Here is a 50,446-nt window from a genome sequence, read left to right as displayed (position 1 = left end):
GCGCTGCCAAGACCGACACAGCCTATACCGGTCTGAACGCCGCCATCGACGTGGTTTCCGAAATCAAGGCCAAGCTGGTTGCTGCGCGCGAACCGGGCGTCGACAAGACCAAGATCGACAAGGAACTTACCGAACTGAAGAACCAGCTGGTGTCGACGGCCCAGTCTGCTTCGTTCTCTGGCGAGAACTGGCTCTACAACGATTCGACGACGGCGCTCGGCACCAAGGAAATGGTTGGCTCGTTCACCCGTTCCGCTTCCGGCTCGGTTGCTGTCGGCATCCTCGAATTCGATGCTGCCACCTCGGTTCTCATCGACACTGTCGATGCCGACAACGGCCAGCTGACCAAGGCTATCGAAGTCGAGCAGGGCGCCAATGTCGGCACCGGCACGGCCAACGGTACCTACTACCTGGTGCTGGCTTCGGGCGGTACCGCGCCGACCGGCGCAGAGTCTGTCTCGCTCACCTCCTCGACCAGCTCAGAAGACATCGATGGCATGATCAGCGCGGTTGACGCCATGCTGACGTCTTTGACGGACTCCGCTGCAACGCTCGGCGCCACCAACAAGCGCATCTCGATGCAGGATGACTTCATGGCCGACCTGATGGACGTTATCGACAAGGGTGTCGGTCGTCTCGTCGACGCTGACATGAACGAGGAATCGACCCGCCTCAAGGCTCTGCAGACACAGCAGCAGCTCGGCATCCAGTCGCTCTCGATCGCCAACTCCAACTCCGAAAACATCCTCTCGCTCTTCCGTTAAGCGAAAACGGCGCGGTTCGGTTATCCCCCAAGCCGAACCGCGCAAGACAGAAAAGCCGCATCTCGAAAGAGGTGCGGCTTTTTCTTTTTCGCGAACTTGAAAATCATCACGACATTCAGATTTCCTTAACCATGTTGGTGTTTTCTAGGACCATCGAAACGGCAGGTTAACCAAGAAGATTAACGTGTTAGCAGGCATGACGCTGACTGCCGTTTCCCGGTGAGTACCGGAATGTCCCTTCCATCAAATCTGTCAAAGGGGCAGTCATAACATGACAAGCATTCTCACAAACTCCGCTGCAATGGCAGCACTCTCCACCCTGCGTTCGATTGCATCGGGCATGGAAACCACGCAGGGTCGCGTCTCGTCCGGCCTGCGCGTCGAGACCGCCTCGGACAACGCCGCCTACTGGTCGATCGCAACCACCATGCGTTCGGACAACAAGGCGCTGTCGACGGTTCAGGATGCCCTCGGCCTCGGCGCTGCCAAGACCGACACGGCCTATACCGGTCTCGACAACGCCATTGACGTCATCTCCGAAATCAAGGCCAAGCTGGTTGCTGCGCGCGAACCGGGCGTCGACAAGACCAAGATCAACAAGGAAATCTCCGAGCTTAAGAACCAGCTGGTTTCCACGGCCCAGTCGGCTTCGTTCTCTGGCGAGAACTGGCTCTATCGTGACGCCGGATCCACCGCTCCGCTCGGCACCAAGGAAATGGTTGGCTCGTTCACCCGTTCCGCCTCCGGCGCGGTTTCCGTCGGCATCCTTGAATTCGATGCTGCGAGCTCGGTCCTCATCGACACCGTCGATTCCGCCAATGGTCAGCTGACCAAGGCTATCGAGATCGAGCAGGGCGCCAATGTCGGCACCGGCACGGCCAACGGCACCTACTACCTGGTGCTGGCTTCGGGCGGTACGGCGCCGACCGGCGCAGTTGCTGTCGAACTGACATCCTCGACCTCCGACGAAAACGTCGAAGGCATGATCAGCGCGGTTGATGCCATGCTGACGGCGCTGACGGACTCCGCTGCAACGCTCGGCGCCACCAACAAGCGCATCTCGATGCAGGATGACTTCATGGCCGACCTGATGGACGTTATCGACAAGGGTGTCGGTCGTCTCGTCGATGCCGACATGAACGAGGAATCGACCCGCCTCAAGGCTCTGCAGACACAGCAGCAGCTCGGCATCCAGTCGCTCTCGATCGCCAACTCCAACTCCGAAAACATCCTCTCGCTCTTCCGTTAAGCGGAATGAACGGGTCGCGCCCGCGGGCGTGACTGTTGGACACTGTCAACCACCCGGAAGCCGCATCCTGCGAAGGATGCGGCTTTTTCGTGTTTCGCTTCAGGTCTGCGAAAGCCAGCGCCGTTAAGGTTTTTGTCAGAAAGGTTGATTTTCGTTCACATTGATTACCAACCTGCTAATCCCATTAACCTTTTGTTAACTACAACCTCGTTAAATGTTCGTTAAGAGCGATGGGCTGCCCCTCAGGGTAAACAGGGGGCAGTTCGCATGATGCTGGTCCCGTCGCTACCGGTCTTCCGAACTCCGGCATGTTCCAACAATTTCGAACCGGGGCACTGACCAATGACCAGCATTATGACCAATGGCGCCGCTATGGCCGCCTTGCAGACCTTGCGATCCATCAACTACAACATGGAAGAGGTGCAGAGCCGCATCTCCTCCGGCTACCGCGTCGAGACCGCGGCCGACAACGCCGCCTACTGGTCGATCGCGACGACCATGCGGTCCGACAACGCCGCCCTTTCCACCGTTCAGGACGCGCTGGGGCTCGGCGCGGCAAAGGTGGACACATCCTATGCCGGCATGAGCAATGCCATTGACGTGATTTCCGAAATCAAGGCCAAGCTCGTCGCCGCACGTGAACCCGGCGTTGACAAGACGAAAATCAACAAGGAAATCGCCGAACTGAAGAACCAGCTGGTTTCCTCGGCTGAATCCGCATCCTTCTCCGGCGAGAACTGGCTTTACAATTCCAGCACGACGCCAGCTGCGACGAAATCGATCGTGGCTTCGTTCAACCGCTCGACCGACGGCAGTGTCTCGGTTTCAACGCTCGATTACGACACAGCCGTATCGATCCTGATTGACACCGAGGACGCATCGCTGGGCCAGCTGACCAAGGGTGTCGAAGTCGCACAGCCGAACGGCGCCACCGCCCCCACGACGGCAAACGCCACCTACTACCTGATCAACGCCGGCTCGACGACGACTGCTGCCGGCACCGAAATCGTGCTCTACTCGACGACTACGGACGACATCCTCGACGGCATGATCAGTGCTGCTGACGCGATGCTGACGGCTCTGACGGACTCGGCTGCAACACTTGGCGCCATCCAGAGCCGCATCGACATGCAGGAGAATTTCGTCGCCAACCTGATGGACGTGATCGACAAGGGCGTCGGCCGCCTTGTTGATGCCGACATGAACGAGGAATCGACACGCCTCAAGGCGCTGCAGACACAGCAGCAGCTCGGCATCCAGGCGCTCTCGATCGCCAACACCAATTCCGAAAACATTCTCCGCCTGTTCCAGCAGTAATCGCCTGGAAACGGTATCGAAGGATCCGGTTCATCGCCGTGACCTTCGATGCAAGACGGAATTCCCGACGGTGGGGCCTGTGCCGGTATTTTGGCTTGCCCACGCCTCCCGTCAGCATCTGCCCCTCTGTTTCGCCCCTGTTTCAGGCGCAATCGCTGGAAATCGCGGCAAACGGAGGCAGAAAAGGGAAAACGGCTTTCCGCCACGCCGCCGGTCATCGGTCTGGTGGAAACGGTTGGACCGCGCTTATTGCCCTGGCGCGGTCCAACACCTTCATTTTCGCACAAGTTTGACCGGCTAGTCTTCCCTTGCAGCTTTCAATCATGGCTGCCGATGCAACATGATCATTGCATCGTCGCTTGTATCGACGGCAGCCGCTGTCGCCGGTCTGTTTGGCCAGCGTCGTCGATACAGATCAAAAATGGCGGGACCCGGGCTGCTGTATTTCAAGCCTCCCGGTCCTGAAGGGGACTTTACAGTGCAACGCTCTCATGAATTCAGGGCCAGAAGCCAAATGTCTTTCGCCATGGGCGCGGCAGCCGCATTGCGCATGCCCGTCTCGCGCTTCTGCGCGGAGGTCATACGATGAGTGCCTCCCTGTCGCGATACCTGAAGGACTTCAGCGCGCCCAAGGCGCCTTTGCCGCTGATGCCGCCAAAATATTTCCCCGATATCGACAGTGATTTTCCCGAGCGGGGCGGCTTCTCGATGGCACCGACGCCAAGCGTCGATGTCGAGGCCGAGCGACGCGAAGCTTTCGAGCAGGGACGAGAAGAGGCGGAAGCCGAATTGCAGTTCGAGCACAAGAACGAGATCGCCGAATTGAAGGCGCTGCATGCGGCCGAAATCGAAGCCATGCGCGTGCGGTGCGACAATGAAATCGCTGCGATGATCTTCGACCGGTTCTCCGACATGTCGCAGCAACTGGCCATGGTTCTCGGCGACCAGACGGCCCGCGTGCTTGCGCCTGTCATGGAAGAAGTGTTGCAGCGCAAATCGATCGAAGACATGGCCCGGATGATCGCGCTGACGCTGACGGCGGGCGATGCCTGCACGATCACGGTGCGCGGGCCGCTGCCGTTGTTTGAGGCACTGAAGCGCCATCTTAATGACGATGCCCTGGTATTCCGTCACCATGAAGCCGTTGATATCGACCTCTCGGTCGAGTTCGGCGATGCCATTCTGGTGACGCGGATGGCCGCCTGGGCCGATACGGTTCGGAAGGTGCTGGCATGAGCGAAGCCGAAAGCCAACACCACGGCAAACCCGAAATCATCATCATCAAGCGCCACGCGGCCCATCATGACGCCCATCACGGCGGGGCCTGGAAGATCGCCTATGCCGACTTTATGACGGCCATGATGGCGTTCTTCCTCGTCATGTGGCTGATCAGCGTCGCCAATGAAGAGACCAAGGCCGCTGTCGCCTCCTATTTCAATCCGGTCCAGCTGGCGGACGAGAAGCCCTCCGAAAAGGGGCTGAAGGAGCCGGCCAAGGACGCGCAGGGCGAACAGACGCAGCAGAAGTCGAAGACCGATGGCGATCGCGCCAAAACCGGCGGTTCGGCCAAAACCGGCGACGCCCTGACAGCCACATCCGGCGAGGAAACGCAGTATTCAGATGCGGACTTCTTCGAGAATCCCTATTCTGTGCTGTCTGAAATCGCCAAGGATGTCGGTCAACAGGCCAATATCAGCGTCAAGGGTGAGGGCGGTGCCGCCCAGTCCGGTCCGGCCACCGGGGCGGATGGTGGCGAGGCCTATCGCGATCCTTTTGATCCGGATTTCTGGACAAAACAGGTCGAGGTCACCGGCGCAGAGCCGCCGGAGGTTGCCGCGGCCGAAACGGATGCCGCAAAGGATATCGCGTCTGCCGAAGCCAAGGACGGAATGACCGACGCCGAAAAGCAGGCTGCCGAAGCGGCCGCTGCAAAGGTCGAGGCGGAGAAAACCGATGCCGAAAAGCAGGCGGACGCCCTGAAGGCGCAGATCGAAAAAGAGATCGGTGGAACCGCCGGCAAGCTCGCCGAAGGTCTACTGGTGACGCCGACCGAAGGCGGTCTGCTGGTTACGATCAGCGAGCAGGCCGATACGCCGATGTTCGGGGTCGGTTCTGCTGTGCCCCAACGCGACCTCGTCGTTGCCATGGAGAAAATCGGAAAGCTGCTCGCAGCACGCCAGGGGGCCGTTGCCATTCGCGGACATACGGACGGTCGTCCGTTCAAGGACGGCAGTTCCGACAACTGGCGTCTGTCTGCGGAACGCGCCCAGAGCGCCTATTTCATGCTCGTGCGCGGTGGTCTCAAGGAAGATCGTGTCAGTCAGATCAGCGGCTTTGCCGACAAACGTCTGCAGGTCCCGACAGACCCTTACGCCGCAGCCAACCGCCGCATCGAAATTCTCCTGCAGAACGATCAGGGCTGAGCCGGATGATCAAGGCGCTCCGTTTCCTTTTACTTTGCGCATCTGCGCTCGGAGCGCCGATGGCGCAGGCGGAGGATTTCGACGATCTTCCGCCCTACAAGATCCTGCGATCGCTGCAGTTCATCCAGGATTCCGTTGTGCTTGGTGACCATTCGGCTATCGAGATGCAGCGCTACATGCTCGGGGCGATCGACAAGCGCCTGCGCACGGCGGGCATTGCCCAGTTCGAAGATCCCCGCAATATCGATGCTGCACTGATCTATGCGATGAGCGGCGGCAATCCTGAGACCCTCGATTTTCTGACCAGCCGCGATATCGAAGGCAATTTCGACAGCCGCATCACCGACGCCCTGCGGCAATATCTGAATGGCAAGGGCGCGCTGATCGTCGCCAATCTGGTCAAGACCATACCCGAATACCGCAACACGCGGATCGGCCCCTATCTCTATCTGATCCTCGGCAATGCCGCGTCGCTGCAGGACCCGAAAGCGGCGATGGGATATTATGACTGGGCGCGCTTGATGGCACCCGGCACGATTATCGAAGAGGCGGCATTGCGGCGTTCGATCTCGCTTTCGATGCGCGGCGGCATGCCCGAAAAGGGCTTTTCCTATTCGCTTTCCTACGCACGCCGTTTCATGACGTCGCCCTATGTCGGCCAGTTTGCCGATATTTTCGTTGAACTGGCGGTGGCCAATTTCAACGCGGAGACCGAAGGCAAGATAACCGAAATCCTCGAATTCATGGATCGGCCGCGCCAGCGGGAGGTCTATCTGCGGATTGCCCGCAGGGCGGCAATTGCCGGCCTTCAGCCGCTCGCACGACTGGCTGCTCAGCGGGCCGAAGCGCTCTCTGATGTTGCTGACAGCAACAAGGCGCTGGCAAGCCTTTATGCCGGCCTGGTCGACGTACCCTCCGCCGATATCCTGGCCGCTGTCTCGCAGATGTCGTCCATTCCCGAGCAGGATCTTTCACCGCGAGACCGGGCGCTGCTGCAGGCTGCAAGAGCAGTGGCGCAGGAGGTGCTGAAGGCACCTGATCCCGACAGCCTGACGCAAGCGACTGTTTCTAATGTCACGACCGAAGCGAGCGATGGACCATCGGGAAGCGGCGAAAGCCCGTTTGCCGATCCGGCTGTTCAAGGGGGTGAACAACCGGTCGAGGGAGGCGAGCAGCAGGTGACAGCGCCGGAAAGCAAGAGCGATCCGGAGCATGATAACTTCCTGGCCAGCAGCCGCTCGAAGATCGACGAGATCGATATGCTCCTGAAGGGAGAAGTGAAATGAGTTTGGTGGATGACAGCCTCATGGGTCCTATCCCCACGCGGTCAACGAAAACGGCAGCACATTCATCTTTCGGTGCAGGCGGTAAGAGCGCGGCTTTCGAGAACGCGATCACCGATGCGGGGAAGAAGAAGGCGGCTGCGGCGGCGCTGAGCGTCAAGGATGTCCAGATCGAGATCACGAAGACCGACACTGGCAAGACCGACATTGGCAAGACGGATATTGGCAAGTCTGATGCTGTGAAGATCGGCATGGAAAAGGGCGCAAGCGATGGCGATATGGCGCTTGCGGGTTCTTCAAGGGATGAAAACGCGCTTTCAAACGCCGGGCGGACCATTTCCGGCAAGGCCAGGGATGCCGCAAACACCCTTGCACACCAGAGCTCTGACCTGAAAGACAAAGCTGCCCGGACATTGCAGCAAGAAAAAGCCTCCACCTTTGCGCTTCTGAACCGCCTTGCGTCCGCCAAGGAAACGGCGGCCATTGCTGCGCATCCTCAAGCCGAAGGGGCTGCCGGGAATGCCGATGCTGCCCGGGCCACCGCGGCAGATGATGATGCCAAGTTGGCAAGCAAGCTCCAAGATCTTCCATCTCTGGGGAAAATTGCCGAGCTGGTGAAGGACGGCAAGCTCGTGAAGGCCACCGATGATGGCCAAAAGGCTGAGCGATCGGATGCCGGATGGGCGAGCGACACCGGCGAGGGAGATGCGACTGGCCTGGACGTGGACGCCACGGAAAACGGCGGTCTCAGCCAGTTGTTGGCCATGCTCGGATCGCCGAAGCAGATGTCTGCGGCTGCGTCGGCGGAAACGCCGACCACACCGACGGAACTGATTTCAGAATTCCAGGCTCTGGCAGACCGGGCCGGCAAGGCGCGGAATGACAACCGCCAGACCGACACAGCCGGCACGGCGCGTAAGGCGGCCACCGATGCCGACAGCAATGCTGTGGCCAACGCCACTGCAGCCGGCACGGACCAGACCTTCCGCTTTGCGCGCGCCGACGGCAAAGGCCAGTCTGTCTCGATGAGCATCAATACGGATGGCGACAAGCCATCGGCCAAGATCGACGCAGCCGGCTCAAAAGCGGAAGCGGCATCCAGTGCCAAGGCTGAGACGGTGACGGTCCTCGAGGCCCGTCGCTACCTCGGCATTGCCGCCAATACCAATTCGCAGGCCGTCGCCGCTGCCGTGACCGGCAGCACGGAATGGGCACGCGCCATGCAGCCCAGTTCCGGACTGTCCAGCGCGGAAGCCTCATCGGCCGCCGGCAAGGTCGTGAATACGCTGAAGATCCAGATGAACCCAATCGATCTTGGCATGGTGACGGCGACCCTGCGCCTGAAGGACGACGAACTGCATGTCGATCTGAAGGTCGAAAGCGGTGAGGCCTTCCGGCAGCTCAGCGACGACCAGAATGCCATGGTCAAGGCATTGAGGGCTCAGGGCTTTGCCGTGGACCAGATCAACATCACGTTCAACGCGCCTACCGATGCGTCCTCCGGCAACGCCGGTTCACAGCAGCCCCAGGCGGGCCAGCAGGGCAGGGATGCCTCCGGTGAGGGCACAGCCCAAGGCCGAGGCCGAAATGACAACAGCGGTCAGCAGCAGTCTGGCGAAAGGTATACGGGCAATGACGGTACGGATGAAGCCTCTGCTGTTTCTGAGCGTGGCCGCGCTGATCATACCTATATGTGAGGTCCAGGCGAGTACCGGTGTCTGCGAGAGCGAGATCATTGCCGCAGCAGCGAAATACCAGGTTCCGGCCGGCATTCTCTACTCCGTGGGCTTGACGGAAACGGGCCGTAAAGGCTCCTTGCAACCCTTTGCCATGAACATCGAAGGCAAATCCTATTTCGCCAACAGCGCCGCCGAGGTTCTCGACCGGTTCGCCACAGCGCGATCAGAGGGCGCCAAGCTCATCGATCTCGGCTGCATGCAGATCAATTATCACTTCCACGGCGAGAATTTTGCCTCACCGGCGGAGATGCTGAACCCGCGAAAGAACGTCGAATATGCGGCGAAATTTCTGCAAAATCTCCATGCCAGGCATGAAACCTGGACCATGGCCGTGGCACGTTATCACGCCGGACCCAACAATGATCCGGCCCAGAAGCGATATGTGTGCCGGGTGATCGCCAATCTGGTCGCAACGGGCTATGGCAAGTGGACGCCGAACGCCTCCACATTCTGCCAATAATACAATCTTAAATTGAAGCGCGCGCGTGGTTTAATGCCCTGCAGCATTGTGTCGACTCTGCGGCGAAAAATGGTATCAAAAGCACTTACTTGTGAACCGTTAACTTTTCCACATTATTTTTAGTGGGATAAGCGCCGGTAGCCACTAGATATAGATCAAATCGCGCTCAATTTGTTAAGCAACTATTAATTCCTGCCACTGACTTTCAATAGTTGTTCAAGATTCCCCCGATTCGTACCTCTAATCCATCGAGGCACCATACTGATTCGGAGGCGGACGAATGATCGTAGTGGTTGATGAGCGTGAGCTTGTAAAAGACGGATATACATCCCTGTTTGGACGGGAGGGCGTGCCCTCTACTGGATTTGACCCACGCGAATTTGGCGAGTGGGTTTCGACGGCTGCCGATAGTGATATCGATGCAGTCGAGGTCTTCCTGATCGGTCAGGGCAATACGGCGATGAGCCTGCCCCGCGCCATTCGGGATCGCACCATGGCACCGGTCATCGCGATCAGCGATTCACCATCGCTGGAAACGACATTGGCCTTCTTCGACTGCGGCGTCGATGATGTGGTTCGCAAACCTGTGCATCCGCGCGAGATTCTCGCCCGTGCAGCGGCCATTCGCCGCCGTTTGAAGACCCTCACCAACTTCATCGATATCGGCCCGATCCGGGTCTTTTCCGATGGTCGTGACCCGGAAGTGCATGGCGAAGCCTTTGCCCTGCCGCGCCGCGAGCGCCGCATTCTCGAGTATTTGGTCTCCAACCGCGGTCGCCGCGTTTCCAAGACCCAGATCTTCAACGCGATCTACGGGATCTTCGACGAGGACGTCGAGGAGAATGTCGTGGAAAGCCACATCAGCAAGCTGCGCAAGAAGCTGCGCAAGCGGCTCGGCTTCGACCCGATCGATTCCAAGCGCTTCCTCGGCTACTGCATCGACTGGAGCTGATCGACAAACGGTTCTCGGTCGGAGTGCGGCGGCGGCCCGATCGACAGCCGAAAGAAGGCAAGTACAGGTTCACGCAAGGCCCGACTTCTAGGCTTGCGATAACGAAGAAAACGAGGATCGATCATGAGTCTTTACGGAATGATGAGAACCGGTGGTTCTGGCATGAATGCCCAGGCAAACCGTTTGGGCGCAGTGGCTGAAAACATCGCCAATGCCAACACCACCGGCTACAAGCGCGCATCGTCAGAATTCTCCTCGATGATCCTGCCTGCTTCCAACGGCTCTTACAATTCCGGCGGCGTCGAAACCAAGATCCGCTACAATATATCGGGTGAAGGCGCCAAGATCTACACGACCTCGGCCTCCGATCTTGCGCTTGATGGCGGCGGTTTCTTCATCGTTGAAGGCGCCAACGGCCAGGAATTCCTGACCCGCGCCGGCGCATTCACCCAGGACGGTGATGGCAATCTCGTCAACTCGGCCGGCTACAGCCTGCTCGGCTACGAATATGGCGATGGCGCCGACCCGACGGTCGTCGTCAACGGCTTTGACGGCCTGACCAAGGTCAACCTTGCATCCGCCGGTCTGGTCGCAAAGGGCTCGACAGAGGGCACGATGGGCGCCAATCTGGATTCAGGCGCTGCGATCGGCGACATCTCGACGACCTCGTTGATTGTCTATGACAGCCAGGGCAATACCCGCATTCTTGACTTCAACTACGAAAAGACCTTGGCCAATGAATGGACCGTCGAAATCGTCGACCGGACGTCGTCGGCGTCAGTTGGCACAATGACTTTGGAGTTTGACACGGATGGTGTCCTGACGACATCCCCGGCCACGCTCACCACCGCGACACAGGGTCCATTTCCTGTGACGGGTGCTACGCTTGGCGCGATCGACATCGATCTCTCGAAAACCACGCAGCTCGGTTACAAGTTCAATCCGGATGGTGGCACCATCGACGGCAATGCGCCGAGCAAGGTTGCCGGATTCCAGATCGACGACGATGGCATCGTCTACGTCAAGTACGAGAACAACAAGCTCGAGCCGCGCTACCGCATCGCTCTTGCCAACGTCCAGAGCCCGGATAATCTTATTCCGCAGTCTGGCAATGTCTATTCGCAGGGTACCGAATCCGGCGTCATCGTCACCGGTTTTGCCGGCTCCGGCGATTTCGGCAACATTATCTCTGGTGCTCTTGAAAGCTCGAACGTCGATATCGCCGAGGAACTCACGGCGATGATCGAATCCCAGCGTAGCTATACGGCCAACTCGAAAGTCTTCCAGACAGGCGCCGACCTGCTGGACGTCCTCGTGAACCTGAAGCGTTAATCATTAAAGGGACGGGACTGCGTCATGTCGCTCTCCGCCGCAATTAATACAGCCCAGCAGATTTTCAGCAATACGGGGCAGCAGACCGCCATCGTATCGAAGAATATCGCGAATTCGAGCAATCCGGACTACGTGCGCCGCCTTGCCATGATGGGCGTCGATGCGGAGGGCGGCTACTACATCAAGATCCAGCGGGCTCAGAACGAAGCTCTTTTCAAGCAGAACATCACCAGCATTTCCGGCGCGACTGCCCAGACCCGTCTTCTGGACGGGTTGACGCAGATGCAGGCGGTCTTCGGGGGGAATGACTACGGCACTTCGCCGTCGACTTACCTGGCGACATTTCGTTCGAGCCTGCAGACCTACGCGGCCTCGCCTGGAAACATCACCATCGCTTCGTCGACGATCGCCGACGCCAAGGATCTTGCCTACTCGATCAGCACCAGCGCAACCGCCGTTCAGAATATCCGTGCGGATGCGGACAAGGAAATTCTCGAACAGGTTGGAATGCTCAATGGCTATCTGACGCAGTTCGAGACGATCAACAATGAAATCGTCGGCAATCTGGCAACCGGCAAGGATGCCAGCGACGCGCTTGACCAGCGCGACCGGCTGCTGAAGCAGATCGCGGAGATCGTCGGGATTTCGACGGTCACACGCTCCAACATGGACACGGTCATCTATTCTGCAGATGGCACGGTGCTGTTCGAGACGCTCGCCCGGAAAGTGACATTCACGCCAAGCGCGACCTTCGATGCGACCGTGACGGGCAACCCGATCTATGTCGATGGCGTCGCCCTCAAGGCTGGCACCGGTGGCAACACCACCAGCGAAGGCTCCCTTGCAAGCCTGGTTCAGTTGCGCGACGACGTCGCACCGAAAATGCAGTCGCAACTGGACGAAGTGGCGCGCATGCTCGTCACGATGTTCAAGGAAAATGGCTTGCCCGGCCTGTTTACCTGGTCCGGTGGCACAATTCCGACGGCAGGAACGATCGAGCCCGGTATTGCTGCAAGCCTCCAGGTCAACCCGCTGGCGGAAGCCGATCCGAGGATCCTTCGTGATGGCGGTTTCAACGGGCTCGTGTCGAATACGGACGGAAGTGCGGGCTACACCGCCCTACTCGACAGCTATATCGTCGCCATGGACACGACCCAAAGCTTCGACACTGACGCGGATCTCGGCGGCAGCGCCTCGATCATGACCTATGCCTCGTCGTCAATCGGTTGGCTGGAACAGTTGCGCAAATCCGCATCGACGTCGAACGACAACAAGACGGCGATGCTGGCGCAGACGCAGCAGGCATTGAGCAATCAAACGGGCGTCAGTCTTGACGAGGAACTGGCGCTGATGCTGGACCTCGAACAATCCTACAAGGCTTCGGCGAAGCTGCTCAGCACCGTTGACGAGATGCTGACGACACTCCTGAATACGGTGAGATAATCATGAAGACGTCTTTCGTTTCAAATCTGGCAGTCCAGAACGCCATGCGGGTTACCGTCCAGCAGGGGCAGCTTGAGGTCATCAAGCTGCAGCAGGAGGTCACGACAGGCAGGTATGCGGATTCAGGCCTCGCCCTCGGCGCAAGCTCCTCGCGGGCGGTGAACCTGAAGAACGAACTCGATCGGCTCGAAAGCCTGAAGGACACCAACGCGATCGTCACGCAGCGGCTTTCCGCATCGCAGATGTCGCTGGAGACCATGCGCAAGGCGGCCGAGCAGATCAACACGACGCTGATCGCCACGCTCGGCAATGACGATGCGACGCGGCTTTCGATCGCCAATACCGACATAAACGGTGCGATGAGTTCCTTCGTTGCCTCGGCAAACGTCCAGTTCAACGGCGAATTCCTGATGTCGGGCGTCAACACCGACGTCAAGCCGCTGGCCGATTACGAGGCGGGTTCGCCGGCCAAGATATCGTTCGATAACGCGCTTTCGACGTTCATGCTGGGCAACGGCATCGCCACGATGAACGACTTCACGCCGGCCCAGATGACCGATTTCATTGAAAATACCCTGGAGCCGATGTACACTGGCGCCCAGTGGGATACCGACTGGTCGAACGCTTCTGATCAGAATGTCATGAGTCGCATCAGCGCCAACGAGGTCGTGGCAAGCACCACGAACACAAACACCAACGGCGTGCGGAAGTTTGCGCTCGCCGCCGTGATCGCAACCGAGCTGCTCGGTGCCGGTGTATCGACTTCCGTTCGCGACAAAATCAATTCGGCTGCGCAGAATTACGTGCAGCAGAGCATCACCGGCCTGATCGAGACGAGCAGTTCGCTCGGCATCTCGGAATCGCGCGTCACCAAGGCGAACACATCGCTCGAAGCGCAGATGAAGCTCGTGAAGACACACATCAACGATATCGAGGGTATCGACGTCTACGAAGCCTCGACCCGGATGAATACGCTGCTGACCCAGATCGAAACCTCGTACACGCTGACCTCACGGCTTCAGCAGTTGAGTTTGATCAATTTCCTCTGATGCAATGAGGATCAGGACAAACATGAAGGATGTCTGAATGTATCAGTTTTCATATGCCGAGATCATGGAGGACGGTGTTGCCGACTCCAAGGATCGCGAGCGGCAAGTCCTCGATCGGTCCATCGCGCTCCTTGCGGCTGCGAAGCAGCAGAAGGGTTATTCGCGCGAAGCTATCGAGGCGATCTATTATACCCGGCGCGTCTGGATCCGGTTCATCGAGGATTTGCGCGCGCCGGACAATCAGCTCAATGACGAATTGCGCGCCAATCTAATCTCCATCGCCATCTGGATACTGAACGAGACGGAGAAGATCCGTAAACGGGACTCGTCCAATTTCCAGGGCATCATTGACATCACAACCATCATCAGGGATGGACTCAAATGAAGAGCACACTGCGTATTTCGCTGAAATCTGGCGAGCGGATCTTTGTCAATGGCGCGGTGCTTCGCGTTGACCGAAAGGTCGCCGTCGAGTTCCTGAATGATGTGACATTCCTCTTGGAAAACCACGTCCTTCAGCCGGAGGATGCCAACACTCCGCTGAAGCAACTTTACTTCATCGCTCAGATGATCCTCATCAATCCGGAAGGTGCCGAGCAATCGACCATCATGTTCCGCAAGTCGGTGGTGATGCTGCTGACCTGCTTCAAGAATGACGAGGTTGTGTCGGAGCTGAAGCGGATCGACGGCATGGTCACCCAGGGACGGGCCTTCGACGCCCTCAAAGCTATCCGCGGCCTTTACGTGATCGAGGATCGTATCCTCAACGATCAGGAAATTGCCCCGGCCACCATCGAACAGATTCGCAAGGAGATTGCACCATGGCGGTAAGCGGCGTTTCATCGACGAATAATTATATGCCGACCGCGACCGGGGCCGAATCGTCGGCGGACCAGACCAAGGCGAGCCTGAACTATGACAGCTTTCTGAAGCTCCTCGTCGCTCAGATGAAGAACCAGGATCCGACGGAGCCGATGGATTCGACGCAGCAGATCGCCCAGCTTGCAACGTTCTCGCAGGTCGAGCAGACCATCAAGACGAACACCAATCTGGAAAGCCTGTTGCAGCGCAATTCGCTCGGCGAGGCAAATGCTGCGATCGGCAAGACCGTGACCAGCGCCGATGGCAAGACGACTGGCGTCGTCAAGGAAGTGACGCTATATTCCGATGGAATCGTCGCAACGCTCGATACCGGAAAGACACTTGTCATCGGACCCGGCGTCAAGATCAAGTGAGAATGACATGAACGAGGCGGACGCACTCGATATGGTGCAGACGGCGATCTGGACGGTCATCGTCGCATCCGGTCCTGCCGTCCTCGCCGCCATGGTCGTCGGTGTGGTCGTCGCCTTTATCCAGGCGCTGACCCAGATTCAGGAAATGACCCTGACATTCGTGCCGAAAATCCTTGCCGTTCTCGTGACGGTGGCGATTTCGGCACCTTTCGTCGGCTCGCAGATTTCGATTTTCACGAATATCGTTTTCTCGCGCATTCAAAGCGGCTTCTGAGCCGCAGGTCCGCAAATCCTTCCTTCTTTTTCAGTCCTGCCATTTTCGCGCAAGTTTGGTGCGTTAGTCCTGTCGGTAGTTTGGGCAGCAGGTATGAATGCTGCCCGCCTCTCATGAAGAGACGGAATTACCGATGGCACAACCACCTGCTCTGATCATCCCGAAAGTCGCGCCCAAGGGTAAGGACATCGGCTTCGCACTCGGCATCGTGGCGATCCTGTCCATCCTGTTCCTGCCGATCCCGCCTTTCCTGATCGATATGGGGCTGGCCTTTTCCATTGCCTTCTCCATCCTCATCCTGATGGTCTCGCTGTGGATCCAGAAACCGCTCGATTTCTCGTCCTTCCCGGTCATTCTGCTGATTTCGACGATGATCCGGCTTTCCCTGAACATCGCGACGACGCGCGTCATTCTTTCGCATGGGCATGAGGGCGAAGGGGCGGCCGGCGGCGTCATCGCCGGTTTTGCCGAACTCGTCATGGGTGGCGATTTCGTTATCGGCCTCATCGTCTTTTTGATCCTGATCACGGTCAATTTCATCGTCATCACCAAGGGTGCGACGCGTATCGCCGAAGTCGGTGCGCGCTTCACCCTCGACGCCATTCCCGGCAAGCAGATGTCCATCGATGCCGATCTTTCGGCCGGCATGATCGACGAAAAGGAAGCGCAGCGCCGCCGCCGTGAACTGGAGGAGGAAAGCTCGTTCTTCGGCTCCATGGATGGTGCATCGAAATTCGTTCGCGGCGACGCGATCGCCGGCCTGCTGATCACCGCCATCAACGTCTTCGGTGGCATTGTTATCGGCTATGTGCGCCACGATATGTCGATCGGAGAAGCAGCCGACGTCTTCGTCAAGCTTTCGGTCGGCGATGGTCTGGTCTCGCAGATCCCGGCCCTGATTGTTTCGCTCGCCGCCGGCCTGCTCGTGTCGCGCGGTGGCACATCGGGCTCGACGGACCAGGCCGTCATGAACCAGCTGAGCGGCTATCCCCGCGCGCTGATGCTGGCCTCCGGCCTGCTCTTTCTGCTGGCAGTGATGCCCGGATTGCCCTTCGTGCCCTTTGCCGTTCTCGGCGGCGGCATGGGCTTTCTGGCCTGGGTCATCCCGCGCCAGCTGGAAGCAGCCAGCAAGCTCATTCGCGACGAGGAAAGCAGCAAGCAGCAGCAGACCAAGGATACCGAGAAGGATTCGGTCAAGTCGGTCCTCAAGACCTCGGAAATCGAACTGATGCTGGGCAAGCAGGTCTCCACACGCCTTCTCGGCGCGCATCAGGAACTGGCTTTCCGCGTCGGCAAGATGCGGCGCAAGTTCGCCGGTCAATACGGTCTGATCGTTCCGGAAATCAAGGTGTCCGACGACATCAGCATCCCGGACAAGGCCTATCACATCCGCATTCACGGCACGACGATCGCGTCGAACACCGTGCGCGTCGGCGAGGTCCTGGTGGTCACCGGCGGCGGCCGCCGGCCGAGCGTTCCGGGTGACGAGATCCGCGAACCCGCCTTCGGCATGCCGGCCGTCTCGATCCTCGAAGCCTTTACCGAGGACCTGAAGCGCGAGGGCTTCCACCCGATCGACAACGTCTCGGTGGTGCTGACCCATCTGTCGGAAGTCATCCGCAACAATCTGCCGCAACTGTTGTCCTACAAGGACGTGAAGATCCTGATCGAACGGCTCGACCCGGAATATCGCAAGCTGGCCGATGAAATCTGCACGTCGCACATGTCCTATTCCGGCCTGCAGGCCGTGCTGAAGCTGCTGCTGGCCGAGCGCGTCTCGATCCGCAACCTGCATCTGATCCTGGAAGCGGTCGCAGAACTCGCGCCGCATGTCCGCAAGACCGAGCAGATCGTCGAGCATGTGCGTGTCCGCATGTCGCAGCAGCTCTGCGGCGATCTGGCCGACAACGGCACGCTGCGGGTGCTTCGCCTCGGCAGCAAGTGGGACATGGTGTTCCACCAGGCGCTGAAGCGCGACGCCAAGGGCGAAATTGTCGAGTTCGACATCGATCCGCGCCATCTGGAGGAGTTCAGCGAGCAGGCGACCAAGATCATCCGCGAACATCTCGACCGCGGCATGCCTTTCGTACTGGTAAGTTCGCCCGAATCCCGCTCTTATGTACGCATGATCATTGAGCGACTTTTTGCAACATTGCCGGTTCTCAGCCATGTCGAGCTCGCCAAGGGCCTCGAGATAAAGATCATCGGCTCGATTTCATGATCACCGATCCGGAAGGGACGGTGCTGGCCCTTTTTGCGGCTTTCTGCAGGATCGGTGGCTGCATCATGGTCATGCCCGGATTTTCCACCGCCCGCGTTCCGGCCCAGATTCGCCTCTTCCTGGCACTCGCCATATCGATGGCGATCCTGCCGATCATGTGGAACGAGATCTATCCGCAGATCAACGGCAAGGGACATACCTATCTCTACATCATCGCGACCGAAACCGTCATCGGCACCGTCATCGGCCTGATTGCCCGCTATTATGCGCTGGGCCTGCAGTTTGCCGGCACTGTCATTACGATGATGATCGGCTTCAATGCGCCGCCGGCGGCCGACGTTCTCGAAGACACCCCGGAAAACCAGATGACCAACATGATCAGCTTTGCGGGGCTGATGGTACTGTTTATGCTGGATTTCCATCATGTGCTGCTGGAGAGCATCGTCGAATCCTACCGGCTCATGCCGCTTGGCATCGGCTTCGACCCGCAGGGCGTGCTGATTACCCTGACCAATTCGATCGAGCAGACGTTCCACATCATGCTGCGCCTTGCCAGCCCCTTCATCATTTACGGGCTGCTGTTCAATGTGGCGATCGGCATGATCAACAAGCTCGCACCGCAAATCCCGATCTACTTCATTTCAGCGCCCTATCTCATCCTGGGCGGCATGTTCCTGGTCTATCTCGCCATATCGGCCATGCTGAAGCTTTTCGCCGCCGGTTTTGGCGTCGTCATGCAGGGGAGTTGAGCAATGACGAAGTCCCGCTCGGAGAAACTCAAGCGACTGGTCGCCGTGCAGCGTCATCTCGAGCAGATGGCGGAGAGCGAACTTGCCGAAACTTCGCGGCAGCGTCGCGAACTGGCCGATACGATCGACGTCGTTGCCGACGCCATGGGGTCCGCGCATCCGCTGCATGCCATGTTCTCCGGTCACTATGCCTCGCAACTCGGCCGGCTCGCGCAGAAGGACCAGATGCTGCACAGCATCCAGCAGGTCCACGAAAACCGTGTGCTCAAGGAGCGCGCCAAGGGCGACAGGCTGGCGGACAACATGCGGGATGCCCGTGACATCGAGGACCGTGCCGCCGCCGACGAGGCAGTCTACGATCTCGTCGACCAGCACGTGCTTGGGACATCGCCAGCTTCCGGTAAGGTTGGCAGGTCATAGTCCACCCCTAAAGCAGGTTCTGCCAAAAGTTGGGCCTATCGGGTTAATATGCTGAAATCGTGAACTTTTAGCTGCGGCGTTTCAGACGCTGGAAAAGTTCGTGGCAAAGGGGACAAAACATGGCCATTTCGCCTCCCAGTGATCTCGTTCTTGATGTCGTCCGCGCTGCGGATCCCACACAGGTCCAGGAAGCGCAGTCGCGGCTGAAGGCCAACCGTGCTGCGTTCCAGGCGTCGAGCCTTGCGGAAACCGGCGGCGGCTTTGCAAGCGCCGTTTCTGTTCTCAATCAGGCCGACACCACGAGCAGCCTCGGCAACATCGCCAATCGCGTCGAGCAGAAGAAGATTCCGGAGACCTATCGCAAGTTCGAGGCCATGGTGCTGCAGAATTTCGTCAAGTCGATGCTGCCCACCGAGAGCGAGGAAGTCTACGGCAAGGGTACGGCAGGCGACATCTGGAAAAGCATGATGGCCGAGCAGATCGGCAACGTCATGGCCCAGGGAGACGGGATCGGCATTGCCGCAAGCATGGTCAACGACCGGCTGGTCGAAGGCACGGATGCCGACAGGGTCAAGGCCTCGCTCGATGGCAACGATCTGAACGTCGCTTCCAGCATGGTGCAGGAATACCAGCGCAAGGCCGTTGCCGATTTCATGGCGACGGATGAAACAAAAGACAAAGACAAGGCCTGACGTGCGCCTGGCACGCTCGACAGTTTGAATCTGCGCATGGGCGTTCCGGCCGGGGGTAATCTCCGCTCGCGACAGGCGCTAACCGGAGCGAAATAATGGAAGTTGCAGCAGCAGGTGACGTGCGTATCCAGAACGTGCTTGGACGTCTGGAAATGATCATCGACAACGAAAACAGCCGGATCGGCATCGATACGAGCTTCGATCTGAAGGCCTCGAACGCGCGCAAGAGCCGGTGCCTCTACGAATTGACGATGCTGCGCCGCAATGCGCCGATCACCGACCTCTCGCCTGCCTTCGTCTCCCAGACCAAGCATATCCAGACGAAGCTGGTCGCCAATTCCCAGAAGGTGGAAGCGCATATGGAGGCGATCCGCTCCGTTGTCGATATCCTCAAGACGGCCGTCCAGGATGCGGATGCTGACGGCATCTATTCCGAACAACAGTTCCGCTACAGCGATTTCTGATGCTGAAGCTCGTCTTTACCGGTGTCTGGGTCTGCGCGGTCTCGCTGGGCTCGGTCTATGCGTCGATGAAGTACGCCTCGGCGCCCGTCGTCACGGATGAAGAGGCAGCGCGTCGCGCATCCGAGGAATACGTAACCGGCGAGATGCTCACGGTTCCCGTCATCACGAACGGCGCCGTGCAAGGCTATTTCCTGACAAAATTGTCGTTTTCGGTGAAGAAGGACAAGATCAAGACGCTTCCGATTCCGCTGAAGCAAATGGTCACCGATCTGCTCTTCGATATTCTCGTCGGTGATCAGCTGATCAATGTCGCCGATACCAGCAAATTCGACATGGTCCATTTCAAGACCGCCGTGAAAGATGGCCTCAACGCGAAAATTCGTGATGAGGTGATCACCGAAGTGCTCGTCGAAAATCTGGAATATCTCTCCAAGGCGGATGTCGCGCGCATTGCCGATAGCCAGAACCAGCCGCGCCAAGTGCCGGTGGCGATCAAGGACAAGGATGGCAACGTCGCCCGTGATGTCGTTCCGGGCAAGCCATCGAGCGAAGCCGCCGAGTAAAGATCGTCGACCTGCCCCCGATGTGAAATTCCCGAAGGGCGGCCCAGAGGACGGGTCGCTCTAGTTTTTTTCGGGATTCCTGTATTGTTCGTTGACGATGCCGAATTCCATCATCAGGCGACCGATCGCGACATGAAAATGGTAGAGCCCGGCACTCGGCAGCCCGGTTCGCCGCCACAAGTCCACACCGCGCCACGGTGAAATGGCCAGCAGCGCCAGCGATTTGGCAAATGTCTTCAGCCGCCCCCCCAGTCCCGGATTAGCGCGATGCTCAAGGATCGTCGATATGGCCCCGTTGCGCAGGCTCCTGTCACGGATCCAGGACGGTTCCGTGCGCCGCGACGGTATGCTTTCCGCCACCCAGGCCTCCGCTGCCCATGCGAAGGTAAAATGCTGTTTCCGGCAACGGCGATAGAAATCGCTGTCGCCGCCGCCGATGAAATTGAACGACGGATCCAGAAACGGTTGCGGCATTGCCTGCAGCACGGACCGTGTGATCAGCACATTGCCGGAAGAATACAGGATCGGCACAGGGCCACTCGTCTCGTAATGAGGCATGAAGACCGGATGTTTCTTGACGATCACGCGCGCACTGTCTTCAAAAACAGGGAGTTGCGGTCCGCCGACAATGCTGGCGCGCGTCTCCATCTGTACCGAAATGAGACCGTTCAGCCATTCCGGCCCGGCGATCTCGTCATCATCGATGACAGCAATGCCGTGCAGGTTGGGGTAGGTCGCAAGCGCCATGGCCCAACCGGCATTGTAGGCATGGCAATTGCCGCGCTGGTGCGCAATCACCACCAGGGCATTCACCCGATGCGCCGACAGGAATTGTTTGGCTGCTTCGGCGCCGGCCATGCCATCGGCATCGTTCTCCATGACGACGACGGCGAAGGGCGCTGCAGGTCTCTGGGAAACAACAGTTTTCAGCGTTTCCAACAGGTGCTCGGGGCGTCGGAACGTCGGCAGGGTCACGACATACTCGATGCTGTCGGTTGCGTCCGTTCCGGTCTGGTAGAAAACACTGACTTCCTGGCCGGGCACTGTCATGGAAAAACCTGTCGGAGACGATTTGCTGACAAGCACTAAAGCAAATCTTCCTAAACAGAAGCTGAATATCCAAAATCGCTTTTGAATGAATGGCTTAAACGTCATTTCACGTCATGTTGCTATGGTGCGGAACAGTCGTTTCAAGGTCCCGTTCGCAACATGAATCTCGTTCTCGTCTCATCGCTGGTGCCGGTCGAAAATCCGTCCTCGGGTTTCGATATCGCAAACCGTGTCGTCCTGGACGGGCTGCGGGCGCTTGGCCATCGGGTCAGCGTGATCGGCTACCTTCAGCCCGGGCAGACGCCGGCCTATGGCGAGGACACGCATCTTCTGGGGGAACTCGAGGTCACCAATGCCAAGGTCGGTCGGGTAACAAAGCTACGCTGGCTGGCGTCGGCTCTTGCCAACCGTACCAGCCTTTCGTCGGCCAAGATGCTGAAGGCGGGCGAGGCGCGCATCGAGGCGCTGCTTCAAAAGCTGCTGCCGTTTGACGGCATCATCCTCAATTCCGTGCAACTGCCGGCCGCCTATGCTGACATCTTCCTGCGCTATCCGACGATCTATGTGGCGCACAATGTCGAGGCGCAGTCCGCGCTGGAAAACGCGGCCGCGGCGCATGGTCGGGTCGAACGCGCCCTGTTCGAGCGCGAGGCCCGCAATCTCGCAAAATTCGAGCAGCGGCTGACACAGGGTGCCAGCAGCGTTTGGACGTTCAGCGAGGCGGATCGCTTCGGTTTCGGCAGGCCTGTTTGCGACCGCGCCTCGGTTCTGCCGCTCGTCACGCAATGGGCATCCCCTGCGGCCGCACCGTCGGCTCCGATACAGCATGACCTCGGATTGCTCGGCACCTGGAGCTGGAAGCCGAACCGCATCGGGCTCGACTGGTTCCTGAATGCGGTGACACCACTCCTGCCGCCGGACATGAGCATCGTCATTGCCGGGCAGATGACCGATGTTCCTGCAGTGGCGCATCCCGGTGTTCGGTTCATTGGACGGGTCGCGGATGCACGGGCATTCATCTGTTCGAGCGCAGCCGTGCCGCTGGTCGCCCGCGGAGGCACTGGCGTCCAGCTGAAGACGATAGAGACATTCGAGCTGGGCATGCCATGCGTGGCGACCGGCGCCGCGTTGCGCGGCATTGATGCATTGCCTGAGAATTGTGCCGTGGCCGATGATCCCGCGATCTTCGCCCAGCGCCTGATCGAACGCGTGGCATCGGTCCGCGCCGGCAATGCCGGACGTGTCTCGGGTACCGATTTCCACACGGCCCAGAAAACTGCGCTGCTTTCGACCATGGAACGCGGGCTCAACCGCTTCGCAAAGGCCGAACCGTCGCCTGTGGCCGAAACGATCAGACGTCCTGTCGAGAGGGGCAGGGCCGCTGTTGTTCGACCTGTCAAATATTCCGTGCATGAGGGAGGGAGACCCCGATGAACCTGTTTTCTGATACGTCCATCGTCGCGTCCCAGCGGCCGATCCTTGACCTTCCGGTGTGTGATTTCGGCTGGGCGGATGCGCTTGCCTTTACTGATGAACTTGCCTCGATGGCGATCGGCCAGACGGTCATATCCTTCCTGAATGCCAACAATGCCAATCTGATGATGAAGGATGCGGAATACCGCGCTGTTCTCAGTCGCCAGGTCATTCTTCCGGACGGTCATGGCGTCGACATTGCATCCTGGCTGTTTCACGGCCGCATGTTTCCGGCGAACCTCAACGGGACGGATTTTGTGCCGGCGCTGCTGACCTACATGGCAAAGCCGAAACGCATCGCCCTGATCGGCGCATCGCCATCGGTGCTGAAAGGGGCGGTCGAGAATTTTCAGAAGCATACGCCCTGGCATGAATTCATCCCGATCTCCGATGGCTATTTCGATGTAGCCGAATCCGATGCGATAATGGCCCGGGTCCGCGCTGCAAAGCCGGATATCCTGCTGGTGGCGATGGGCAGTCCGAAGCAGGAGAAATGGATTGACCGCCATGTCGGCCCCGGCCATGCACGGCTTGTGATCAGCGTCGGTGCCTTGTTCGATTTCATGGCGGGTGAAGTTCCGCGCGCCTCCGAGACTGTCCGCGGCATGCGCCTCGAATGGCTGCATCGGCTGGTTCACGAGCCGGGTCGGCTGTGGCGTCGTTATATCTTTGGCAATCCTGTTTTCCTATATCATATCCTGCGTCACAAGCTCGGCGGCGGCGCGAAACAATCGCGCCCGACGCCGCGGCCTGCCGGCTCGCGGTTCTTCTGACAGGTGGATGGATGCGTACTGCTGTCGTAACGGCTTCCTATGTCAACGATTTCGATCGTTGCCGCCTGATGTGCGAAAGCGTCGACGCGCGCATGAAGGGCGACTGGGTGCACTATATCCTGGTGGCGTCCTGCGACGTTGCGCTGTTCCGGCAGTTGGAAGGAACGCGGCGCCGGATTGTCGACGAGCGTGACCTCTTGCCGTCCTGGCTGGTGTCCATGCCGGATCCGCTGTCGGCTGGCCGCCGCAAGATGTGGGTCAGCCCCTACAGCCTGCCGCTGCGGGGCTGGCATGTGCAGCAATTGCGGCGTCTGGCGCTCGCACGCTACATCGAGGAGCCGGTGATGCTGGCGATCGATTCGGATGTGGTTCTTTTGCGCAACTTCGATCCTGCCACTCTCTGGCAGGGCGATCGCCTGACATTGTATCGGCGCGATGCAGGCATCGGCGCCGTCATGGGGTCGAACCATATCGAGTGGCTGGCCCATTCGGACCGTCTGCTGGGCATCGGTCCCTACACGCTCCCGGCCAATGATTACATCAGCACGCTGATTGCCTGGCGCAGCGACACGTGCCGGGCCCTGCTCGATCACATCGAGGGATTGCATGGGCGCAACTGGGTTCGCGCGATCCTGCGGTCAAGGCAGTTTTCGGAGTGCATGATCTATGGCCGGTTCGTCGATGATGTGCTGATGGGCACAGGGCACCAGGCGTCCGCCGCCGGGCTTGCCCATGTTCTCTGGTCGGAAGACAGCTACCCGCGGGGCATTATGGGGCTGCGCCAGTTCATGCAGGATATGGAGCCGCACCAGATCGGCATCGGCGTCCAGTCGTTCATCGGGCACGATCTCGCCGATATCCGCAATGTGCTTCTGGAAAAAGCGGCGGCCTGACCCCTCAGATGACGCGTCCCCTCTGCATGCGCAGCGCGCTGTAGGTCAGGGAGAACGAAGCCATATACAGGCCGAGATAGACGCCGTTCAGCAATGGCGCCCAGTGCGAGACATTCGTGCTGGTCTCCATGATGGCCGCCAGCAACGCGACCTTGAGCACACCGGCGACGACGAGATTGAAGATCCGCCGGATGGTATGGCCGGTCGCATACAGAAGTTCGGAATGATACTCGACCAGATTGCGGAACGCCGGCACCAGCAGCACCGCCATCAGCCACGGCGCGACCTGCGCGACATTGTTGCCGAGGCCGTTCGGGATCATGTGCAGATAAACGGCCATGGAGGTGATGGCGAGGCAGGAGACGGCGACGATCACAGCCTCGATGATCAGCCGCAGTCGCCAGGATCCGATGGTTTCAGGCGTCCGCATGATCTTCTGCACGAGCAGCGTATTGAACGAGCGTACGGGCAGGGCGGTCAGATCGGCAAGCCGCATGATGATGGCATAGATCCCGGAAATCTCCGGTCCGCCGATGGCCAGCACGGCAATCTTGTCGAATTCGGACTGCACATAGAACAGTACCTCGGCGCCGGCAACAGTGACGGAATCTGCCCAGCGGCGGAGGTAGAGAGCGGGCCGCCAGCGAAGCCGCATGCGCGGCAGGAAGAAGATCAGCGCGATCGCCAGACACACGGCATTGGCGATCAGATAGAGCAGCGACCACGTCGCCAGCGATGCTGCCCCGTGGGGCAGGGAAAAGGCGAGCGCCGCGATCGTGCGAACACCGGTCCCGATCACGACAAGCAGTGCCGCCTTGCCAAAACGGCCAAGACCGTTGAGGACGATGACGATGACTTCGAGCCCCCGCCAGAACAGGATTTCCGCCGCCATGAAGGCGGCAAAGACCCACAGCGCCATGTCCTGCGCAAACACGGCATAATAACCCGCCAGCGCAAGCACGATGATGAGCGGCAGCGACAGGAAGGCCCCGGCAAGGAAACCCAGGCTGTAGGTGCCGACCAGCAAGGGCTTGACGGTGGCAACGCGGTAGAGCGGCGACATGAAGCCGAAGGCAAGCAGGCGGGAAATCATGATGCCGGTCGCCGAGGCGGTGGCAAACAGCCCGAACTCCGCAATCGACAGGCCATTGGCCACACAGATGAAGTAGACGAGGGAAAGCACGAGCCGCCCGGCCGACCCTCCGGTCATGGACAGATAGGCATGAACGATGCCGCGATGCCGCGTGTAGAGTGTGCTGGCGAAGGTGATCAAACGGTGGCTTCCCTATGGCTGTCACGTTCTAGCCGGAAAAGTTTAATGACCGGTTCGAAACCGCACAACGGCGTGTTCTGCCGGCGCCGCTGCGCCTGCAACATTAACGATTTGTTTCCCACAAAAGCTTAGCTTGTCTTCACATTTGAAAACTTTCGCGCTGTTTGAGCGCATGCAGGGCCTTTGATGTTTGATCCGGTAGATAAAAAACGGCCTGTTCCCCGCCGTTCCCTGCTCGACCTTGCGCCGGGCGAGGGCAGGGCTGTCCGCACGGGCTCCATGCTTGACCGCCTGTCGAGCGAAGCTGAAAAGCCAGCCACGCACCGCCCTGCGCGTGCCCGGGCATCGGATTTCCGCCCTCTAGCAAACGCCGCCGCCGCCGTTGCGGAACGTCGCCTGCAATCCACCGAAGACGCTGGCCCGCCTCCAGGAAAAACCGCTTCCGGCAATCGGTTGACCCGCTGGCTGAACGGCGAGCCGGCACCGGGCGCCGCCCGTCAGCCGGTCTTCGTCGAGAACACCGCCCCGCCCCATCAGGCAAAGTCGCACGCTTCTGCCGGGGCCGATGCATTTGCCTACGAGCCTGACCATGGCGCAGGCTCTGACAGAGAGCGGCCGCTGATCGACATCGGCATCATCGCCGGTTCCGTCTGGCAGTTGCGCAATGTCATCCTGGCGACGACCGTGCTCGGCGCTGTTGGTGGTGTCCTTCTCGCCATGGCGACCCCGAGCCTCTATACTGCGGAAAGCAAACTCTATGTCGATCCGCGCGAAATTCGCCTGACGGATTCCGATCTCTCCAAGGCAAGCCTCGCAACGGAGGCCATCCTGGCGCTCGTCGATAGCCAGTTGGAAGTGCTTCGGTCGCGAACCGTGCTTGAAAAGGTTGCGTCCGATCTCGGCCTTGAGCGCGATGCCGAATTCGGCACTCCTGCAGGCAGCGGCGGAAACATGTCGACCGGCATCGGCGTCATCAAAGATCTCGTCTCCGGGGGCAATGCGCAGCCTGCACCGGCCGTGGCTGCGGGCGTCAGCGCGCGGACGCTGGAGAAGCTCAGCGAAGCCGTCACCGTCTCGCGCGATCCGAAAACCTTCATCGTCGCCATCGAGGTCCAAACCCGGGATCCGGCAAAATCGGCGCTGATCGCCAATCGCATCGTTGCAACCTTTCTCAACGAGGAAACGGCAGCCCAGTCCGGATTTTTCCAGCGCACCACAGCAGCGCTCGCCAGCCGGCTTGCGGACCTGCGCACGGAGCTGGACAAGGCCGAAAACGCGGTCGAGAAATACAAGGCCGACAACGATATCATCGGCGCATCGGGCGAGCTAATCTCGGACAAGCAGCTGCTGGCCCTGAACGACCAGGTCGGCATCGTCCGCAGCCGCATCGCAGACGCGCAGGCAAAGGCCGATGTCGCGACCAAGATCCAGCTGAATGACGTGCTGAGCGGTGCCTATCCGGAGGAACTGGGCTCAGCAACGCTTGCCGAATTGCGCAAGCAATATTCCTCCGCGCGGGCACAGCTTGGCGCGCTTGAAGCCACCCTTGGGCCACGCCATCCGCAAAGGCTTGCAGCGGCCCAGTCGCTCGAAGTGTCCCGTACCGAGATCGGCAACGAACTGCGCCGTGTCGCGGCCACTACCAAGACGGAACTGGAGCGCGCAAAACGCACCGAGCAGGACCTGGTCCGCCAGTTGGCTGTGCAGAAGTCGCGTCAGGTGAATTCGTCGCAGGGCTTCGTCGAATTGCGCGAGCTTGAGCGCAAGGCCGCCGCAACCCGGTCGATCTACGAATCATTCCTGAAGCGGGCCAGTGAAACCGGGCAGGAAGAAAAGCTGACCTCGAAGAACATCCGCGTGATTTCCTCGGCAGAGCCACCCTTGCAGCCGGGAGGCCCATCGCGCAAGCTGATTGCCATCGGCGGGCTGATGGTCGGGCTGATGGCCGGTCTCGGTCTCGGCGTTCTTCTCGGCCTTTACAAGAGCATGCGCCATGCGATCGAGCTTTCCCGCCGTTCGTCCGATGTCCCGGAACAGGATCCGCCGCGTGGTGACCGCGAACCCGATCGCCCGCGTTACATCGTCGACGAAACGCCCGAAGCTCCGATCCGCCGCCAGCCTGTCATCCGCGCCGCCATGCCGTCACCACACCATGAACAGGCGGCACTGGCGGCCCGCGGCGCCGCGCAACACGGTTTCGATCATGCCGAGCCGCAGGACAACGGGGTTTCGCAGGTCCGTGACGATCTTCGCGCCTTGCGCTCAAGGGTCGAGCATTATGCCAGCCAGCGGACCGGCACTGGACGCCGCTGAAACACAAGCTTGCAGCCTTGGCCTTGCATGCCGGATTGTCCGGGGTCGTCGCGCATTCCCGACAGACTTGCCTTGCGCACGGAAAATGACGTTCTCTGCCATGCGTGACCGTGGTCAGGCCGGACAGGCTTGAATTAATTCAATCTGGACAGCATAGGACGCATTGAGGCCATCGTGCTATCCAGTGAAAACTACAGTGGCTGAACAAAAGACAAACATCGGGAGAAGTGCCTTGGCGACCGTGATTGATGGCAAGGAAGTGGCAGGATCCGTGATCGCGGCCGTCAAGGCGGCATCGGAGGTCCTTCTGAAGGAAAATGGCGTCAAGACCGGCCTTGCGGTCGTGATCGTCGGCAATGATCCGGCCAGCCATGCCTATGTCTCGTCGAAGAGCCGGATGGCCAAGGAATGCGGATTCACCTCCGTTCAGCATACGCTCTCGCAGGACACGTCGCAGGAAGAGCTGGCGGCCTTGGTCTCGACGCTCAATGCCGATCCCGCCCTGCACGGTATTCTTGTCCAGCTGCCTCTGCCCAGGCATCTGAATTCCGAACCGATCATCCAGTCGATCCTGCCGGAAAAGGACGTCGATGGCCTGCACGTCGTCAATGCCGGAAAACTGGCGACGGGCGATCTCGAAGGCGGCCTTGTCTCCTGCACGCCGGCGGGTTCGATGGTCTTCGTGCGCCGCGTGCATGGCGATGACCTGTCGGGTCTCAACGCCGTAGTCATCGGCCGCTCGAACCTGTTCGGCAAGCCGATGGCGCAATTGTTGCTGGCTGCCAATGCGACCGTGACGATTGCCCATTCCCGCACCAGGGATCTCGCTGCCGTCTGCCGCAATGCCGATATTCTGGTCGCGGCCGTCGGTCGCGCCGAAATGGTCAAGGCAGATTGGGTCAAGCCGGGAGCCACCGTGATCGACGTCGGCATCAACCGGATTGCCGCGCCGGAAAAGGGCGAGGGCAAGACCCGCATGGTCGGCGATGTCGCCTTTGCCGAATGTGCTGCGGTGGCTGGCGTCATCACCCCGGTGCCGGGCGGCGTCGGTCCGATGACGATCGCCATGCTGATGGCCAACACGGTGATTGCCGCCTATCGCAAGGCCGGACGCAAGGCGCCGAAATTCTAGGATTTGCCCTTCGAAGCCAGGTGCCGCACGCTTCAGACGCGCGGTGCCGGACCTGTTGAGGCGCGCACGATCAGCTCGGTGCGCCAGAGTTCCTGGTCGGGGTAATCAGCCGTTTTCAGGATGCGGGAAATCAGCCGGGCGGCGATGCGCGTGCCGGCCGCCCGCAGCGACGAGCGCGTCGTGGTCAAAGGCACGGTAAAATTTTCCGGCTTCAGCATCGGCAAAACGTCGTCATGGGCGATCAGCGATATATCCTTGCCGATCTGCAGGCCGGCGCGGTTGATCGCGCGAACGGCGCCAAGCGCAAGAACCGTCGAGGAACAGAGCACCGCCGTCGGCGGATTGTCCTGGACCAGAAAGCGCTGCATGCTGCGATAGCCGTGTTCATCGGTCATGAAGGAATGGTTCACCAGCCGATCGTCGAGCGAAAGCCCGCGTTCTGAAAGAGCCCGCAGCATTCCCTTTTTTCGTCGTTGAGAGAACGCCAGATAGTCCGGGCCGTTGAGCAGCGCCATGCGTGTATGCCCAAGCTGTATCAGCAGCCGGGTGGCATCGTAGAAGGCGCCGGTATTGTCGATGTCGAGAAAGGGATAGTCCGCCGGCCCATCCAGCGTGCGACCATGCACGAGAAAGGGGATGGATAAGGACTTCAGGATCGAGATTCTGGGATCGCTGGCCCGCATATAGGCGAGGAACAGCGCATCGACATTACCGCTGGCGGCAAGGCGCTGGAACGTTGCTTCCTCGTCTTCGGGCGCGCTTGGATTGAGGACAAAATGAAAATCGTGCTTGACGGATTCCTCTGCAAGGCCGGCGAGGAATTCACCGAAGTGCACGTCGGAATCAATGCCGGCTGCAATCGGCATGACAAGGCCGATGGAACCGGCGCGGCCCGTAGCCAGCCTCTGTGCCGCCCGGTTGGGCCGGTATCCTGTTGTTTGCACGGCCTTCAGCACGCGCTGCCGGGTTTCGGCGTTGACCTCAGGATAGCCGTTCAGCGCGCGGCTGACGGTCGTCTGCGACAGTCCGAGCATCTCCGACAGTTGTTTCAGATTCACGCCCATGCAGTGCGCAGTCTCCCAAAGCGCTTTGATTTTTTATTGATTTCTGTCGTTTTATGCATTTCGCCTCTCGTTCTGTAGCACCGGCTTTCATGCTCTCAAAGAAGAATAGGCCTGGTTGCGGTGCAAAAATGCGCTGCATTGCATTCAATTTCGGCGCTTTGCGTCGCAAAAAGGAAATCTCTTGACGACCCCCCCTCTGCAATGGTTTGTTAGCAACTTCAAAGCGCTTTGAATTTTGCGCGTATTGATATTCTGCCCGCCTCCGTCAAGAGCGGGCCTTCAGGGAGGAAAATGACGTGAAAAGATCATTGGTAATGGGTGTGGCAGCGCTGGCATTGATGGCCGGAGCGACGCAGGCGGCGGAACTCAAGTTCAAGCCGGGCGAGGACGCCAAGTTCAATTGGGCAAGCTACGAGGAATTCAAAAAGGGTCATGACCTCAAGGGTCAGACGCTGACCATCTTCGGCCCATGGCGTGGCGAGGACCAGACGCTGGTCGAATCCGTGCTCGATTATTTCCGCGATGCCACCGGCGTTGACGTCAAGTATTCGTCTTCGGAAAACTACGAGCAGCAGATCGTCATCGATACGCAGGCTGGCAGCCCGCCGGATGTCGCCGTCCTGCCGCAGCCGGGCCTGATCGCCGACCTCGCTTCCAAGGGGTACCTGGTGCCACTCGGCGACGAAACCCAGAAATGGCTTCTCGAAAACTATGCCGCTGGCCAGTCCTGGGTCGATCTCTCGACCTACAAGGGCAAGGACGGCACGGCAGCTCTCTACGCCTTCCCCTACAAGATCGACGTGAAGTCGCTGGTCTGGTATGTCCCGGAGAACTTCGAGGATGCCGGCTATGAAGTGCCAAAGACCATGGAAGATCTCAAGGCGCTGACCGAGAAGATCGTCGCCGATGGCGGCACGCCTTGGTGCATCGGTCTAGGTTCGGGCGGCGCCACCGGCTGGCCGGCAACCGACTGGGTCGAAGACATGATGCTGCGCACGCAGCCGGCCGACACCTATGACAAGTGGGTCACCAATGCGATCCCGTTCTCCGATGCTGCCGTCACCGGTGCCATCGACGAGTTCGGCTGGTTTGCCAAGAACGACAAGTTCGTGGCGGGCGGTGCTGCAGCCGTTTCCTCCTCCGACTTCCGCGACAGTCCGAAGGGTCTCTTCTCGTCGCCGCCGAAGTGCTACCTGCACCACCAGGCCTCCTTCGTTCCGTCGTTCTTCCCGGAAGGCACCGTTGTCGGCGAGGATGCGGACTTCTTCTACATGCCGCCTTATGCCAGCAAGCCGGATCTCGGCAATCCTGTTCTCGGTGCCGGCACGCTTGCCATGATCACCAAGGACACGCCGGCTTCGCGCGCCTTCATCGCATTCCTGCAGACGCCGATCGCGCATGAGGTCTGGATGGCGCAGTCCAGCTTCCTGACGCCGCTGAAGACGGTCAACCAGGATGCCTATGCCAATGGCCCGATGAAGAAGCAGGGCGAAATCCTGCTGAACGCAACGACCTTCCGCTTTGACGGGTCGGACCTGATGCCGGGCAAGATCGGTGCAGGCGCGTTCTGGACCGGCATGATCGACTATGTCGGCGGCAAGTCGTCCGAAGACGTGGCCGGCGGTATCCAGAAGGCATGGGACGCCATCAAGTAACAAACCGGAACTGATCCGGTGGCAAAGGCTACTCCCGACCTTCCTGGGCTCGGGGGTAGCGCAAACGAAAACATGGACATGGCCTGTCGCCGCTGACCAGAGCGCGGCTTCTTTCAGGCATTTGAAACACGGCGAGCGCGCCTCCAAGGATGATCCAACATCCGGCATGTGCGCAAGGGGCGGTGGAAATCCGCGCATTCCTGGGGAGGAAGGTGCCATGCAGCAGCTGTTTTTTGCCGTTCTGACGATGATCGCGGGCGTTCTTGCTTGCGCTCTCTATTTCTTCGGAACCAATTTCATTCTTGACCGGTTGTTGCCTTCCAAGGGCCTGTCCGGTCCGCAGGCGTCGCGCAATCTGCGCCTGACCAATGCAATCCGCCCCTGGCTCTTTCTCGGGCCTGCGCTCATCACGCTGACAGTTTATCTCGTTTATCCCGTAATCGAATCCATCCGCCTTTCCTTCCACGGCAGGAGCGGCATCGAGTTCGTCGGTTTCCGGAATTTCATCTGGATGTTCAACGACGGTGAGTTCCGCCAATCGATCTTCAACAATTTCCTGTGGCTGCTGGTCGTTCCGGCGCTGGCCACCTTTTTCGGGCTGATCATCGCAGCGCTGACCGATCGCATCTGGTGGGGCAATATCGCAAAAACGCTGATCTTCATGCCGATGGCGATCTCCTTCGTCGGCGCTTCGGTCATCTGGAAGTTCATCTATGACTATCGCCCGGAGGGGACCGAGCAGATCGGCATCCTGAATGCGCTTGTGGTCTATTTCGGCGGTTCGCCGGAGGCCTGGGTGACGCTTCCCTTCTGGAACAATTTTTTCCTGATGGTCATCCTGATCTGGATCCAGACCGGGTTTGCCATGGTCATCCTGTCGGCAGCGCTGCGCGGTATTCCCGAGGAAACGGTCGAGGCTGCCGTCATCGATGGTGCCAACGGCCTGCAGATCTTCTTCAAGATCATGATCCCGCAGATCTGGGGCACGATCGCTGTCGTCTGGACGACGATCACCATCACGGTGCTCAAGGTCTTCGACATTGTTCTCGCGATGACCAACGGCCAGTGGCAGAGCCAGGTGCTCGCCAATCTGATGTTTGACTGGATGTTCCGCGGCGGCGGCGATTTTGGCCGCGGCGCGGCCATCGCGCTGGTCATCATGGTTCTGGTCGTTCCGATCATGGTTTGGAACATCCGCAACGCAAACAAGGAAATGGAGGGCCATTGAGATGATTGCTTCGTCCCGCTCACCCCTCACCTGGGTCGTCCACCTGTCCGTTGCCCTTCTGGTCATCCTCTGGACCCTGCCCACGGCCGGCCTTCTCATCTCCTCCTTGCGCGACAAGGACCAGCTCGCTGTTTCCGGCTGGTGGACATCGCTTGCGGATAGCACCCAGAACCTTGTGTTCCGTGCGCCCGGTCCCGACACGCAGGTGGAAAAGGACGGCAAGTTCGTTATTGCAGGCAATGTGCTGGAGGGCGGTGCCGGCGAAGTGGCGGCCTTCGGTTCGTCCAGCCTGAAGCCGGGTGACTTCGAGCCCGGCCAGACCGCCGATCTCAATGGCGGCGAAAAGCTGACGGTGCAGGTCGATGGTTCCTATGAGATCGTCTCCGACACGGCGATGGAAGGCACGCGCGGCCAGCGCATCTTCTATCAGGCGACCGTACCGTCGCGTTTCACCTTCGACAACTATCGTGAAGTCTTTGCCGCTGCCGGCATCGGCGCGTCCTTCATCAATTCGCTGACGGTCGCTATTCCCTCGACGATCATCCCGATCCTCGTCGCGGCCTTTGCCGCCTATGCGCTCGCCTGGATGAAATTTCCCGGCCGCGCCATCCTGGTGGCGGTGGTCGTCGGTCTTCTCGTCGTGCCGCTGCAGATGTCGCTGATCCCGCTGCTCAAGCTCTACAATGGCGTCGGCATGTTCCTCGGCGTGCCGGCCAAGACCTATGTCGGCATCTGGCTGGCGCATATGGGTTTCGGCCTGCCGCTGGCGATCTATCTTTTGCGCAACTACATGGTCGGGCTTCCTCGCGAAATCATGGAATCGGCCCGCGTCGATGGCGCCAGCGATTTCGACATCTTCGTCAAGATCATCCTGCCGCTGTCCTTCCCGGCGCTCGCCTCGTTTGCCATCTTCCAGTTCCTGTGGACCTGGAACGACCTGCTTGTCGCCATGGTCTTCCTGGGCGCCGGCAATGAGGAACTGGTCCTGACCGGGCGTCTCGTCAACCTGCTCGGCTCGCGCGGTGGCAATTGGGAAATCCTCACCGCATCCGCCTTCGTCACGATCATCGTGCCGCTGATCGTCTTCTTCAGCCTCCAGCGCTTCCTCGTCCGTGGCCTCCTGGCCGGCTCGGTGAAGTAGGACGGGGCAACTCCAGAGTGCTTTTGAAATGAACATACGGGACACTTCAATGACTGCGACTGAGGCTTCCATCCTGAAGGCCGACCGGGACTGGTGGAGGGGGGCGGTGATCTACCAGATCTATCCGCGCTCCTACCAGGACACCAATGGCGACGGCGTCGGCGATCTCAAGGGGATCACCGCACGCCTGCCTTACATTGCCTCGCTCGGTGTCGATGCGATCTGGGTCTCGCCGTTCTTCACCTCGCCGATGAAGGACTTCGGCTACGACGTCTCCGACTATAAGGGCATCGACGCACTGTTCGGCGACCTCGCCGATTTCGATGCAATGATCGCGCAGGCGCATAGCCTCGGCATCCGCGTGATGATCGACCTGGTGCTCTCGCATACCTCCGACCAGCATCCCTGGTTCAAGGAAAGCCGGTCCAGCCGCTTCAATCCGAAGTCCGACTGGTATGTCTGGGCCGATTCGAAACCGGACGGCACGCCACCCAACAACTGGATGTCGATCTTCGGCGGTTCGGCCTGGCAATGGGACCCGACCCGGCTGCAATATTACATGCACAATTTCCTGACCTCGCAGCCGGACCTGAACCTGCACAATACCGAGGTTCAGGAGGCGCTGCTGTCGGTGGAGCGCTTCTGGCTCGAGCGCGGCGTCGACGGTTTCCGGCTGGATACGATCAACTTCTATTTCCACGACAAGGACCTGCGCGACAATCCGGCGCTGGCCCCCGAGCGGCGCAATGCCAATACGGCACCGGCCGTAAACCCCTATAACTACCAGGAGCATCTCTACGACAAGAACCGCCCGGAAAACCTCGAATTCCTCAAGCGGTTCCGCGCGGTGATGAACGAGTTTCCGGCGATCGCAGCCGTCGGCGAGGTTGGCGACAGCCAGATCGGTCTTGAGATCGCCGGGCAATACACCTCCGGCGGCGACAAGATGCACATGTGCTACGCCTTCGAATTCCTGGCGCCCGATCCGCTGACGCCGGCCCGTGTCGCCGAAGTCCAGCACGATTTCGAGCGTGCCGCACCGGAAGGCTGGGCCTGCTGGGCTTTTTCCAACCACGATGTCGTTCGCCATGTCAGCCGCTGGGGGCAGGGGATCACCGATCTCGATGCCTATGCAAAATTTCTCGCCAGCCTGCTGATGACGCTGCGCGGTTCGGTCTGCATCTATCAGGGCGAGGAACTGGGACTGACGGAAGCCGATGTCGCTTTCGAGGATCTCCAGGACCCCTATGGCATTCAGTTCTGGCCTGATTTCAAGGGCCGCGACGGTTGTCGCACGCCGATGGTCTGGGACGACAAGGCCGTCAATGGCGGCTTCGGCGAGGGAAGAACCTGGTTGCCGGTGGCACCTGCGCATCTGCCGCGGGCGGTTTCCGTACAGGAGGCCGACAGTGCCTCGGTCCTGCATCATTACCGCCGCTTTCTGGCCTTCCGCCGCGAGCATGCGGCCTTTGCCAAGGGCGAGATCGCGTTCAGGGCCTATGAGGCGCCGCTGCTCGGCTTCGTGCGCAGTCATGGAAACGAACAGGTCTTCTGCCTCTACAATATGAGCCAGGATACCGTGACGACCACGCGGCCGCCGGAGCAGATGGAGACCTTGGATGGCCATGGTTTTCAGTCTGCGCTGAACGGCGAGACCATCACGCTGCCGGCGTGGAGCGGATTTTTCGCCCGACTGACATAAAGGTGCCGGACCGGCCGCATGGCGGGTGACGGACGAAGAACAACGGAATGAATGGGGAGGATGACATGGCAGGCCTGCAACTGAAGAATATCCGCAAGTCCTATGGCGCGGTGGATGTCATTCATGGCATCGACCTTGATATCAAGCAGGGCGAGTTTATCGTGTTCGTCGGTCCCTCCGGCTGCGGAAAGTCAACGCTGCTGCGCATGATTGCCGGCCTGGAGGAAATCACCGGCGGCGAGATGTATATCGCCGATCGGCTCGTCAACGATGTGCCGCCCTCGCAGCGCGGCATCGCCATGGTCTTCCAGTCCTATGCGCTCTATCCGCATATGACCGTTTACGACAACATGGCCTTCGGCATGCGCATCGCAAAGGAAGGCAAGGAAGAAATCGACCGCCGCGTTCGCGCCGCCGCCGATATCCTGCAACTGACCCAATATCTCGACCGACTGCCGAAAGCGCTCTCCGGCGGTCAGCGCCAGCGCGTTGCCATCGGCCGTGCCATCTGCCGCGATCCGAAGGTCTTCCTGTTCGATGAACCCCTGTCGAACCTCGATGCCGCGCTGCGCGTCGCGACCCGCATCGAGATCGCGAGGCTCGGCGAATCCATGCCGGATACGACGATGATCTACGTCACCCATGACCAGGTCGAGGCGATGACGCTGGCGGACCGCATCGTGGTTCTGTCCGGCGGCCATATCGAGCAGGTCGGCCCGCCGCTCGAACTCTACGAGCGTCCCGCAAACCTGTTCGTCGCGCAGTTCATCGGCTCGCCGGCGATGAATGTCATCCCGGCCAAGATCACGGCCGCCGGCCCGCAGACGACGGTTACCCTGACGGGTGGCAAGTCCGTGACGCTGGATATTGCAACGCCCGCTTCCGACAATGGCAAGACGGCGAGCTTCGGCATCCGCCCGGAAGACCTGCAGATCGCCACCGACGACAATTTTCTCTTCGAGGGAACGGTCGCCATCGTCGAGGCGCTGGGCGAGGTGACCTTGCTCTATATCGAGGGACTGGTCGACGGCCAGCCGATCATCGCCAAACTGCCCGGAATTCTCGATATCAAACGTGGACAGCAAGTGCGCTTTACCGGCGACAAGACCAAGCTGCACATGTTCAACGCCGAAGGCCAGAGCTACCGCGCCTGAACAGTCACAACCTGAAGACCGCCGGTGTTTTCGCTGAAAAGCGACCCGGCGATTTTTTTTGCGGTGAACGCCATTTGCGACACCGTCCTTTAAGGCTCTCCTGCTAGCGTGCCGGAAACGTTGAAGAAGAGGTGCGCAGAGCGATGGCGAGCCAGATTGCGGGCGAAAAGCCGACATATCTCAGCCGGGAAGAATCCTTCATGTATGATCGGGAAGTCAGTTTCCCGATGGAGGAGACGCGCAACGATGCCCGCATAGAATACACCGAAAAAGGCATGACCAACCTCAGTTCGCGGCGCTGCGAAATCCTGCAGATTTCCAGAAGCAGCGTCGTGCTGGGTATCGCCACCCAATTCCGGCTGCCGCCAAATTTCTACCTCGACGTCCCAAGCGCCCGCATCGGCATGATCGGCTGCGTCGTCAAGCGCGTCCACATCAACAATGTCGTCGAGGCCCGCTTCCTGCGCCTGATGACTGAACGCGATATGAAACGCATCTTCGTCTACAGCACCCATCCCAAACATCGCAACCTGACGCTGGATATATACGGGTGAGAGGGCCAAATGTTTCTAATCGCCACGAATGGACGGGTTGACTGCTGTTTCAGTTGACGGTTTGATTGGCGCGCCAGCCAACGGACATGAGCCTCGATGCAGCGTCCCTATCGCCTTTCATGTCATTGTGGAAATATCCGCCTGGAGGTTGACGCGGATCTCGCGGATCTTGTCGAATGCAACTGTTCGACCTGCCGTCGTTCCGGCTTCCTGCATTGGAAAGTCGCAGAGCACCAGGTACGGCTTGTTGATGAAAAACGCGTGTTATCGACCTATGTCTGGCGTGCCGTGAGCGAAGGTCATCATTTCTGCCCGACATGTAGCGTCGCTATCATGCGAAGCGGATATTCGAACAATCGCGTCTCGCTGAATGCTCGGTGCATCGATAATATCGATGTTTTCTCGCTGGAAGTGGCGCGTTACGACGGTCGCGACGACATGCCGCCGGGACCATTGCGTTAAACAGCACTCCCGGATCGAAGTCCGGAAGCGAGGGTGCGGAAAAGCCATCGATCACTCGTCAATGAAAAAACACGCTGGCGCCCTGGTCTGCCGTGCCGACGGCGGCGCGGAAGGGGGCGAAGAGTTCGCGGCCCATGCCGAATTCGTTCGCCGAGAGATCGGCTTCAGCGGGCGCACGGGCGGCAAATTCCGCCGCATCGATGATCACCTGGATCGTGCCGCTCGTCGCGTCGAGGCGGATCATGTCGCCTTCACGAATCCTGGCGATCGGTCCGCCTTCCATGGCTTCGGGTGTCATGTGGATGGCCGACGGGACTTTGCCGGATGCGCCGGACATGCGGCCATCGGTGATCAGGGCGACCTTCTGGCCGCGGTCCTGCAGAATGCCCAGAACCGTCGTCAGCTTGTGCAGCTCCGGCATGCCATTGGCCTTCGGCCCCTGGAAGCGCACGACGGCGATGAAATCACCTTCCAGCTTGCCGTCCTTGAAGGCTGTCTGCATTTCCGTCTGGTCGTGGAAGATCTTGGCCGGTGCCTCGATGACGTGACGCTCCGGCTTGACGGCCGAAATCTTGATGACTGCCTTGCCGAGATTGCCGGTCAGCATCTTCAATCCGCCGGATTGCTGAAAGGGGTGCTCGACGGTCGACAGGACCTTGGGATCATGGCTGTGGACGGGTGCCGGTTCGCGCGCGACCGTACCGTTTTCGCCAAGCTTCACGTCGATCGCATAGGACGACAGGCCCTGGCCGAAGACGGTGCGCACATCGTCGTGCAGCAGGCCGTGTTTCAGAAGCTGGCTGATCAGGTAGCCCATGCCGCCGGCAGCGTGGAAATGGTTCACGTCGGCAAGGCCGTTCGGGTAGACGCGGGCCAGAAGCGGGATGGTATCGGACAATTCCGAAATATCCTGCCAGGTCAGCGCGATCCCGGCCGAGCGGGCCATGGCGACGAGGTGCATGGTGTGGTTGGTCGAGCCGCCCGTTGCATGCAGGCCGACAACGCCGTTGACGATCGAGCGTTCGTCGATCATCTCGCCGGCCGGCGTGAATTCGTTGCCGAGTGCGGTAATCGCAAGCGCGCGTTTGGTGGCTTCCCTGGTCAGGGCATCGCGCAGGGGGGTGCCGGGATTGATGAAGGAGGCGCCGGGCAGGTGAAAGCCCATGATCTCCATCAGCATCTGGTTGGAATTGGCCGTGCCGTAGAAGGTGCAGGTGCCCGGGCCGTGATAGGACTTCGATTCCGCTTCGAGCAATTCGTCGCGGCCGATCTTGCCTTCGGCAAAGAGCTGGCGGACCCGCGCTTTTTCATCATTCGGCAGGCCGGTGGTCATCGGGCCGGCCGGGATGAACACCGCAGGCAGATGGCCGAAGGTCATGGCGGCGATCATCAGCCCGGGCACGATCTTGTCGCAGACGCCCAGATAGACGGTTGTGTCGAACATGTTGTGCGACAGGCCGACGCCGGCCGACATGGCGATCAGGTCGCGCGAAAACAGCGACAGTTCCATGCCCGGTTGCCCTTGCGTGACGCCGTCGCACATGGCCGGCACACCGCCAGCCACCTGCGCCACGCCGCCGGCTTCGTGGGCTGCCTGGCGGATCAGTGCCGGATAGGTCTCGAACGGCTGGTGGGCGGAGAGCATGTCATTATAGGAGGTGATGATGCCGAGGTTCGGCACCTGATCGCCGGCAAGGGCGACCTTCTCGGCGGGGGAACAGACGGCAAAGCCATGGGCAAGATTGCCGCAACCGAGCACGGAACGGGTAACGTTCTTGGAGGCGGCAGCACGGACGCGGGCCAGATAAGGTTCGCGGTAGGGCTTCGAGCGCTCGACGATGCGGGCGGTGATGGCGGCAATGCGGGAATCAGCGGACATGGGACATCCTGTTCCGGAGCCCTCAAGGCTCCTCTGTCAAGTTCGTCTTCGGTGCGGTCGGGCTTGTCGCCCTGGCTCCGATCAGGGAGCCCAGTAAATCTGCAGCGGTGATTTTGCCCGGCGCAACACGGCCCGGATCGGCATTTCTGCCTCCTCGCCATCCGCCTGCGCCCTGGCAAGCACATCCTTCTTTCCGTTGCCCTCGATATGAAGCACGAGCATTCCGGCATCCTGAAGGCTTGAAAACGTAAAGGTCAGCCGCGGTTCGCCGGCGCCATCCGCTTCCATCGTCATCACGCCCCGTGGCGTGCCGACGTCAAGCGCTTCCGCCAGCCGTGAGCCGCCCGGAAAGAACGAGGCGGTGTGGCCATCGGTCCCCATGCCGAGAATGACGACATCGAAGGGCGAACAGATCGCCGCCGTCTGTTTCGTCGCGGTCGCCGCGGCGTTCTCGGCCGTTGGCGTCGGATAATACAGCGGCTCGAACAGGGCCGACGCGGCAGCATCGATCAAAAGATTGTCTTTCACGAGCCGCTCGTTCGAGCGATCGCTGTCGGGGGCGACGAAACGTTCGTCGACAAGGGTCACCGACACCTTGTTCCACGCAATGGCCGACTGCGACAGCGCCTTGAAGAAGGCTTTTGGCGTGGATCCGCCGGAGACGGCAAGGCTGGCCGTCCCACGCTTGGCGATGGCGGCGCTGAGCGCGGTGCTGACCGCTCCGGCAAGCCCCTGTGCAAGGGCCGATCCATTGTCGAATGTGTGCATCTCATTCGTCATCGCACCGCCCTCAGATGACTTCGTGCCAGGTCCGGCCGTCACGCTCGATCAGCGCGATGGCCTGGCTTGGGCCCCAGGTGCCTGCGGTGTAGTTCTGGACCTTCTGGCCCACCGCTTCCCATGACTTCAGGATCGGATCGACCCAGCGCCATGCCGCCTCGACCTCGTCGCGCCGCATGAACAGTGTCTGGTTGTTGCGGACAACGTCGAGCAGCAGCCGCTCATAGGCATCGGCACTGCGGGCATTGAAGGCTTCTGCAAAGGTCATGTCGAGCGAGACATTGCGCAGGCGCATGCCGCCAGGACCAGGATCCTTGATCATCAGCGACTGCTTGACGCCTTCGTCCGGCTGCAGGCGGATGATCAGCTGGTTGGCCTCGATGCGGCCGGCAGCGTCGTCGAAGATCGAATGCGGGATGGGCTTGAAGGAAATGACGATTTCCGACATGCGGCCGGCCATGCGCTTGCCGGTGCGGATGTAGAACGGCACGCCGGCCCAGCGCCAGTTGTCGACCTCCGCCTTGATGGCGACGAAGGTTTCTGTGTTGGAAACGCCGCCCTCGAGTTCCTCGAGATAGCCCTTGACGGCACCGCCGGCCGATGCACCGGCCTTGTACTGGCCGCGCACGGTCATTTTCTCGACATTGCTGGGATTGATCGGCTTCAGCGCGCGCAGAACCTTGAGCTTCTCGTCGCGCACGGCTTCGGCATTCATCGACGGCGGCACTTCCATGGCCACCAGGCAGAGAAGCTGGAGAATATGGTTCTGCACCATGTCGCGCAGCGCACCGGCCTTGTCGTAATAGCCGGCCCGGCTTTCGAGACCGACGGATTCGGCCACCGTGATCTGGATGTGATCGATATAGGCAGAGTTCCACAGCGGCTCGTAAAGCGTGTTGGCAAAGCGCAGCGCCATCAGGTTCTGCACGGTTTCCTTGCCGAGATAATGATCGATGCGGAAGATCTGCTCTTCCTTGAAGACCTTGCCGATCGTGTCGTTGAGTTCGAGCGCCGAGGCGAGGTCGCGGCCGATCGGCTTCTCGACGACGATCCGCGTCGTCTTGGTGATCAGCTTGTGATCGCGGATCTTCTCCGAGATGTCGCCGAAAATACCGGGCGCGACGGCGAGGTAGAAGGCGCGCACCCGATCTTTGGCTTCATCGAGCAATGTTTTCAGCTTGTCCCAGCCCTGATCGGACTTGGCATCGACAGAGATGTAGAAAAGCCGATCGGTGAAGATCTTCACCTGGGCCTCGTCATACTCGCCCTTCTTCAGGTGTTCCTTCAAGGCATCGGTCGCAAACTTGCGGTATTCCGCGTGGCTCAGCGCGCTGCGCGATGCCCCGATAATGCGCGTCGGATCACTCAGCTGGCCATCCAGCTGGCGATGGTAGAGCGCGGGTAGCAGTTTGCGTTCGGCAAGGTCGCCGGTGCCTCCGAAAACCACATAATCAAAGGGTTCGACGGGGATGATCTGGCTGCTCATGAGAAATCTCGATCTCGTTCTGTTCGGAGAGGTTTATAATCTAATCGATTTAAAATCGCTAGAGCGGGATGAGGAAAAGTGTGAATCGGTTTTTCGACTGCATCCCGCGCTCGCTTTTTCGGTGAGGCAGATTCGGATTTTACCGGGATTGCCCGTAAAATCCATATCTTGCATGGTGCGACGCAACAAAATGCAGACGATGGTTGCTCTCAGAATTTATCGCGCAGGGCATACCAGCTGAGAGCCAGGAACAGGAGTACCGGCCGGAACCGCGCGCCGCCCGGAAATCCGTTGATGTTCAGGTCCCGGAAAAGCTCCAGCTCTGTCGGCTTGCCCAGCACCATGTCGGCATAAAGCTTGCCGCAATAGTTGGACAGCATGACGCCGTGGCCGGAATAACCGCCGATGGATGTGACGCCCGGCATGACCTGCCGCACGAAGGGCTGGCGCGGCATGGTGATGCCGACGGATCCGCCCCAGGAATGGGTCATCTCTATATTGGCAAGCTCCGGGTAGATCTCGGTGATCTGCCGCCGGATATGATTGGAAATGTCGGCGGGATTGTCGGCCGTGTAGGCCTCGCGCCCGCCGAACAGCAGGCGTCCGTCCTGCGATTTGCGGAAATAGCGGACGACGAAGCGCGAATCGGCAACTGATTCGCCGCCAGGCAGGACGCCGGGGTGATCGACGAGAACCTTGGTGGCGCCGATGAAGGAGCGGATCGGCATGACATGGCCCGCCGTCACCGGTTCGAGATTGCCGATATGACCATTGCAGGCAATCAGGGCGCGGTCGGCGGTGATCGTGCCCTTGTCCGTCTTGATGACGACCTTGCCGGAGGCGGTTTCGATTTTCAGCGCCTTGGTCTGCTCGTGAAGGGCCGCTCCGGCAAGGGCTGCCTGCTTCGCCAGACCGACAAGCAGTTTCATTGGCTGGATATGGCCGGTGCCGTTGTCGCGCACGCCGTATTTGTAGAAGCGGGAGCCCAGCCGCTCGGCCGTCTCCGTGCCATCCATGAAATGCAGGTGCGGATAGTCGTACCGGGTCGCCGCGATCTCGGCATTGGCCTGGTAGTCTTTTTCCATGCCGGTCTTGTGGGAGACCGACAGGTGTCCCTGCACATATTCGATGTCGATCGCATGCGCTTGAGCAAAATCCAGCAGGTGCCGCTTGGCGTTTTCCGCCATGTCGAACAGCGCTTTCGAGCGCTCGTAGCCCAGCGTGCCCTCGAATTCTTCCGGCCACCAGCGCTGGCCGCTGCCGAGCTGGCCGCCATTGCGGCCCGATGCGCCATCGCCAAAGCGACAGGCATCGATCAGCGTCACGCGCACACCGTTGCGGGCGAGATTGAAGGCAGCCTGCAGCCCGGTGAACCCGCCGCCGACAATAGCGACATCCGTCTGCACCGAGCCGGAGAGCGCCGGATAATCCGGACGCTCGACTGTGTTCGCCTCGTACCAGGAAATTCCTGGCGAGATCGGGCTTTGCCACGGCATGGCGGCGCCTTTCCGGTCAGACATTGAGAAGCAGGTATTCCCGTTCCCAGGGACTGATCACCTGCATGAAGGTTTCGAACTCGCCGCGCTTGACGCCGCCATAGATGGCGATGAATTCGGCACTGAAGATCTCGCGGAATGCCGGCTCGGATTCCAGAAGCGAGATCGCCTCCAGAAGACCGCGTGGCAGATCGATCGTGCCGCCGTTGACGGTGTCTTCCGCCGGTGCTGACGGCTCGAGGCCCTGCATCATGCCGAGATAGCCGCAGCCGAGCGACGCGGCCAGTGCCAGATAGGGATTGGCATCTGAACTCGGCAGGCGGTTTTCGACGCGCCGCGCGATGGGTTCCGACACCGGCACGCGGAACGCCGTGGTGCGGTTGTCGTAACCCCAGGCATTGTTGACGGGCGCGGACATGTCCGGCGTCAGTCGGCGATAGGAGTTCACATAGGGCGCCATCATCGACAGCGCCTTCGGCACGTATTTCTGCATGCCGCCGATGAAGGCGAAGAATTCCTTCGAGGCCGAGCCATCGGCATTGGAAAACAGGTTGCGGCCGGTATTGATCTCGATCACCGACTGATGGATGTGCATGGCGGAGCCCGCCTGCGCCTGCATCGGCTTGGCCATGAATGTGGCATAGATGCCGTGCTTTAGCGCCGCTTCGCGGATCGTGCGCTTGAACATGAAGACCTGGTCGGCCAGTTCGATCGGATCGCCATGCCGCAGGTTGATCTCGAGCTGCGCCGGGCCCTCTTCATGGATCAGCGTGTCAATCTCGAGGCCCTGCTTTTCCGAGAAATGGTAGATATCGTCGATCAGTTCGTCGAACTCGTTGACGCCGGCGATCGAGTAGCCCTGGCCACCCTGGATGGCACGGCCCGAGCGGCCTTTCGGCGGATGCAGCGGGTAGTCCGGGTCCTCGTTCTTGGCAACGAGATAGAATTCGATCTCGGGCGCCACGACCGGCTTCCAGCCTTTTGCTGTGTAGAGCTTGAGCACGTTCTTCAAAACATTGCGCGGCGTGTAGGGAACGTCCTCGCCCTTGGAGCCGGCGATGTCGCAGATCACCTGCGCCGTCGGGTCGCTTTCCCAGGGAACGACGGAAAGGGTGGAAAGATCAGGGACCAGCTTGATGTCGCTGTCGCGGGCATCATAGCGGAACTCACCCGTCTCTTCGGGATATTCGCCGGAAATCGTATGGCGGTAGATTGCCGAGGGCAGAGCCAGCGAGGTGTTCGACGTGAACTTCGAGGACGGCATCATCTTGCCGCGTGGAACGCCGGCAATATCCGGCGTAATGCACTCGATATCCTCGATACCCCGGATTTTCAGCCACTCGGTGGCTTCCTTCCAGGTCTTGACACCGCGTGGCGATTGCAGGGCGGCGGGTATTTTTGAACTCTTGCTGGTTTTCGTTGTTTGTTGGGCAATGGTTCTTTTTGGGGGCATAAATCACCGGTTTTGGGTTCGGATGCGGCCATCATAGCCGGAGTTTGCCAATTGGCTAGGGTGAAAACCCTTAGATTCAATCCCGTACAGGCTGTATTTGGCCTGCCGGGCCTGCCCTTGGAATTGACTTTCGTCCGCACTGGCGGAAGGAAGGGTAAAAAAGGAAACGGATTTGGCCGACAGACAGGACGTGGTGATCATCGGTGCAGGTGCCGCCGGCATGATGTGCGCGATCGAGGCAGGCAAGCGCGGTCGCCGTGTCGTGGTCGTTGATCATGCCAAGGCGCCGGGCGAAAAGATCCGCATCTCCGGCGGCGGCCGCTGCAACTTTACCAACATCCACGCCAGCCCGAAGAATTTCCTGTCGGACAATCCGCATTTCTGCAAATCGGCACTGGCGCGCTATACGCCCCGCGACTTCATCGATCTCGTCGAGCGCCACGGCATTGCCTGGCATGAAAAGACGCTGGGCCAGCTGTTCTGCGACGACAGCGCCAAGGACATCATCCGCATGCTGCTGACGGAGATGAGGGACGCCGGCGTGGCGCTGCGGCTCGGCATTTCGGTCGCCTCTGTCGAAAGGACGCCGACCGGTTTTCGCACCATGACCAGCGAAGGGCCGATCGACAGCGCAGCGCTGGTGATTGCCACCGGCGGCAAGTCCATCCCGAAGATGGGGGCCACCGGCTTTGCCTACGGGATCGCCGAGGAATTCGGCCTGCCGCTCGTCGAAACCCGCCCCGGTCTCGTGCCGCTGACGCTCGATCCGGGCCTGCTCGAGAGCTTGAAGGATCTGGCCGGTGTCGCTGTCGATGCCGAAGCCAAAAGTGGCAAGACCACGTTTCGGGAAGCCCTGCTGATGACGCATCGGGGGCTTAGCGGTCCGTCGATCCTGCAGATATCCTCTTTCTGGCGCGAAGGGGGCGATGTCCACCTGCACCTCCTGCCGGAGATCGATCTGCTGGCCGCGTTGAAGACCGCCCGCAAGGTCAATGGCCGGCAGGCCGCACAGACGGCGCTGGCCGAGCAGATGCCGAAGCGGCTTGCCCAGTTCTTCGTCGAAAAATCAGGCCTTGCCCACAGGTCGCTGGCCGATCTCTCGGACAAGGCGCTGGATGCCCTGTGCATTGGCATTCGCGACTGGACGATCCGCCCCGCCGGATCAGAGGGCTACCGCACGGCCGAAGTCACCCTTGGCGGGATCGACACCCGCGCGCTGGATTCCCGCAGCATGCAGGCCAGGGATGTTCCGGGGCTGTTTTTCATCGGGGAATGCGTCGACGTCACCGGCTGGCTCGGCGGTTATAATTTCCAGTGGGCCTGGGCCTCCGGCTATTCGGCCGGGCAGGCGGCCTGAGCGTCTGTCGATACAGTCGCATTGCCTTCAGCGATTGTTAAGGGATATGCGAGACGCTGTCTTTCACCGGTAAAATCCGGCCAAGGCACAGGATAAGACGCGGGTTGCGACAATATATCAGCTGTTTTGCTGTTTATTTCTGGCCATGATGGCGTTCGAACCCGATCCGGGCTGGCGGTTGGAACCAACCGGGTCTATTGTTGCCAATTGTCTGAAGGACAGGAAGCCATGAACCGTAACAGTCGTCGTGCTACCGCCCGTGCCATCGCAATTACCCGTGCGGACGAAAGTCGCAGCCGCAAGGCCATCGCCCTGACGCTGACGCTCCTTGCCCTTTTTGCCGTTGCGGCCATCGTGGCCCTGCCATCGGTATTGTCCTTCTAGGCCAGGCGAGCTAGTCCAGGCTAGGCTAGGCTAGGCTAGGCTAGGATCGTATGTCCACCGCCCGGTAACGCTGCGGCGGTTGTGGTTGCAAGCGCGGCTGCCATCCGCTGGCGTCTCAGAGCCAGTCCATCCCCTAAATTTTGCTATTGCCTGTTCGATTGTGAACACGGTCGATGATGGTGACGCGGTGCGGTTCGCCGACGCCAGCAATCCTTCGGTCAAATTGGATTATGCGAAACGATTAGATCGCATTTATGTAAATATTAAAGTTTCCAACTGAAGATCTATCTTCAAAGAAGCCTGCCGTGATTTGCGCCATGAATGACGCAGGATCATGCAATGATTGCCTGGCAGGCTCGCGGCTTCCTTCCGCATGTTTCCATCATAACATTCGCCGTGCTGTGTTCGGGGAGGCCTGTTTTCAGGCCGGGGGACGCGTCCGGCTGCGAGCCAAGGTGCGTTCATGTTCATCGACAAGATTCTTGCCCGATTCAAAATTCAGACCAAGGTGCTTCTGTTCATCTTTCCGTTTGTCGTCAGCATCTGCGCTGTTGGCATCACGGGTCTTTATGCGTCGGGCCTCCTGCAGGGACGGATGGAGATTTCCAACAGCGTCCTGCAGTCGCTCAGCGGTTTCAAGGACGTCTATGCCGGCATGAACGCGTTTCTGCAGAGCACCAGCGAAAAGAGCCGCGACGAGGTCTATGCCCGTCTTTCGGCCCAGAAGGCGGTGCTGGCCGATACAATGGCCGGTGTCGGCGAGGGCGTCGATACCAGCAAGCTGGCGGCGGCATCGACCCAGACGAGCGACATCGAAACCAAGATGGATGGCCTCTGGCAGCTCTATGTCGGCGAGCAGTCCCTGCGTAGCGCGATGACCAAGAATCTGAATTTCATGGCCGGCGAGCAGATGAAGATCCTCGAAGAGGCCACAAAGCTTCAGCGCTCGGTGCGCCAGGACGAGAACGCGGCCAAGAGCATGCTGCGCGAAGCCGACCGTCTCACCAATGGCAGCAAGTTTTTTGCCGAATTCGTCGCGGACTTTGCCAAGGCGAAGGCCCCCGAGGACAAGCTGAAGCTGGTCAAGGAACGGTATCCGTTCATCACCAAGACACAGCGTTCGATCGTCACCGTGCTGCCGAAAAGCCAGAAATCGGTGGGCGACACGATTTCGAAGACCGGCACCGAGATTCTCGCTCTGCTTGGATCGACGGATACGCCCGAAGTCAACGCGCCGAATGTCGGCCGTCTGGTTTCGCGTTTCCGCCAGGTCAGTATTCAGCTGCAGACGGCAGCCGGCGAAAAGATGCGGGAAGCAACGCGCATTTTCGGCGAACTGGACGAGCCGATCATCAAATCTGAAGCCGTTCTCGTTGCGACACGCAAGCTCGTCAATTCGGTTTTCTCCATCCAGATCGTCGCGGCGCGCTTCCTGGGCGACACCACTGCAGAAAATCGCGAAAAGCTTTTGAGCGAACTGAAAATCGTTCAGGGCGACATGGATGCGCTGAAGGGCAGCGCCAGCGGCCTGACCTTCTTTGACAGGATATCAGAGACCCTGTTGCCAGCCATCAGCAAGATGGACGAAGACAGCGCTGCCCTGGTCACGCTCAGCCGGGACCGTGCAGCGGATTTCACCGCCGCCGCCGCTTCGATCGATACGATCTGGGGCGAACTGAGCGAGTTTGCCGAAGATCAGAAGCAAAGTGCCGGCGCAGAACGCCAGGAAGCCAACACGATCTCGGTTGCCGCAACGATTGGCGGCGTGTTGATCGCACTGGTCGCCGGCGGGGCGCTGGTGCTGACGCTGAAGGGCCCGATCGGCCGTATCACGGCCGCCATGCGTGGCCTTGCCGACGGCGCACTCGACACCAACATCGAAGGCGATTCCCGTCGCGATGAAATCGGCGACATGGCGCGCGCCCTGGGTGTCTTCAAGGAAAATGCCCTGTCGAAGGTGCGTATGGAAACCGAAAGTGGGGAACAGCGCGCCCAGGCTGAGGAAGAGCGGCTCCGCAACGACGCTGAAAAGCGCGAGATCGACAGGCAGATCGACTTTGCCGTGAGCGAACTTGCCGCCGGTCTTGGTCGTCTGGCGCAGGGTGACCTGTCGCGCCAGATCGATACGCCATTCAGTGGTCGCCTCGAACAGTTGCGTATGGATTTCAACGGTTCTCTGGTGCGCCTGCAGGATACGCTGGTCCAGATCCGCAACAACGCGCTGGCGATCCAGCAGAACGGCAACGATCTTCACAGCTCAGCAGACCAGCTTTCCAAGCGGACGGAAGCCCAGGCAGCGTCACTCGAGGAAACAGCCGCAGCCGTCGACGAGATCACGGTGACGGTTCGGTCGTCCGCCGAGCGCGCCCATGAGGCCAACCAGGCCGTTGCCCAAACCAAGAAGAGCGCCGACAGCTCGGCCACCGTCGTCTCCAATGCGATTTCCGCCATGGGCCGCATCGAGGATGCCTCGCGCCAGATCGAGCAGATCATCGAAGTCATCGACGAGATCGCCTTCCAGACCAACCTTCTGGCGCTCAATGCCGGTATCGAAGCGGCGCGCGCCGGTGATGCAGGCAAGGGCTTTGCCGTCGTTGCCCAGGAAGTGCGCGAACTGGCGCAGCGTTCGGCCGGTGCCGCCCGCGAGATCAAGGATCTGATCAACAAGTCGACCAACGAGGTCAGTTCCGGGTCGTTGCTTGTTCAGGAAACCGGCGCCGTGCTCGCGTCAATCAGCCAGCAGATCGTCGCAGTCAGCACCCATGTCGAAATGATTGCAACCGCCAGCCGCGACCAGGCAACGGCGCTGCATGAGGTCAATGGCTCGGTCAACCAGATGGATCAGATGACGCAGCAGAATGCGACTATGGTGGACGAGGCAACCTCTGCCAGCCGCCAGCTCGCCAATCAGGCGGACACGCTGATGATGCTGGTCGATCAGTTCAGACTGGAAGCCGACGTGCCGGCCGGCCGGAGCTACCGCGCGGCCTGACGTCACCTGCAATGTGCATTCGCGATACCCGGTCGAGAGGCCGGGTATCTTTTTTTGTCAGAAAATGACGACATTCCCGAGCGTTTCGGGAAAATCATAACAAGGCCAGATTGTGAATAAGGC

The 50,446-nt window shown here is 59.9% G+C and carries 45 protein-coding genes; 37 read left to right on the top strand and 8 right to left on the bottom strand.

Annotated features, from left to right (window positions below):
* The 22 genes from AX760_RS15280 to AX760_RS15175 form a co-directional block, all read left to right on the top strand.
* The coding region (locus AX760_RS15280; RefSeq protein WP_071833791.1) for a flagellin at positions 1–764 on the top strand (764 nt) is incomplete at its 5' end.
* A gap of 271 nt (positions 765–1,035) precedes the next feature.
* A complete protein-coding gene (locus tag AX760_RS15275) occupies positions 1,036–2,013 on the top strand; it encodes a flagellin N-terminal helical domain-containing protein (RefSeq protein ID WP_071833790.1) in 978 nt (325 codons plus the stop codon).
* Between the two features lie 342 nt (positions 2,014–2,355).
* Positions 2,356–3,330, top strand: coding sequence for a flagellin N-terminal helical domain-containing protein (locus AX760_RS15270; RefSeq protein WP_071833789.1), 975 nt, complete (start codon positions 2,356–2,358; stop codon positions 3,328–3,330).
* A gap of 585 nt (positions 3,331–3,915) precedes the next feature.
* Positions 3,916–4,566, top strand: coding sequence for a hypothetical protein (locus tag AX760_RS15265; protein ID WP_071833788.1), 651 nt, complete (start codon positions 3,916–3,918; stop codon positions 4,564–4,566).
* Positions 4,563–5,753: a MotB family protein gene (locus AX760_RS15260; protein ID WP_071833787.1), complete on the top strand. Its 1,191-nt coding sequence runs from the start codon at positions 4,563–4,565 to the stop codon at positions 5,751–5,753. The genes AX760_RS15265 and AX760_RS15260 overlap by 4 nt, the downstream gene beginning before the upstream one ends.
* 5 nt (positions 5,754–5,758) lie before the next feature.
* A complete protein-coding gene (gene motC, locus AX760_RS15255; protein WP_071833786.1) occupies positions 5,759–7,039 on the top strand; it encodes a chemotaxis protein MotC in 1,281 nt (426 codons plus the stop codon).
* Positions 7,036–8,733: a flagellar hook-length control protein FliK gene (locus AX760_RS15250; protein ID WP_083531201.1), complete on the top strand. Its 1,698-nt coding sequence runs from the start codon at positions 7,036–7,038 to the stop codon at positions 8,731–8,733. Before motC ends, AX760_RS15250 begins: the two co-directional genes overlap by 4 nt.
* The gene (locus tag AX760_RS15245) at positions 8,681–9,235 is read left to right on the top strand and encodes a transglycosylase SLT domain-containing protein (RefSeq protein ID WP_071833785.1); all 555 of its coding nucleotides are present in this window, start codon (positions 8,681–8,683) and stop codon (positions 9,233–9,235) included. Before AX760_RS15250 ends, AX760_RS15245 begins: the two co-directional genes overlap by 53 nt.
* Positions 9,236–9,515: 280 nt before the next feature.
* Positions 9,516–10,187 (top strand): transcriptional activator Rem, encoded by a 672-nt coding sequence (gene rem, locus AX760_RS15240; protein WP_071833784.1) that lies wholly within the window; start codon positions 9,516–9,518, stop codon positions 10,185–10,187.
* 123 nt (positions 10,188–10,310) lie between these two features.
* Positions 10,311–11,519, top strand: coding sequence for a flagellar hook protein FlgE (locus tag AX760_RS15235; RefSeq protein WP_071833783.1), 1,209 nt, complete (start codon positions 10,311–10,313; stop codon positions 11,517–11,519).
* Between the two features lie 24 nt (positions 11,520–11,543).
* Positions 11,544–12,962 carry a flagellar hook-associated protein FlgK gene (flgK, locus tag AX760_RS15230; protein WP_071833782.1) on the top strand — a complete coding sequence of 473 codons (1,419 nt, stop codon included), beginning with the start codon at positions 11,544–11,546 and terminating at the stop codon, positions 12,960–12,962.
* A 2-nt stretch (positions 12,963–12,964) separates the two neighbouring features.
* Positions 12,965–14,011, top strand: coding sequence for a flagellar hook-associated family protein (locus AX760_RS15225; protein WP_071833781.1), 1,047 nt, complete (start codon positions 12,965–12,967; stop codon positions 14,009–14,011).
* Between the two features lie 37 nt (positions 14,012–14,048).
* The gene (gene flaF, locus AX760_RS15220) at positions 14,049–14,396 is read left to right on the top strand and encodes a flagellar biosynthesis regulator FlaF (protein WP_071833780.1); all 348 of its coding nucleotides are present in this window, start codon (positions 14,049–14,051) and stop codon (positions 14,394–14,396) included.
* Positions 14,393–14,842 (top strand): flagellar biosynthesis repressor FlbT, encoded by a 450-nt coding sequence (flbT, locus tag AX760_RS15215; protein ID WP_071833779.1) that lies wholly within the window; start codon positions 14,393–14,395, stop codon positions 14,840–14,842. Before flaF ends, flbT begins: the two co-directional genes overlap by 4 nt.
* Entirely contained in the window at positions 14,833–15,246 is a 414-nt protein-coding gene (flgD, locus tag AX760_RS15210) for a flagellar hook assembly protein FlgD (protein ID WP_071833778.1), read from the top strand. The genes flbT and flgD overlap by 10 nt, the downstream gene beginning before the upstream one ends.
* A 7-nt stretch (positions 15,247–15,253) precedes the next feature.
* Entirely contained in the window at positions 15,254–15,520 is a 267-nt protein-coding gene (fliQ, locus tag AX760_RS15205; protein ID WP_071833777.1) for a flagellar biosynthesis protein FliQ, read from the top strand.
* A gap of 133 nt (positions 15,521–15,653) precedes the next feature.
* The gene (gene flhA, locus AX760_RS15200) at positions 15,654–17,741 is read left to right on the top strand and encodes a flagellar biosynthesis protein FlhA (RefSeq protein WP_071833776.1); all 2,088 of its coding nucleotides are present in this window, start codon (positions 15,654–15,656) and stop codon (positions 17,739–17,741) included.
* Positions 17,738–18,490, top strand: coding sequence for a flagellar biosynthetic protein FliR (gene fliR, locus AX760_RS15195; RefSeq protein WP_071833775.1), 753 nt, complete (start codon positions 17,738–17,740; stop codon positions 18,488–18,490). The genes flhA and fliR overlap by 4 nt, the downstream gene beginning before the upstream one ends.
* A 3-nt stretch (positions 18,491–18,493) precedes the next feature.
* Positions 18,494–18,910, top strand: a complete 417-nt coding sequence (locus tag AX760_RS15190; RefSeq protein ID WP_071833774.1) for a hypothetical protein — start codon at positions 18,494–18,496, stop codon at positions 18,908–18,910.
* Positions 18,911–19,029: 119 nt separating this feature from the next.
* Positions 19,030–19,602, top strand: coding sequence for a rod-binding protein (locus AX760_RS15185; protein WP_071833773.1), 573 nt, complete (start codon positions 19,030–19,032; stop codon positions 19,600–19,602).
* Positions 19,603–19,697: 95 nt separating this feature from the next.
* A complete protein-coding gene (locus AX760_RS15180) occupies positions 19,698–20,066 on the top strand; it encodes a hypothetical protein (RefSeq protein ID WP_071833772.1) in 369 nt (122 codons plus the stop codon).
* Entirely contained in the window at positions 20,066–20,629 is a 564-nt protein-coding gene (locus tag AX760_RS15175) for a hypothetical protein (protein WP_071833771.1), read from the top strand. The genes AX760_RS15180 and AX760_RS15175 overlap by 1 nt, the downstream gene beginning before the upstream one ends.
* A gap of 60 nt (positions 20,630–20,689) precedes the next feature.
* Here the strand turns inward: AX760_RS15175 and AX760_RS15170 are convergent, their stop codons facing one another.
* The gene (locus AX760_RS15170) at positions 20,690–21,679 is read right to left on the bottom strand and encodes a glycosyltransferase family 2 protein (protein ID WP_071833793.1); all 990 of its coding nucleotides are present in this window, start codon (positions 21,677–21,679) and stop codon (positions 20,690–20,692) included.
* Between the two features lie 159 nt (positions 21,680–21,838).
* Here AX760_RS15170 and AX760_RS15165 point away from each other — a divergent pair, with 159 nt between their 5' ends.
* The 3 genes from AX760_RS15165 to AX760_RS15155 are packed head-to-tail and all read left to right on the top strand — an operon-like array spanning position 21,839 to position 24,818.
* On the top strand, positions 21,839–23,113 hold the full coding sequence (locus tag AX760_RS15165; RefSeq protein WP_071833770.1) for a glycosyltransferase: 1,275 nt from the start codon (positions 21,839–21,841) through the stop codon (positions 23,111–23,113).
* Complete coding sequence (locus AX760_RS15160; RefSeq protein ID WP_071833769.1) at positions 23,110–23,925, top strand: WecB/TagA/CpsF family glycosyltransferase; 816 nt, start codon at positions 23,110–23,112, stop codon at positions 23,923–23,925. The genes AX760_RS15165 and AX760_RS15160 overlap by 4 nt, the downstream gene beginning before the upstream one ends.
* A gap of 11 nt (positions 23,926–23,936) precedes the next feature.
* Positions 23,937–24,818, top strand: coding sequence for a DUF6492 family protein (locus AX760_RS15155; protein WP_071833768.1), 882 nt, complete (start codon positions 23,937–23,939; stop codon positions 24,816–24,818).
* A gap of 4 nt (positions 24,819–24,822) precedes the next feature.
* Here the strand turns inward: AX760_RS15155 and AX760_RS15150 are convergent, their stop codons facing one another.
* Complete coding sequence (locus AX760_RS15150) at positions 24,823–26,091, bottom strand: lipopolysaccharide biosynthesis protein (RefSeq protein ID WP_071833767.1); 1,269 nt, start codon at positions 26,089–26,091, stop codon at positions 24,823–24,825.
* 186 nt (positions 26,092–26,277) lie between these two features.
* On the opposite strand from AX760_RS15150, the gene AX760_RS15145 reads away from it, so the two are divergent.
* Positions 26,278–28,404: a GumC family protein gene (locus AX760_RS15145; protein ID WP_071833766.1), complete on the top strand. Its 2,127-nt coding sequence runs from the start codon at positions 26,278–26,280 to the stop codon at positions 28,402–28,404.
* Between the two features lie 232 nt (positions 28,405–28,636).
* Positions 28,637–29,536: a bifunctional methylenetetrahydrofolate dehydrogenase/methenyltetrahydrofolate cyclohydrolase gene (locus tag AX760_RS15140; RefSeq protein WP_071833765.1), complete on the top strand. Its 900-nt coding sequence runs from the start codon at positions 28,637–28,639 to the stop codon at positions 29,534–29,536.
* Between the two features lie 32 nt (positions 29,537–29,568).
* Here AX760_RS15140 and AX760_RS15135 read toward each other — a convergent pair whose 3' ends face one another.
* Positions 29,569–30,600, bottom strand: a complete 1,032-nt coding sequence (locus AX760_RS15135) for a substrate-binding domain-containing protein (RefSeq protein ID WP_071833764.1) — start codon at positions 30,598–30,600, stop codon at positions 29,569–29,571.
* Positions 30,601–30,896: 296 nt separating this feature from the next.
* On the opposite strand from AX760_RS15135, the gene AX760_RS15130 reads away from it, so the two are divergent.
* The 7 genes from AX760_RS15130 (at position 30,897) to AX760_RS15100 (ending at position 38,496) form a co-directional block, all read left to right on the top strand.
* Positions 30,897–32,255, top strand: a complete 1,359-nt coding sequence (locus AX760_RS15130; protein ID WP_071833763.1) for an ABC transporter substrate-binding protein — start codon at positions 30,897–30,899, stop codon at positions 32,253–32,255.
* A gap of 217 nt (positions 32,256–32,472) precedes the next feature.
* A complete protein-coding gene (locus AX760_RS15125; RefSeq protein ID WP_071833762.1) occupies positions 32,473–33,483 on the top strand; it encodes a carbohydrate ABC transporter permease in 1,011 nt (336 codons plus the stop codon).
* Position 33,484: 1 nt separating this feature from the next.
* On the top strand, positions 33,485–34,624 hold the full coding sequence (locus AX760_RS15120; protein WP_071833761.1) for a carbohydrate ABC transporter permease: 1,140 nt from the start codon (positions 33,485–33,487) through the stop codon (positions 34,622–34,624).
* Between the two features lie 49 nt (positions 34,625–34,673).
* Positions 34,674–36,326, top strand: coding sequence for a beta-galactosidase BglA (gene bglA / locus AX760_RS15115; RefSeq protein WP_071833760.1), 1,653 nt, complete (start codon positions 34,674–34,676; stop codon positions 36,324–36,326).
* 65 nt (positions 36,327–36,391) lie between these two features.
* Positions 36,392–37,480, top strand: a complete 1,089-nt coding sequence (locus tag AX760_RS15110) for an ABC transporter ATP-binding protein (protein ID WP_071833759.1) — start codon at positions 36,392–36,394, stop codon at positions 37,478–37,480.
* Between the two features lie 143 nt (positions 37,481–37,623).
* Positions 37,624–38,034, top strand: a complete 411-nt coding sequence (locus AX760_RS15105) for a hypothetical protein (protein ID WP_087149264.1) — start codon at positions 37,624–37,626, stop codon at positions 38,032–38,034.
* 96 nt (positions 38,035–38,130) lie between these two features.
* A complete protein-coding gene (locus AX760_RS15100) occupies positions 38,131–38,496 on the top strand; it encodes a GFA family protein (protein WP_071833758.1) in 366 nt (121 codons plus the stop codon).
* 58 nt (positions 38,497–38,554) lie between these two features.
* Here AX760_RS15100 and edd read toward each other — a convergent pair whose 3' ends face one another.
* The 5 genes from edd to AX760_RS15075 form a co-directional block, all read right to left on the bottom strand.
* Positions 38,555–40,375: a phosphogluconate dehydratase gene (gene edd, locus AX760_RS15095; protein ID WP_071833757.1), complete on the bottom strand. Its 1,821-nt coding sequence runs from the start codon at positions 40,373–40,375 to the stop codon at positions 38,555–38,557.
* A gap of 81 nt (positions 40,376–40,456) precedes the next feature.
* The gene (gene pgl / locus AX760_RS15090; protein WP_071833756.1) at positions 40,457–41,155 is read right to left on the bottom strand and encodes a 6-phosphogluconolactonase; all 699 of its coding nucleotides are present in this window, start codon (positions 41,153–41,155) and stop codon (positions 40,457–40,459) included.
* 10 nt (positions 41,156–41,165) lie between these two features.
* On the bottom strand, positions 41,166–42,641 hold the full coding sequence (zwf, locus tag AX760_RS15085; protein ID WP_071833755.1) for a glucose-6-phosphate dehydrogenase: 1,476 nt from the start codon (positions 42,639–42,641) through the stop codon (positions 41,166–41,168).
* 209 nt (positions 42,642–42,850) lie between these two features.
* The gene (locus AX760_RS15080; protein WP_071833754.1) at positions 42,851–44,137 is read right to left on the bottom strand and encodes an NAD(P)/FAD-dependent oxidoreductase; all 1,287 of its coding nucleotides are present in this window, start codon (positions 44,135–44,137) and stop codon (positions 42,851–42,853) included.
* A gap of 16 nt (positions 44,138–44,153) precedes the next feature.
* Positions 44,154–45,590 carry a glutamine synthetase family protein gene (locus AX760_RS15075; RefSeq protein WP_071833753.1) on the bottom strand — a complete coding sequence of 479 codons (1,437 nt, stop codon included), beginning with the start codon at positions 45,588–45,590 and terminating at the stop codon, positions 44,154–44,156.
* A 172-nt stretch (positions 45,591–45,762) separates the two neighbouring features.
* On the opposite strand from AX760_RS15075, the gene AX760_RS15070 reads away from it, so the two are divergent.
* From AX760_RS15070 to AX760_RS15065, 3 genes are all read left to right on the top strand, one after another.
* Complete coding sequence (locus tag AX760_RS15070; RefSeq protein ID WP_071833752.1) at positions 45,763–46,947, top strand: BaiN/RdsA family NAD(P)/FAD-dependent oxidoreductase; 1,185 nt, start codon at positions 45,763–45,765, stop codon at positions 46,945–46,947.
* A gap of 228 nt (positions 46,948–47,175) precedes the next feature.
* The gene (locus AX760_RS27235) at positions 47,176–47,331 is read left to right on the top strand and encodes a hypothetical protein (protein ID WP_175552070.1); all 156 of its coding nucleotides are present in this window, start codon (positions 47,176–47,178) and stop codon (positions 47,329–47,331) included.
* Positions 47,332–47,794: 463 nt separating this feature from the next.
* Complete coding sequence (locus AX760_RS15065) at positions 47,795–50,323, top strand: methyl-accepting chemotaxis protein (RefSeq protein WP_071833751.1); 2,529 nt, start codon at positions 47,795–47,797, stop codon at positions 50,321–50,323.
* The last annotated feature ends 123 nt before the right edge of the window (positions 50,324–50,446 follow it).

This window comes from Pararhizobium antarcticum, assembly GCF_001885585.1.
GTDB classification, from domain to species: domain Bacteria; phylum Pseudomonadota; class Alphaproteobacteria; order Rhizobiales; family Rhizobiaceae; genus Pararhizobium; species Pararhizobium antarcticum.
Note: the sequence above shows the minus strand (reverse complement) of the source record. Positions and strands in the feature narration are given on the sequence as shown.

Coding starts and splice junctions, on each gene's coding strand:
- AX760_RS15275 (WP_071833790.1), top strand. CDS start 1,036: ATGACAAGCATTCTCACAAACTCCGCTGCAATGGCAGCACTCTCCACC.
- AX760_RS15270 (WP_071833789.1), top strand. CDS start 2,356: ATGACCAGCATTATGACCAATGGCGCCGCTATGGCCGCCTTGCAGACC.
- AX760_RS15265 (WP_071833788.1), top strand. CDS start 3,916: ATGAGTGCCTCCCTGTCGCGATACCTGAAGGACTTCAGCGCGCCCAAG.
- AX760_RS15260 (WP_071833787.1), top strand. CDS start 4,563: ATGAGCGAAGCCGAAAGCCAACACCACGGCAAACCCGAAATCATCATC.
- motC (WP_071833786.1), top strand. CDS start 5,759: ATGATCAAGGCGCTCCGTTTCCTTTTACTTTGCGCATCTGCGCTCGGA.
- AX760_RS15250 (WP_083531201.1), top strand. CDS start 7,036: ATGAGTTTGGTGGATGACAGCCTCATGGGTCCTATCCCCACGCGGTCA.
- AX760_RS15245 (WP_071833785.1), top strand. CDS start 8,681: ATGAAGCCTCTGCTGTTTCTGAGCGTGGCCGCGCTGATCATACCTATA.
- rem (WP_071833784.1), top strand. CDS start 9,516: ATGATCGTAGTGGTTGATGAGCGTGAGCTTGTAAAAGACGGATATACA.
- AX760_RS15235 (WP_071833783.1), top strand. CDS start 10,311: ATGAGTCTTTACGGAATGATGAGAACCGGTGGTTCTGGCATGAATGCC.
- flgK (WP_071833782.1), top strand. CDS start 11,544: ATGTCGCTCTCCGCCGCAATTAATACAGCCCAGCAGATTTTCAGCAAT.
- AX760_RS15225 (WP_071833781.1), top strand. CDS start 12,965: ATGAAGACGTCTTTCGTTTCAAATCTGGCAGTCCAGAACGCCATGCGG.
- flaF (WP_071833780.1), top strand. CDS start 14,049: ATGTATCAGTTTTCATATGCCGAGATCATGGAGGACGGTGTTGCCGAC.
- flbT (WP_071833779.1), top strand. CDS start 14,393: ATGAAGAGCACACTGCGTATTTCGCTGAAATCTGGCGAGCGGATCTTT.
- flgD (WP_071833778.1), top strand. CDS start 14,833: ATGGCGGTAAGCGGCGTTTCATCGACGAATAATTATATGCCGACCGCG.
- fliQ (WP_071833777.1), top strand. CDS start 15,254: ATGAACGAGGCGGACGCACTCGATATGGTGCAGACGGCGATCTGGACG.
- flhA (WP_071833776.1), top strand. CDS start 15,654: ATGGCACAACCACCTGCTCTGATCATCCCGAAAGTCGCGCCCAAGGGT.
- fliR (WP_071833775.1), top strand. CDS start 17,738: ATGATCACCGATCCGGAAGGGACGGTGCTGGCCCTTTTTGCGGCTTTC.
- AX760_RS15190 (WP_071833774.1), top strand. CDS start 18,494: ATGACGAAGTCCCGCTCGGAGAAACTCAAGCGACTGGTCGCCGTGCAG.
- AX760_RS15185 (WP_071833773.1), top strand. CDS start 19,030: ATGGCCATTTCGCCTCCCAGTGATCTCGTTCTTGATGTCGTCCGCGCT.
- AX760_RS15180 (WP_071833772.1), top strand. CDS start 19,698: ATGGAAGTTGCAGCAGCAGGTGACGTGCGTATCCAGAACGTGCTTGGA.
- AX760_RS15175 (WP_071833771.1), top strand. CDS start 20,066: ATGCTGAAGCTCGTCTTTACCGGTGTCTGGGTCTGCGCGGTCTCGCTG.
- AX760_RS15170 (WP_071833793.1), bottom strand. CDS start 21,679: ATGACAGTGCCCGGCCAGGAAGTCAGTGTTTTCTACCAGACCGGAACG.
- AX760_RS15165 (WP_071833770.1), top strand. CDS start 21,839: ATGAATCTCGTTCTCGTCTCATCGCTGGTGCCGGTCGAAAATCCGTCC.
- AX760_RS15160 (WP_071833769.1), top strand. CDS start 23,110: ATGAACCTGTTTTCTGATACGTCCATCGTCGCGTCCCAGCGGCCGATC.
- AX760_RS15155 (WP_071833768.1), top strand. CDS start 23,937: ATGCGTACTGCTGTCGTAACGGCTTCCTATGTCAACGATTTCGATCGT.
- AX760_RS15145 (WP_071833766.1), top strand. CDS start 26,278: ATGTTTGATCCGGTAGATAAAAAACGGCCTGTTCCCCGCCGTTCCCTG.
- AX760_RS15135 (WP_071833764.1), bottom strand. CDS start 30,600: ATGGGCGTGAATCTGAAACAACTGTCGGAGATGCTCGGACTGTCGCAG.
- AX760_RS15125 (WP_071833762.1), top strand. CDS start 32,473: ATGCAGCAGCTGTTTTTTGCCGTTCTGACGATGATCGCGGGCGTTCTT.
- AX760_RS15120 (WP_071833761.1), top strand. CDS start 33,485: ATGATTGCTTCGTCCCGCTCACCCCTCACCTGGGTCGTCCACCTGTCC.
- bglA (WP_071833760.1), top strand. CDS start 34,674: ATGACTGCGACTGAGGCTTCCATCCTGAAGGCCGACCGGGACTGGTGG.
- AX760_RS15110 (WP_071833759.1), top strand. CDS start 36,392: ATGGCAGGCCTGCAACTGAAGAATATCCGCAAGTCCTATGGCGCGGTG.
- AX760_RS15105 (WP_087149264.1), top strand. CDS start 37,624: ATGGCGAGCCAGATTGCGGGCGAAAAGCCGACATATCTCAGCCGGGAA.
- AX760_RS15100 (WP_071833758.1), top strand. CDS start 38,131: ATGCAGCGTCCCTATCGCCTTTCATGTCATTGTGGAAATATCCGCCTG.
- edd (WP_071833757.1), bottom strand. CDS start 40,375: ATGTCCGCTGATTCCCGCATTGCCGCCATCACCGCCCGCATCGTCGAG.
- pgl (WP_071833756.1), bottom strand. CDS start 41,155: ATGACGAATGAGATGCACACATTCGACAATGGATCGGCCCTTGCACAG.
- zwf (WP_071833755.1), bottom strand. CDS start 42,641: ATGAGCAGCCAGATCATCCCCGTCGAACCCTTTGATTATGTGGTTTTC.
- AX760_RS15080 (WP_071833754.1), bottom strand. CDS start 44,137: ATGCCGTGGCAAAGCCCGATCTCGCCAGGAATTTCCTGGTACGAGGCG.
- AX760_RS15075 (WP_071833753.1), bottom strand. CDS start 45,590: ATGCCCCCAAAAAGAACCATTGCCCAACAAACAACGAAAACCAGCAAG.
- AX760_RS27235 (WP_175552070.1), top strand. CDS start 47,176: ATGAACCGTAACAGTCGTCGTGCTACCGCCCGTGCCATCGCAATTACC.
- AX760_RS15065 (WP_071833751.1), top strand. CDS start 47,795: ATGTTCATCGACAAGATTCTTGCCCGATTCAAAATTCAGACCAAGGTG.